The sequence below is a fragment of the Streptomyces sp. NPDC091416 genome (genome assembly GCF_044756845.1).
In the GTDB taxonomy this organism is placed as follows: Bacteria; Actinomycetota; Actinomycetes; order Streptomycetales; family Streptomycetaceae; genus Streptomyces.
This window is the reverse complement of record NZ_JBIVTU010000002.1, coordinates 507,200-564,379: the sequence shown is the minus strand read 5'-3', so window position 1 is coordinate 564,379 and position 57,180 is coordinate 507,200. Positions and strand designations below refer to the sequence as shown.

The following is a 57,180-nucleotide window of genomic DNA, read 5'->3' as shown; positions in this document are numbered from 1 at the left end:
GTCGTCGACCTCGCCGAGACCCCTCTGCCCACCGTCTTCCCCGCGTTCGGCCGGCCGCCGGCGCCGGGCACGGAAGAGGCGCTCGCCCTCGTGTCACCGCGCCTGGCAGCGGCCGACGCGTTCGTGTTCGTCACGCCGGAGTACAACCACAGCTTCCCCGCGTCCCTCAAGAACGCCATCGACTGGCACAACGAGCAGTGGCACGCCAAGCCCGTCGCCTTCGTCTCCTACGGCGGCCTCTCCGGCGGTCTGCGCGCGGTGGAGCAGCTCCGCGTCGTGATGGCCGAGCTGAACGCCACGACCATCCGCAACACGGTCAGCTTCCACAACGCGTACGGCCTGTTCGGCGAGGACGGCGCGGTGGACGACCCCCAGGTCGACACGGCGGCCAAGGCGCTGCTGGACCAGCTCGCCTGGTGGGCGCACGCGCTGCGGGACGCCAGGGCCGCGACCCCGTACGCGGCCTGACGATCCTTCACTCCGATCGGGGGAACCCATGAGCCAGTACACGAAGGACGCGCACGACCGGCCGGAACCCGGGGCGGCAGGGCCATCGGCCGGCGAAAGCGCGGGCCCGTCGAAACTCGTCCTGTTCGGCCTCCTGCTCGGCCTGGTCCTCGGCCTGCTCGACGGCACGATCGTCGGCACGGCCCTGCCCACGATCGTCGGCGACCTGGGCGGCCTCGACCACCTGTCCTGGGTGGTGACCTCCTACCTGCTCACCGCCTCGCTCTCCACGCCCATCTGGGGAAAGCTCGGCGACCTCTACGGGCGCAAGGGCAGCTTCATCGGGTCGGTCACGGTGTTCCTCGCCGGCTCCGTCCTCTCCGGACTCGCCCAGGACATGGGGCAGCTCATCGCCTTCCGCGCACTTCAGGGACTCGGCGCGGGCGGTCTCATGGTCGGCGCCATCTCCATCATCGGCGTCATGCTGCCGCCCTCCCAGGCGGGCCGTTCCCAGGCGATGATCGGGGCCATGATGCCGGTCGCGCTGGTCGGCGGCCCGCTGCTCGGCGGCTTCCTGACCGACCAGCTGAACTGGCGCTGGGTCTTCTACGTCAACCTCCCGATCGGCGCGCTCGCCCTCCTCGTCGTCGGGCTGCGTCTGCACCTGCGCACCGAGCGGGTCGCGGCACGGATCGACTACGCGGGCGCCGGCCTGCTCTGCACCGCGATCCTGGCCCTGACCCTGGTGGGCAGCTGGGGCGGTACGCAGTACGCCTGGACGTCACCGCAGATCATCGGCCTCGGGCTGACCGGCGCCCTCGCCCTGGCATGGTTCGCCCGGGTGGAGCGACGGGCCGCCGAACCGATCATCCCGCCCCGCCTGTTCGCCGACCGCAACTTCACGCTCGCCCAGGTCCTCACGTTCCTGGTGGGCGCCGCCATGCTCGGTGCGTCCGCCTATCTGCCGCTCTACATGCAGTTCGTACGCGACGCGTCCTCGACGGCCAGCGGCATGCTGCTGCTCCCGCTGATGGCGGGGATGTTCGGCGCCCAGCTCCTGCTCGGCAAGCTCCTCGCGGCCGGCGGCCGCTACCGCCCGTACCCCATCATCGGCGGCGCGCTGACGGCCCTGGGCGCGCTCGTCCTGCTGACGGTGGACACCGGAACGCCCACGGCGCTGACCTCGGCGCTGACGCTCGTACTCGGCGTGGGCATGGGCCTGTTGATGCAGAGCACGCTGCTCGTCACCATCAACAGCGCGACGCCGCGCGACATGGGCGCCGCCACGGGAACCACCACCCTCGTCCGCACGATCGGCAGCTCCCTGGGCATCGCGGTGCTCGGCGCCGTCTACACGAGCCGCCTCCACGCGGCCGGAATGCCGGACGGCGGTACGGCCTGGACCCCCGAGGCGGTACGCGGCATGCCGGACGCGGTCCGGGACGCGGTCCGGAGCGCGGTCACCGAGGGCCTGCACGGCGTACTGGCGGGCGTCGCGCTGCTCGGGGCCGTGATCTTCCTGGCGGCCTGGCTGATGCGGGAGGTGCCGTTGCGGGGTGAGTGACGGGGCGGGGACGCCGGAACCCTGGGGGCGGCCGGGGCCGGGGCTGCCGACGTGGTCAGGTCCGGCCGTCCCGGCGCTGCTCGTAGAGCCACAGCGCGTCGAGGTGGCACTCGACCGTAGGAGAGCCGGGCTGCCGCTGCGGTGGGCCAAGACGGCGGGCCGCTTCCACGCACCGCTCGTCGTCGTGGAAGACGAGCCCTTCCACCGCGTTGACCCGGACCCGTCGGTCCGCGTCCTCCAGCAACGCGAACATCGCGTCGGCCAGGGAGCGAGCACGGTCTCTGCTGTTGCCGACCGTGTAGCAGGCGTCCTGCCGTACCGCCGGGTCCGCGTCCGTCATCAGCACGAGCAGGGCCTCGCGCACGTCGTCGGAGAAGGCGGGCGGCTCGAACCATGTGCCCAGGCCGGATGCCACCGCACGTCGTACATTGCCGTCGGGATGGCCGGCATAGGGCAGAAGGGCGGCGTTGGCGCGCGCATCGGCGTGCTCTCCCAGCGCTCCGAGAACCTCGGCGAGGACGAGGTGGTCCGGTTCCCCTGTCGACCACGCGGTGAAGATGTCCAGGGCGGGACCGGCGAACGCATCCGCCTCGTCGTCGTCGAGGAGATGGGTCAGCCTCAGCACCTCGGCGCCGAACTGCCGGTGAGAAGGCTCGGGATGTGTCCGCAACGCCGCGGCGGCCGCCCAGGTCTCCTGGTCGCGGCGGTGCGCCAGCAGGATGACGGCGCTGCCCCATGCGGAGTGGTCCCGGTCGAAGGGCAGTGCGCGTGCCATCAGTTCCCCGAACGCGACGCGGATCTCGAGCAGTTCCTCCAGGAACGTGAGGATGGCGGCGTGCCCGTCCCGCACGGACATTCCTGCGAGGGAGAGTTCGCCGATGACGTCGGACCCGTCCTGGACACGCGTGCGGGCGAGGGACCCCTCGGATCCCGCACGGCGCCGGAGCTCGGCCTCGGCCCCCGTCTCGTACCAGTGGAGTGCCACGTACCGGGCCTCCAGGAGCTCGGCCTCCGAGTATCTGCTCCGGAGCGGCGGCTCCAGAAGCGCCTCCACCAGTGAGGGCGACCCGGATGCGACCGCCTCACGCAGCGACAGCGGCTCGTCCGGCCGGCTCGGGTCGGGGGTGTGAAGTGTGGAGGCGGGGGTGGACTCGTCATCCGTACCCGTACTCGTATCCGCGCTTCTGCTCCCTTCGCGTACGCGCGGCTCTGCGCGGTTCGGTTCCGCCGAAGCGGTTCGATCGGTCAAGGACGGGCGGGCGGCATCAGATCGCTCTCGCTGACGGTGTACGTCAGCGGGGGATAGACGAAGTCGGTCTCCTCGTTCTCCCGGCGCCGCAGCCGGTAGAACTCGCGACTCTGGTCCTCGTCGGCCGGCACGAGAGGCGCACCCTGCGGGAGGTACGCCCGGCCGTCGCGAAAACGGACAAGGGTCTTCGACGTCCGGAAGGTCAGGCCCAGCCACTGGTCGTCCCTCGTACGGTCGGGCGCGTCCAGCACGATCTTGTGCCTGAGCCGCCGATTCGAGTCGACGGAGAACGCGACGACGCCGTGGTGGGTGAGAGGGACAGTGAACTTCTCGCCATCAGGCCCCTTCGATTCGAAGACCAGCTTCCTCGGCGGTCCCGCATCGGCGTGCTGATAGCAGGAGAAGACGGCGATGAACGAATCGTCGGCCAGGTCGAGAGCCTGGTCGGAATGGCTTCCCATGGTGGTGCAAGCGTGCGTGTACGTCTCGATGAGGGCGTTGTTGAAGCCGACCGGAAGCGCCGCGTGTTCCTGAATCCGTCGCGCCAGCCCTTCGTGCACCGAACGGAATCGCTGGGGCGGATTGCTGTACCGCGTGGTCGTGCGGACGAGAGGCACCCCGCCCGCATCGTCGATTCTGGTCAGCGTCGCGCCCAGGCGGCCTTTTCCCGCGTCCTCCCAACGGGCTGACGCGGCCAGTTCCGCGAAGAGATTCTCCTCGCTCGGCAGAGCGAACGAGAGGATCTCATCCGGCATCCCGGAATTCGGGGGCAAGGTAATCTCCCGTGTTCATGCTGAAATCGAACCGGTCGCCGTAGTCGATGAAGGACGAGGTCCTGTTCTCCTCGGAGTACAGGCGGCGCAGTTCGTCCATCCCGGCCGGTGTGGGCGGGCCCAGTTCCACCAGGTCTCCGGCCGTCTTGAGGAACGTGCGGCCGTCCCTGTGAACGGCCTCGGCGCTCGAACAGCGCACCACGTATCCCAGGCGGGTCGGGAGCAGTCCGGCGTCCAGGCCCGAGGGCCGGATCTCGTGCGTGTACAGACGGTTGGTGGACAGTGGCATGAAGAAGACGGATCCGGGGTGGAGCGTCACGGTGAACTGCGAGGGGAGCGCCACCCTGTCGCGGGCGTCGCGGGCGTCGCGGTCCTCGGCCGGCTCCTTGAGGCGGAAGCGAAGCCGGGTCAGTCCACTGGCACCCTTCACGCCGTAGTCGAAGGCGTCCTCGGCCAGGGGCCTCAGCTCGTCGAGTCCGTCATAGAAGGTGCAGAAGGCCATGATGCCGTGGGCAGGCATGTCCTTGGTCTTGTCGGCATGGGCCGAGATCCTGGCCTTCGACTGTTTGCGCACGGCTGTGGCGGCGGTGTTGTGGTAGATCTGCGCGAGGACATGATTCAGCGGAGCCTGATTCCGGAAGACTGCGGCTGCCTCGTCGTTCAGAGCCTCGACGACGCGTGTGTCGGTCGGGCCGAAACCCTCCGTCGGGCCCGAAAGGTTCGTGGAGCACCGCAGCAGACGGAAATGCAGTGCGTCACCGTGGCGCGTGACGGGCGTCAGATAGATCCCGCTGCGATGGGCCGTTCCCGGCTTGGTGGACTCCGTCAGGGACTGGAACGCGTGCTCCGCACGGATCCGCCCGAAGTGATCGTCATCGAGTCCGAAGAAGCGGCGGTAGTACACGCCGGCGCCGTGCACGCGCAGCGGGACCCGGCCGAGGCCGACGGGCGTCCAGGGTTCGCCGGCGCTCCCGTCGTAGCCGTGTGACAGCTCGCGGATGACGAAGACCCGGTCGGCCGAACGCAGTTGGCTTCGGCTGAACCCGGATATGTCGCCACACAGGTAGACGGTCGCCTGCGCGAGGCCGGGCGCGCCGGAAGCCAGGTCCTCCGGCGTGAGGACGTCACCGAAGAAGTCCCTGATCCCGTCATGGTCATGCAGCTCCGAAGGCGCGACCAAGGTGTTGCCCGCGGGGTGGAGGCGGGCTTCCGTCGGTGCTGTGGTGTCCATCAACCCGTACCTGTCATTCGCCTTCTCGTCCGGCGGCGGAGCACTCGGACCTTCGCGGACACGGCAATGGTCCGCACTCTTCCCCCACGTGGCGAAGCGCAGAGGAACGGAGCCGGACCGGCGAGGATCCGATGCTCTCACGGGGCCCGAGGGCGGGCAACGGATATCCGCGGGGCGGGCGCCGCACGGGATCACTCCTGCCGCAGGGCGAGCCACAACTCCGTGCGCACATCCATGTCGTCCAGGTCCGCGCCCAGCAACACACCGCACCGCGCGATGCGTTGGCGCACGGTATTGCGGTGAACGGACAGGGCCACCGCCGTGCGGTCCCAACTTCCGTGCAGGGAGAGCCAGCAGCGCAGGGTCTCGGCGAGCGGCGCGGTGAGCGGGGCGAGGAGTTCGCGGGCGCGGTCGGCCGCCGGGCCGGGCGGGAGCAGGGCGGCGAGGCCGCCGACCGGCGCGTCCACCACCAGCGGGGCGCGGGTCGCCTCCGCCCGGCCGAGGGCGCGCGCGGCCCGGGTGCCGGCGGCCTCCAGGGCGTCGGCCGGGGCGGGGGCCGAGGCGCCGAGCGTCCAGCCCGGCTGCGGGGCGATCCGGCCGCCGCCCGGGACCAGGACCCGTACGGCATCGCCGGCCCGGTCCGTGTCCACGAGCGCCGAGCCCAGGGCCGCACCGAGCGCGCCCGCGGCGAGCGGGTCCGCCGCACCGCCGCCGCTGCGGCGCGCGTGCACCACCGTCCACCGCCCGTCGCGGTCCAGCAGTGGCGCGACCTCCGCCGGGTCCGCGCCGAGCAGCAGCCGGACGAGCGCCGCCGAGCGAGCCGCCGCGTCTGCGCCCTGGTGCGGGGCGGTCAGCAGGGAGAGCAGGACGACCGCGATCCCGGCGACGGTGTGGTCGCCCGCCTCGCGGTGGTCCGTGGCCAGGGTCAGGGCGAGCCCCTGGCCGCCGCCCAGCGGGTACGCCGACAGATGGACGCCGCCCACGGTGTCGGTGGCCGAGGCGGGCGCGGGGCGGACTCCCGGGGCGACCACCCGGGCGAGCCGGGCCAGGGCCGCCCGCGCCTCCGGGGCCGGAGGCCGGCCCGCCGCGTGCAGCTCCTCGCCGTCGGCCGCCAGCAGGGCCGCGCGCCCCGGCAGCCGGACCGCCAGCTGGTGCAGGACGGCGGGGATCGGGTCCGGCCGGGCCGCCGCCGAGGCCAGGGCCTGCTGGGCCCGGGTCACGCGGCGCAGCTCACGGTGGCGCGCCGCGGCCATCAGCCCCCACACCGCCCGTGCGATCGCGGTGAACGGCGTCCCCGGTCCCACCTCCACCAGCGGCAGCCCGTACCGGTCGCACGCCGCGACCAGGGCCCGCGGCACCGCCTCGTGCACCGGCCGCACCCCGAATCCGAGCGCCGCCGCCCCCGCCTCCACCAGCCGGGCCACGTACGCGTCCGGGTCCGTGAGCAGCACCCCGGCGCTCAGCAGCAGCTCGCCGCCGAGCAGATACGGGTACGGATCCGCCATCTCCGAGGTGTGCACCCACAGCAGCTCGGCGTCGGCCGGTCCCGCGATCAGACGGAGGTCGAGCTCCTCCAGGGCCAGCAGCCCGGCCAGCGGGACGGGCGGGGTGGGCGGTCCGGCGGGGAGGTCGGGCATGGATGATTCATCCGTTCAATGAGTCTGGAATGGATGAAACATACACTTCAAGGCTGCCGCGCCGGAGCCTAGCGTCGTCCCGGACCCGCACGCGCGCCTCCGTGCCGTTCCGTGCCGATCCGGAGGATCCGGCACACTCGAAGCAGCGCGCCAGTGATCGAACCGAAGGAAAGGCCATCCGCCCCATGAGCAGCAACGAAGCGCCGCGCGGCCCCGTCGACTCGTCCCGCGTCCCGCGGTACGCCGGACCCGCGACGTTCGCGCGGCTGCCCCGCCTCGACGAGGTCGGCACCGCGGAGGTCGCCGTGGTCGGGGTGCCCTTCGACTCGGGCGTCTCCTACCGGCCCGGCGCCCGCTTCGGCGGCAACGCGATCCGGGAGGCCTCGCGGCTCCTGCGTCCGTACAACCCGGCACAGGACGCCTCGCCGTTCGCCCTGGCTCAGGTCGCCGACGCCGGGGACATCGCCGCGAACCCCTTCCACATCAACGAGGCCGTCGAGACGATCGAGGCCGCCGCCGACGACCTGCTCGGTACCGGCGCCCGGCTGATGACACTCGGCGGCGACCACACGATCGCGCTGCCGCTGCTGCGCTCCGTCGCCAAGAAGCACGGCCCCGTCGCGCTGCTCCACTTCGACGCGCACCTCGACACCTGGGACACCTACTTCGGCGCCGCGTACACCCACGGCACCCCGTTCCGCCGGGCCGTCGAGGAAGGCATCCTCGACACGTCCGCGCTCTCCCACGTCGGCACCCGCGGCCCGCTGTACGGCAAGCAGGACCTCACCGACGACGCCAAGATGGGCTTCGGCATCGTCACCTCCGCCGACGTCATGCGCCGCGGCGTCGACGAGATCGCCGACCAGCTGCGTCAGCGCATCGGCGACCGTCCGCTCTACATCTCCATCGACATCGACGTCCTGGACCCGGCCCACGCCCCGGGCACCGGCACTCCCGAGGCCGGCGGCCTGACCTCCCGGGAGCTGCTGGAGATCGTGCGCGGGCTGTCCTCCTGCAACCTGGTCTCCGCCGACCTGGTCGAGGTCGCCCCCGCGTACGACCACGCCGAGATCACCTCGGTGGCCGCCTCGCACGCCGCGTACGAACTCACGACGATCATGACCCGCCGGATCGCGGCGGCCCGGAAGCCGGCCGGGGAGGCGGGGGAGCAGTGAGCCACGACCACCACGACGAACGCCCCGAACTCACCCCCGCCCAGATCGCCGCCGCGCTGAACCCGCCGCCCGGACGCACCGGCGGCGACCTCGTCGTCGAGACCCTCCAGGGCCTCGGCGCCACCACCGTCTTCGGCCTGCCCGGGCAGCACGCGCTCGGCATCTTCGACGCGCTGCGCCGCTCGTCCCTGGGCTACGTCGGCCTGCGCGTCGAGAACAACGCGGGCTTCGCCGCCGACGCCTACGGGCGCATCACCGGCGAGGCCGCCCCGCTCCTGCTGTCCACCGGACCCGGCGCACTGACCTCGCTCGCCGCGCTCCAGGAGGCGGCGGCCGCCTCCGCCCCCGTACTGGCGATCTCCAGCCAGATCCCGACCGCGGGACTCGGCGGCGGACGCCACGGCTATCTGCACGAGCTCCGCGACCAGAAGGCGTCGTTCCGCGACATCGTGAAGTCCGTGCACACCGTCCGCACCGCCTCGCAGATCCCGTCCGCGATCGCCGCCGCCTGGGAGTCCGCGCTCACGGCCCCGCACGGCCCGGTCTGGATCGAGATTCCGCAGGACGTGCTCACCGCCGTGACGACCCTGCCCGTCGTCACGGCGATGGACGCCACCCCGCGCGAGGTGCACGCCCGCCCCGAGCTCATCGCCGTCGCGGCGCACCTGCTGTCGCACGCGGAGCGTCCGGCGATCATCGCGGGCGGCGGAGTCGTACGCTCCGACGCGTCCGGCAAGCTGCGCGCCCTCGCGGAGAAGGCCGGCGCCGCGGTCGTCACCACGTACGGCGGCAAGGGCGCCTTTCCGTGGGACCACCCGCTCTCCCTCCGGTCCTGGATCGAGGACCGGCACACGACGGACTTCCTGGAGGACGCCGACGTCCTGCTCGTCGTCGGCTCCGGTCTCGGTGAACTCTCCTCGAACTACCACACGTTCGCACCTCGCGGCCGTGTCGTGCAGATCGAGGCCGACGCCGGGAAGCTGGAGTCCAACCACCCGGCCCTGGGCATCCACGCCGACGCCCGCGACGCGCTGGCCGACCTCCTCGAAGCGGTCACCCCGCGCCGGGACCCGGCCGCCGCCGAGCGCGTCGCGTCCGTCCTCGCCCGGGTACGGGACCGGATCGACGGCCAGGAACTCGACCTGGAACAAAGCCTCGTCGCCGGGATCAGGACCGCCCTGCCCGACGCGTCACCCAGCTTCTGGGACATGACGATCCTCGGCTACTGGGCCTGGGCCGCCTTCGACGCCCGCCGCCCCAACACCATGCACTCCGCCCAGGGCTCCGGCGGCCTCGGCTACGCCTTCCCGGCGGCCATCGGCGCAGCCGCCGCCGACCGTACGAAACCGGTCCTCGCGGTGTCCGGCGACGGTGGCGCGATGTACTCGATCGCGGAGCTCGCCACCGCCCGTCAGTACGACCTCCCCGTCACCTGGCTGATCGTCGACGACGGCGGCTACGGCATCCTGCGCGAGTACATGACCGACGCCTTCGGCGAGACCAGCGCGACGGAACTGTCCCGCCCGGACTTCGTGGCCCTCGCCGAGTCCTTCGGCGTCCCCGCGGTCCGTACGAGCCCGGAGGCGCTCACCGACGACCTGGCCAAGGCCCTCGCACAGCCCGGCCCCTCGGTCGTCGTGCTCCCGGCGCTGCTGCGGATGTTCGCGCCGACACACCTCTGACGCCCCCGTACCCGTGCCCGGGACCGAAGCCGTCCCGGGCACGGGCACGCCGGCTCAGAGCGAGGCGGTCTCCTTGCCGATGACCTCCAGCTGATCCCGCCTGCCCCGGGTGAACTCCTCGCACTGCGCGCTGTCCTGGCTGCCCGGCAGGTCCCGCGCCGCCGGCAGCAGATCCGGGATCATCCGGAACACCGCACCTGCCGCGGCCGCCCGGCCGCGCAGCCGCGCGGAATGCAGGGACCGGCCCACCATGATCAGCGGCTCGGTCATGTGGGTGCGGGGCTTCTTCGCCGCGTTCTCCCGCATGTCCGCGCGGCTCAGCGCACGGGAGCCGATATCGGCGAGCGTCTGGAGGCTCTCCAGAGCCGCGTACAACTGACCGCAACGATAGGCATCCGTGGGCCGACCCTCCGCCATGACCGCTCCTCCGTTCCACCGGCTTTCCGCCGGCCGACGACATCACTACCCGCCCCGGCCCGCGGCGGAACGCCGCGACGCGCCGTGCGCGAAGCCGGGCCCGGAGCCGAATACGAGGCCGGTCACGAAGCCGGGCATGGAGTCAAACACGAGGCCGGGTACGAAATCCGGCACGAACCACCTTCGCCGTACAACTTTCCGTCCGTCCACGAGTCAACCCAGTGGGCACGCCGGGGGGCGCGCCCGCGAACCTCAGGGGACGGGAAGCCACACACATGACGACACCCCGCATATCCCGACGTGCCCGCGGCGTACTCCGTGCCGCGCTCGCCGTCGGAGTGCTCGCACCCGCGGCGGTCACCGCGGCACCCGCCGCGGCCGCCACACCGACGGCGAGCTGCACCTCGGCGAGGACCGGGCTCGCCGCCAAGCTGTCCAAGGACATCACCGCCGCGCTCAAGGGGCGCGCGTCGACCACCGCGGTGGCCCTCTACGACCGGACCACGAAGACCACGTGCACGCTCCGGGCCACGTCGAAGTACGACTCCGCCAGCGTCGTGAAGGCGACCGTGCTGGCCACGCTGCTCTGGGACACCGCCAAGCAGGGCCGCCACCTCACGCAGCGCGAGACCGGCCTCTCCACCGCGATGATCACCAAGTCCGACAACGACGCGACCACCGCCCTGTGGAAGCAGCTCGGCGTCACCAAGGTCAACGCGTTCCTCAAGGCGGCCGGGATGACCCACACGGTTCCCGGGTCCGGCGGCTACTGGGGGCTGACCCAGATCACCGCCCAGGACCAGCAACGGCTGCTGCTCCTCCTCACCGCGAAGAACTCCGTGCTCACCGACAGCGCCCGCTCCTACGAACTCGGCCTGATGCGCAAGGTCGTCTCCGGACAGCGCTGGGGCACGCCCGCCGGCGCCCCGGCCACGGTCACCGTCCAGGTCAAGAACGGCTGGCTGCCGCGCGCCACCCACGGCTGGCGGGTCCACAGCATCGGTGCCTTCACGGGGAAGGGCCACGACTACGTCCTCACGGTGCTCACCCAGGACAACAAGACGATGACGGACGGCGTCAACACCATCGAGGCCGTCGCCAAGGCCGTGCACAAGGACCTCGACCTGCCGCCCGCGAAACCGCGCGTCATGCACAGCCTGTCCGCCCGCACCCTGCACCGGGCGGACGCCCCCACGGTGACGCCCCTCCTCCAGGAGGCGATCCCGCCGGTGCCCGAGGCACCGGCCGGCCGGATGCTCACCGTGACCCCGCGCTGACACGGACCCCTCCGAGGACCTACGCCGAAGGTCCCGTATTTGTTGCGGCGGGATGAAATCCGCAGCACACCGCGTTGGTGCCTTCCGGTAGAGCAGGTCGAACGGGAGGCACCGCGTGTCGGACGCAGGCGAGCAAGGAAGCGGCGGACAGCCGCGCGGATGGGCACGGAGGCTGAGCGGTTACGCCTGGCGCTACCGCCGCAACGTGCTGCTGGCGCTCGGCTCGTCGCTCGCCGGCATGGCGGTGATGGCCCTCGTCCCCCTCGTCACCAAGGTGATCATCGACGACGTGGTCGTCGGCCACACCCGGTCCCTGGCCGTCTGGACCGGCCTGCTGATCGTCGCGGCCGTGCTCGTGTACGTCTCCACGTACATCCGCCGCTACTACGGCGGCCGGCTCGCCCTCGACGTCCAGCACGACCTGCGGACCGAGATGTACCGGACGATCACCCGCCTCGACGGCAGACGCCAGGACGAGCTCTCCACCGGACAGGTCGTCGGCCGCGCCACCAGCGACCTCCAGCTGATCCAGAGCCTGCTCTTCATGCTCCCGATGACCATCGGGAACGTCCTGCTCTTCCTCATCTCCCTGGTGATCATGGCGTGGCTCTCGCCGCTGCTGACTCTCATCGCCGTCGCCGTCGCCCCCGCCCTCTGGTACATCGCCCGCCGCTCCCGCACCCGCCTGTTCCCCGCCACCTGGTACGCCCAGTCGCAGGCCGCCGCCGTCGCCGGGGTCGTCGACGGAGCCGTCTCCGGCGTCCGCGTCGTCAAGGGCTTCGGGCAGGAGGACCAGGAGACCGGCAAGCTGCGCGAGGCCGGGCGCAGGCTCTTCGCCGGCCGGCTGCGCACCATCCGGCTGAACTCCCGCTACACCCCCGCGCTCCAGGCCGTCCCCGCCCTCGGCCAGGTCGCGATGCTGGCCCTCGGAGGCTGGCTCGCCACCCGCGGCGAGATCACCCTCGGTACGTTCGTCGCCTTTTCCACCTACCTCGCCCAGCTCGTCGGCCCGGTCCGGATGCTCGCCATGGTCCTCACCGTCGGCCAGCAGGCCCGCGCCGGTGTGGAGCGCGTACTGGAACTCATCGACACCGAACCGTCCCTCCAGGACGGCACCAAGGAACTGCCGGCCGGCATCCCCGCCGGCGTCGAGTTCGACGACGTGCGGTTCGGCTACACCGAGGACCGCCCCGTACTCGACGGCTTCTCGCTGACCATCGAACCCGGCGAGACCGTCGCCGTCGTCGGCGCGTCCGGCAGCGGCAAGTCCACCGTCTCCCTGCTGCTGCCGCGCTTCTACGACGTCACCCACGGCGCCGTCCTCGTCGGCGGACGCGACGTACGCGAACTGACCCTCGACTCGCTGCGGGCCGCCATCGGCCTCGTCCCGGAGGACAGCTTCCTGTTCTCCGACACCATCCGCGCCAACATCGCCTACGGGTTCCCCGACGCCACCGACGAACAGATCGAACAGGCCGCCCGCTCCGCCCGGGCCGACCGGTTCATCGCCGAGCTGCCCGACGGCTACGACACCAAGGTCGGCGAGCACGGACTCACCCTCTCCGGCGGCCAGCGCCAGCGCGTCGCGCTCGCCCGGGCCATCCTCACCGACCCCCGGCTGCTCCTCCTCGACGACGCCACCTCCGCCGTCGACGCCCGTGTCGAGCACGAGATCCACGACGCGCTGCGCCAGGTCATGGCCGGCCGCACCACGCTGCTGATAGCCCACCGCCGCTCCACGCTGGGCCTCGCCGACCGGATCGCCGTCCTGGAGGACGGCCGGCTCGCCGACATCGGCACCCATGAGGAGCTGGAGCTCCGCTGCGCGCTCTACCGGCGCCTGCTCACCGACCCGGACGAGCTGGGCGGCACCTCGCCCGGCCACCTGTCCAAGACCGCCCCGGACCCCGCCGACGACCGCGCGCTCCAGGAGGAGATCGACGCCGAGTTCGACGCAGAGCGGGGCATCACGCCCGAGCTGTGGGTCCGTAAGGAGGAGGAGCGCGAGACCGACGCGGCCGGCACACCCGCCACCCCCGAGCTCCTCGCCCAGGTCGAGGCCCTGCCGCCGGCGACCGACACCCCGGACGTCGACGAGGCCCGCGCCGTGCACGCCGAGGAGTCCTACGGGCTCCGCCGGCTGCTGCGCGGCTTCGGACTGCCGCTGCTGGTCAGCCTGGCCCTGGTCGCCGTGGACGCCGGGGCGGGCCTGCTGCTGCCCGTACTGATCAGGAACGGCATCGACGACGGAGTCACCCAGCTGGCGCTCGGCGCGGTCTGGACGGCCTCCGCCTTCGGCCTCCTCGTCGTCCTGGTGCAGTGGGCGGCCCAGACCGGCGAGACCCGGATGACCGGGCGGACCGGCGAGCGCGTGCTCTACTCGCTGCGGCTGAAGATCTTCGCGCAGCTCCAGCGCCTCGGCCTGGACTACTACGAGCGCGAGCTCACCGGCCGGATCATGACCCGGATGACGACGGACGTGGACGCCCTGTCCACGTTCCTCCAGACCGGTCTCGTCACCGCCTTCGTCTCCGTCGTCACCTTCTTCGGCATCATGGTCGCGCTGCTGGTCCTCGACGTGGAACTGGCCCTGGTCGTCTTCGCGACGCTGCCGGTGCTGGTCATCGGCACGTTCTTCTTCCGCCGCAAGAGCGTCAAGGCGTACGAGCTGGCCCGTGAGCGCATCAGCGTCGTCAACGCCGACCTCCAGGAGTCCGTCTCCGGCCTCCGGATCGTGCAGGCCTTCCGCCGCGAGCGGGACGGCGCCGACCGGTTCGCCGCCCGCAGCGACCACTACCGCGAGGCCCGGGTCCGCGGCCAGTGGCTGATCTCGGTGTACTTCCCGTTCGTCCAGCTGCTGTCGTCGGTGGCCGCCGCCGCCGTACTGATCGTCGGCGCGGGCCGGGTCGACAACGGCACGCTCACCACGGGTGCGCTGGTCGCCTACCTGCTCTACATCGACCTGTTCTTCGCGCCCGTCCAGCAGCTCTCGCAGGTCTTCGACGGTTACCAGCAGGCCACCGTCTCCCTCGGCCGCATCCAGGAACTCCTCCAGGAGCCGACGTCCACCGCCGACCGGGACCGGCCGCAGGACGTGAAGTCGCTGCGCGGCGACATCGCGTTCGAGGACGTGTCCTTCGCGTACGGCGGCGAGGAGACCGCGCTCACCGGTATCGACCTGCGCATCCCGGCCGGCCAGACCGTCGCGTTCGTCGGCGAGACCGGCGCCGGCAAGTCCACCCTGGTCAAGCTCGTCGCCCGCTTCTACGACCCGACGGGCGGCCGGATCACGGCGGACGGCACCGATCTGCGCGCGCTGGACATGACGGCGTACCGGCACCGGCTCGGGGTCGTCCCCCAGGAGGCGTACCTCTTCGCCGGCACGGTGCGCGATGCCATCGCGTACGGGCGGCCGGAGGCCACCGACGCCGAGGTGGAGGCGGCGGCCCGGGCGGTCGGCGCGCACGACATGATCGCCACCCTGGACGGCGGCTACCTCCACGAGGTCGCCGAACGGGGCCGCAACCTCTCGGCCGGCCAGCGTCAGCTGATCGCGCTCGCCCGCGCCGAACTCGTCGACCCGGACGTCCTGCTGCTCGACGAGGCCACCGCGTCCCTGGACCTCGCCAGCGAAGCCCTCGTCAACCAGGCGACCGACCGCCTCGCCGGCCGGCGCACCACCCTCGTCGTCGCCCACCGCCTCACCACCGCCGCCCGCGCCGACCGGGTCGTGGTGATGGACCACGGCCGCGTCGTCGAGGACGGCACCCACGACGAACTCCTCACGCGCAACGGGCACTACGCCGTGCTGTGGCGCACCTTCATAGGGGAGGACGAGCCGGCGGGAGTCTGAGGCCGGGCGGCCCGACCATCCGGGAGCAGGGCGGGCGTCCGGGACCGGGCGGCCCGGCCTACTCCCGGATGCCGGAGATCTTCCCGGTCGCCAGGTCCGAGCGCACCTTCAGATACGTGTACGTGGGGTCGGCCGCAGGCCCCCAGGTGAGCCGGACCGTCGACCAGGTGTGCCCGGCACCACTGTCGCCACCGCTGACGCGGAAGCCGGCCGGGGCGTTCTGGGCGTGCAGCACGCCGTCGGCGCCGTGGGCCGCCTCCCAGTCGCCGAGCTCGGCGCGCAGTGCGGGCGTGAGGTAGAAGTCCCGCAACGAGGAGGTCAGTTCACCGCCTTCCTGGGCGGCGACCGCGTCGATGTAGGCCCCGTAGAAGTGGACGACCTGCTGATATGCCGGGGCCGCGTCCCGAGCCGTGGCGGCAGCCGGTGCGCCCTGCGGCACGACGGCGGCGGCCGGGACGGCGGCCACGGCGGTCAGGAGAGCGGCGGCGAGCAGCGTGCGGCCGATGACGCGCCGGCCACGGGGACGCTGGGAGGTGCGGAGTCGGGTCATTGCGGTTCCCGCCTTTCGTACGGCTCTGTCCGGTGGGCCCATCGTGTGCCGGTCCGGCCGGGCGGAACGCGGAGCGCGCCGGGTGCAACCTCCGGATGGCCTCCGGCGTCGTAGCCAGATACACGTATGTGCGTACAGGTGTGGGGTAAGGGCTTGTGCGTTCGACGAAGCGATGGGGCTGCCGGTGACCAGAGGGACCGAAAGACACGACGGGCGTACGGGACGGCGGGGCGCGTCCCGCCTGCTCGCCCTGGCCCTGACGACCGCTCTCGGGCTCGTCGTCGGCGGCGTGGAGGCGAGCAGCGCCGACGCCGCCTCGGTGTGCGCCGGACGGCCCGCGAAGACCGTGAGGTTCGCGACGGGAGAGCTGCGCCTCTACCGGACCCGCGACTACGCCTGCGCCACCGCGGTCGCCACCAAGCCCGGCCAACGGCGCCGGATGTCCGTACAGATCCAGCCCCGCGGCGGCAGCCCCGTCGTCGACAGCGGCTCCTTCACCCAGCGGGCCGGACCGGTGACCGTGCACGCGCTGAACCGCTGCGTCCGGGCCTCGGGCACGATCTCCGGGAAGACCGGCACCACGAGCTGGACCCTGTGCTGACCGGGCGACGCGAGCGGACGCCCCGGCAACAGGGTCTGGTGGTGCGGGTATTGCCCCGCTAGGTTCACGACGTCTGTTGTGAATCAAGGGGAGTGTGTATGCGTAAGGCGCTCAGAGGGTTCCTGTCGCTCGCGGTGCTCATCGGCACGGTGAGTGCGACGGGCGCTTCGGCCGGGGCGGCCACCGCCGCGGAACCGGCCGCGTTCCGTTCCGCGGTCGGCGACAGCGGCACGAGCACGGACATCAAGGACCGCATCCTGGCCATCCCGGGCATGAGTCTCATCCAGGAGAAGCCGTACGCGGGCTACCGCTACTTCGTTCTCAACTACACCCAGCCGATCGACCACCGGCACCCGTCGAAGGGAACGTTCCAGCAGCGCATCACCGTGCTGCACAAGGACACCTCCCGCCCCACGGTCTTCTACACCGGCGGCTACAACGTCTCCACCAACCCCAGCCGTTCGGAGCCGACCCGGATCATCGACGGCAACCAGGTCTCGCTGGAGTACCGGTTCTTCACGCCGTCACGCCCCTCGCCCGCCGACTGGTCCAAGCTCGACATCTGGCAGGCCGCCAGTGACCAGCACCGGGTCTTCACCGCGCTGAAGCGCATCTACTCCAAGAACTGGCTGACCACCGGCGGTTCCAAGGGCGGCATGACCGCCACGTACTTCGAGCGCTTCTACCCGAAGGACATGGACGGCGTCGTCGCCTACGTCGCACCCAACGACGTGGTCAACAAGGAGGACTCGGCGTACGACCGGTTCTTCGCCGGCGTCGGCACGAAGGAGTGCCGCGACCGGCTGGAGGGTGTGCAGCGCGAGGCGCTGGTCCGCCGGGAGCCGCTGGAGAAGAAGTACGAGCAGTACGCCGCCGACAACGGCTACACCTTCACCACCGTCGGCACCCTGGACAAGGCCTACGAGGCCGTCGTCATGGACTACATCTGGGCGTACTGGCAGTACAGCCTGCTCGCCGACTGCGACACCATCCCGGCCGACGCCGAGAACGCGACCGACCAGGCGATCTGGGACTCGGTCGACTCGATCTCCGGCTTCTCCGCCTACGCGGACCAGGGCCTGGCGAACTACACGCCGTACTACTACCAGGCGGGCACCCAGCTCGGCTCGCCCGACATCAAGCAGCCCTGGCTCGGCAAGCTGAGCCGCTACGGCTACCAGCCGCCGCGCAACTTCGTGCCGAGCTCCATCCCCATGAAGTTCCAGCCCTCGGTGATGCGCGACGTCGACACGTGGGTGCAGCACCACGCCAACCACATGCTGTACGTGTACGGGGAGAACGACCCGTGGGGTGCCGAGCGCTTCCGCCTCGGCAGGGGTGCCCGTGACAGCTACGTCTTCACGGTGCCCGGCGGCAACCACGGCTCGAACGTCGCCGGCCTGTCCCCGGAGCAGAACGCCACGGCCACCGCGGCCATCCTGCGCTGGGCGGGTGTCGCCCCGGCCGCGGTCCAGGCGGACCCGGCGAAGGCGAAGCCGCTCGCGAAGTTCGACGCACGGCTCGACAAGAAGGACCTGACGACCGAGCACCGGCTCGGCACCAGGCGCCCGTAGGGGACCCGGCGCAGACGCTCACTCCTCGTCGGGAGACATGTCGGAAGGCACGTCGGAAGACACCTCGGGAGAGAGCGTCTGCTCGGACCAGACGGTCTTGCCCTGTGGGGCGTAACGGGTGCCCCACAGGGTGGCGAGCTGGGAGATGATGAACAGTCCCCGCCCGCTCTCGTCCACCGCCCCCGCGTATTTCATGTGCGGGGCGGTGGTGCTGCCGTCCCAGATCTCGCACGTCAGTCCGCGGTCGAGGATCAGACGCAGCTTCACCGGCGGACTCCCGTAGCGCACCGCGTTGGTCACCAGTTCGCTGACGATCAGTTCGGTCGCGTCGCCGGTCTCCCCGCCGAGGTTCCAGGCGGCCAGCCGTTCGGCCACCAGGTGGCGCGCCGTGGCCGGTGCCGACGTGTCGTGCGGCAGCTCCCAGGCGGCGAACCGGTCCGGCGGCATGGCGCGTGTCCTGGCCAGGAGCAGGACGGCGCCCTGGAGCCCCGGCGCGTCGGGCAGGGCGGCGGCTGCCGCTTCGCACAGGTGCGACAGCGGCCGCTCCGGGTGGGCCAGCGCCCGGCGCAGCACACCCGAGGGCGGCTCGGCGTAGTCGCGCAGCACAGTGCTGGACAGGGCGAGAAGGCTGCCCTCGCGCAGCGGCACCGTGGCGGCGGCCACGGGCTCCCGGTCCTCGGCGCCCAGGAGCGGTCCCACCGGGACATCGGCGACGGAGGCGGTGCCGTCCGGGGCGACGACGAGCGGGGCCGGATGACCCGCGGAAGCCACGACGCACGTCTCGCTGAACGGGTCGTAGACGGCGTACAGGCACGAGGCCGCGAGCGGCCTGCGGTGCAGCGGGTCCTCCGGCGGCAGCTGGTTCCGTTCCTGCATCAGCATCGCCGCGGAGTCGTACACCCGGGCGATCAGCTCGTCGGGTTCCAGGTCGAGCGCGGCAAGGGCCTGGACGACGGTGCGCAGCTGCCCCAGGGCGGTGGCCGCGTGGATACCGTGTTCGGTCACCTCCCCGATCATCAGGGCGGTCCGGGCCCCCGGCAGCGAGATCGTGTCGATCCAGTTGGTGCTGTCCCGTCCCGGCAGCACCAGGTGCTCGGTCTGGACGGCGGGCTGCTCCGCCTGCCGCTGCGGAAGCAGGGCTCTGCGCAGCGCGCTGACGACGGTGTACTCGTGCACGTAGCGGCGCGCGTTGTCGATACCGAGGGCGGCCCGGGAGGCCACCGCCGCCGCGACCGGGATGTCGTCCTCGGTGAAGGGTTCGGAGTCTCCGCTCCGGTAGAGGCTGACCAGGCCGAGGACCCCACCGTGCAGCGTCAGAGGCGCCAGCAGGAGCGTGTGCGAACCGGCGGCCCGGATGACGCGCGCCTGTTCCGGGTCGACGTCGGCCCAGAGCTCGCCCGTCAGCGGGACCAGACGCGCCCGCAGGTCGGACAGGGCCTGCTGGTACGGGGTTCCGTCGACGAGCGTGCGGATGTCTCCCACCCGGCGGGCCGGCGGGGGCAGCCCCTTGTAGGCGGCACGCCGCAGCGGTACGTCGCCCAGCATCGGCCCGGGCTGCGGGGCCTCGCCGCGCAGGAGCGACTCGACGATCTCGACCACGCCGACGTCGGCGTAGGCGGGGACCAGCGCGTCGACGAGTTCGTGGCAGGTGGTTTCGATGTCGAGGGTCGTGCCCACGTTCTCGCGTACCGCGGTGAGGGTGGCCTCCCGGCGCCGGAGTCTGGTCTCGTCGGTCACGTCGATCATGGACGCGGCGATTCCGAGCACGGTGCCTTCCCGCTCCTGTTCCCCCCGCCGCTCCTCGAGCCGGAGCGCCGTGACGGAGAGCGAGCGCCGTTCGGCCGGTACGGGGCACTGCCCGGGGTGCGGGGCGCCGGGCGCCGCACCCGGGCGGGCGTGGAACACCCGACGGATTCCGGGCACGCCCGTGTCCAGGACCTCCCGCAGGAAGGCGTCCACCGCCTCCGGTTCCTCGAAGCCGCTCAGCTCGGTGAACAGCCGCCCCCGCAGCCCGTCGGCTTCGTCACTGCCGGTGCCGGGCGGCACGCTCGCGCGCACCACACGCAGTTCCGTGTCGAGTACGCGGACGGGCATGTACGCCTGGAGGAACATCATGTCCAGCAGCGCCTGCCCGACCGCCCCCACGTCCCCGTCGGACGCCCAGATACCCCAGTCCGTCCCGCCCAGCGGCTCCACCCACAGCCCCGGGACCGCCTCGTCAGGGGTCCGGCGCCAGGCCTTGCCCGCCAGCACGTCCGCGACAGGGCGTCCCGCCGCGTCGGCGGCCGACAGCCCGAAGCGCTGCTCCGCACCACTGCTCCAGCAGGTGACCACACCGCTGCTGTCCACGACGACCAGAGGGGCATCAGCCATGAAGCCAGCTCCTTCGCCCCCTGACGGGACCCGCAACAGGCGTCCGCGTGCGACACACGGCTACCGCACCAGAATCGGCCCTGTCCCCGCAATCCGCCACCGGAGCGCCGCGCGACGCCCTCGGCACAGCGCTTCGGGCAGCGCGGACACGGAGCCGTCCGCACTGCCCGAAGCCTCAGGACGCTTCGCCTGCCCGCCGGTGGTCAGTAGGTGAGCCCGTACCCCACCGGATGCAGCACCTGTGCGGGATCGTCCGCGCGCTGCACCGGCACCGGGAGCCTGCCCTCCGGCTCCGCCCGGCCCGCGATCACCCGGACGGCTGCCCGCAGTTCGACGTCGGTCCACGAGTACGAGGCCAGACTCGCCGCGTAGCCGGTCCCCGCCAGCTGGGCGATGTCGTACGGATTGCGGATCGCGACCGTGATCACCGGGACCCCGGTCGCGGCCAGCTCGCGCACCAGGGTCCGCTGCGCGCTCGTCGCCGAGACGTTGTACGTCCCCACGACCACCGCGTCCTTGCCCTGCGCGGCGGCCACCGCCGCGTCGATGGCCGCCCTGGTCGGCGCGGTGCCGGTGGGCAGGGCCGTGGCGGTGTACCCCAGCTCGTTGAACGCCTGGGCCATGGTGGTGGTCGGCGGCCCCGTCGTACCGGACGGAGAGGCCGGATCGGCCCCCACGACCAGCACGTTCCGGTGCGAGCGGCGCGACAGCGGCAGCAGCGCGCCCTCGTTGGCCAGCAGCGTGGTGGTGTGCTCCGCGATCCGGTCGGCGGCGGCGAGGTGCGACCGGGTGCCGACGGTACGGTCCACACCCTGGCGGCTGACGAACGGGTCGTCGAACAGCCCCAGCTTCGTCTTCAGCCGCAGGATGCGCAGGATCGATTCGTCGAGCCGGGCCTCGCTGACCTCACCGTTCTTCACGGCAGCCAGGAGCGCGTTCCAGGAGACCGCCAGGCTCGGCGGGTTGAGCAGCTGGTCGACGCCCGCCTGCAGCGCCAGCACCGGCACCCGCTCGTCGCCGTACTTCGTCCGCACGCCCTCCATGCCGAGCGAGTCGGTGACGACGACGCCGTCGTAGCCGAGCTCCTCGCGCAGGATCCCGGTGAGGATCGGCCTGGACAGCGTCGCCGGGTCCTCGGACGGGTCGAGCGCGGGCACCACGATGTGCGCCGTCATGATCGAGTCGATGCCCGCGGCGATCGCCGCCTTGAACGGCGGCTCGTCCAGCTCGGCCCACTGCTCGCGGGTGTGGGTGATGACCGGCAGCCCGGTGTGGCTGTCGGTGCTGGTGTCGCCGTGGCCGGGGAAGTGCTTGGCCGTGGAGGCGATCCCGGCGCTCTGGTACCCCTTCACCTGCGCCGCGACCATGCCGGCCACGGACTGCGGGTCGGAACCGAAGGACCGCACGCCGATCACCGGGTTGGCCGGGTTGACGTTGACGTCCGCGTCCGGGGCGTAGTTCTGGCAGATCCCGATCGCGGCCAGCTCGGCGCCCGCGATCTGCCCGGCCCGGCGGGCGTCGGACCGCGAACCGCCCGCGCCCAGCGCCATCGCGCCCGGCATCAGCGTGGCGGGCTCGCCGACCCGGCAGACGATGCCGTGCTCCTGGTCGGTGGAGATGAGGAGCGGTACGGAGTTGGGCCCCGCCAGCCCGGCCCGCTGGATGCCGTTGGAGAGGTCGGCGATCTGGTGCGGGTCGCGGGTGTTGTGCGCCCACGCGAAGTAGATGATGCCGCCCACGTGGTACTTGGCGATCATCTCGGCGGCGGTACGCACGCCGATCTCGGCGAGGTTGGAGTCGATGTCGGCCTGGTCGGGCTCGGTCGCGGAGTGCCCGTAGACCCGCATGACGAAGAGCTGGCCGACCTTCTCCTCCAGGCTCATCCGGGAGATGAGCCGCTTCAGCCGCCGTGTGGTGGCGGCGGAGGTGTGGCTGCTGCGGGGGGACTTCTGTGCGGCGAGAGCGCCGGGGGCGACTGCCATGCCCGCAGCCGCCGCGACGGCGGTTGCCGCGGTGGCGGTGAGGAGGGTGCGTCTGGAGGTGCGGTCGTGCACGTGAGCTCCTTCGGCCGAACTCGATGACGAGGGGGTTGAAAGAAACTGCCAGGGATCACGGATATACAGAAAATAACTTCCGGTCAAGGGTGCGGACCGTTTTCAGCGCGTCCCGGACCCCGGAGCCGGGCCGGGCCGGTACGAGACGGAGGGCCGGGCGGGGCGGAGTTGGCGTGAGGCAGGCGACCGCCTGCGCGAACTGGGCCACAGCTGAAGGTCGTTGGATCCAGGAGACCATGCAGGGCCTACAGTATTCGCATTGGTGTACGAGTGTGAGTGGTACGGGGTGGTGGCGTGTGGGCGGCCCGCTGGCTGGTGGCCGTGCAGGGCCGGCTGCCGCGGCAGTCGTTCGTTTCGCTGCTGCACATGGACTGTCGCGGGCTCACCCGGACCGCGATTCCCCTCGCGGCGCTGGTGCTGCTGCGCAAGCCGGAGACGCGTGACCGGTTCGCGTTGCCGGTGGTGCGGCGGGAGAGGCGGGGGCCTTTCCGCACCGAGCGGATGATCCTGCGGCGGCGTGACCTGAACCGGACGGCGTCTCGTGAGGAAGGACGGCGGAATCATGGATGAGCGCTCGGACCTGGACGCCCTGGCGGCGGCACTCGACGCGTACGAGCCGCCGCCGGCCGGCTGGACGGACGAGCTGTGGGAGCGGTACGAGCGCGCGGAGGCCGAGGAGCATGTGCTGCGCGTCAAGCCGGACCACTGGACGGACGAGCTGTGGGAGCGGTACCGGAGCTCGGAGGCCCCCGGCCCGCATGCGCCGCTCACCCCGGAGTGGGAAGAGCTCTTCGCGCGGGAGCGTGAGCGCGAACGCCGGATGTCCGAGGCGCAGCATGTGCTGGATTCCCTGAACGGGCGGCTGGAGGCGGCCGGGCTGCGGGAACCCGCGTCGGCCGCCGCGCTGGCCGAGCGCTGGGTGCGGATGAACCTGTACGCGTTCGCCGGTGTGCGCCTGCTGCACGGGCTGGGCGCGCCGCACGGTGAGGCGGCGCTGCTGCGTCTCGTGGCCGATGGCACGGTGGACGGTGCCGACCGGCAGGTTGTCCGCGCATGGCTCATCATGCTGCGCAGGCCGCGCAACCGGGAGTTGGGCCGGCGGCCCCAGGAGGGCGAGGCGCCCCTGCTGCCACCGGCGGTGCGCGGTCTGGCCGATGCCTGGGGAATGGACGGCCGGTCGCCCCGGGCCGCGATGAACCGGGAGAACGCCGCCGCCGTCCGCGCAGCCCTGGAGGCGCTCCTCCCGGCCCGGCGTCCGGCCGCGCCCGAGCCCCCGCCCGAACGGGTGACCGTCGGGGACGGGGAACCGGAGGAGAGGCCCGACTGGGTCGATGTGAGGATCCTGCTGCGGGAACTCATGCCGCACCCGCGGGCCGTCACCCGCGAGCGCATGGCCGAACTGCGCCGTGAGGCTGCGCGCATGGGCCTGGAGACCGACGGCGACTTCGACGAGCGGTGGACGACGCGCATCGGCGCGTGGCTCGCCGGCGAGATGTTCTCCTGGCTCCGCGCGGCGAGGCGGGAGCCGGCCGGAGCCGCTCCATGGGCCGTGGACCTCGCGGAGCAGTACGTACTCCGTACATTCGCCGCCGAGGACGCCGGGCGCTTCCTCTTCGGCACCACGGATACCGACCCGCGCGGCGCGGCCGCGCTGGAGCGGCTCAGGAAGGCGGGAGCGATCTGAGGCGAGGAGGGCCGGCCGTCACCGCAGCCCCACGCCCGCGCCGTGCGCCTGAAGCGCCGAGACGGCCGCGGTGATCGCCGGACGGCGCGCCGCCTCCGTACGCCACAACGCGTACAGCCGCCGCACCGGTACGGGATCGATCCGCACCGCCACCACCCCGTCCGGCAGCGGCCCGCGCCCCAGCCGGGGGATCATCGCCACCCCGAGTCCGGCGGCGAGCAGGGCGAGTTGGGTGTGGTTCTCCTCGGCCTGGTGGCGGATGTCCGGCTCGTAGCCCGCCGCGCGCAGCGTCCGTACGAGCCAGTCGTGGCAGACCGTCCCCGGCGGCTGGCAGATCCACCGCTCCTTCGCCAGTTCCTCGCGCCGCACCCCGTCCCGGCCCGCCAGCCGGTGGCCCGCGGGCACCAGCAGGTCGCACCGGTCGTCCCCGATATCCGCCTGCGCCACGCCTTCCGGGGCGGGCAGCGGGGCGATGTCCCAGTCGTGCGCGACGGCCAGGTCGATCACGCCCTTGGCCACCAGGTCCACCGAGAGGTGCGGGTCGACCTCCGTCAGCCGCACGTCGAGCTCGGGGTGCTCGCGGTCCAGCTCCGCCAGTACCCCGGGCAGCAGCCCGCGCGCCGCCGAGGCGAAGGCGCCGATCGACAGCCGGCCCGTCGGCAGTCCCCGGCGCTCCTCCAGCGAGGTCTCGGCGCGCTCCACGATCGCCAGCAACTCCTGGGCGGTCGCGGCCAGACGGACGGCCTCCTCGGTCAGCGCGACCCCGCGGCCGCGCCGCTCCAGCAACGTCGTGCGGGTCTCCCGCTCCAGCTTGGTGATCTGCTGGGAGACCGCCGACGGGGTGTAGCCGAGTGCGGCCGCCGCACGCGCGACGGAGCCGTGGACGGAGATGGCGTGCAGGGCGCGCAGCCGGGCGAGGTCGAGCACGGTGGCCTCCGGGGTCCCAGGGGGTTCCATCGATTCATGAGCAGCGATTCACGGGCGGCCATTCACGGGCAACGGCTCATGAGCAACGATTCATTAGCAACACTCAATTTCACCATGAAGAAATCCGTGCTGGTGCTACATGGTCCGCACACGCGATCCTCGGTGCATGCGTCCCCTCCACATCGCCCTGGCCGTCCTGGTGGCCGCCCTCTGGGGCGTCAACTTCGTCGTCATCGAGCTCGGGCTCGACCACTTCCCGCCGCTGCTCTTCTCGGCCCTGCGCTTCCTCGTCGCGGCCCTGCCCGCGGTGTTCTTCGTCGGCAGGCCGAAGGTCGCGTGGAAGTGGATCGTGGGGGTGGGGCTGGCCCTGGGCGTGGCCAAGTTCGGCCTGCTCTTCATCGGCATGGACCGGGGGATGGGCGCCGGGCTCTCCTCCCTGGTCCTTCAGGTGCAGGCGGTGTTCACGGCCCTCTTCGCGGCGCTCGTGCTGGGTGAACGGCCGGGAAAGGCCAAGCTGTCGGGCATGGCGGTGGCGCTCTCCGGCATCGGGGTGGCCGCCGTCGACGAGGGGGCGAGCGGGCCCGTGCTCGCCTTCGTGCTGGTGATCGCCGCGGCGGCCTGCTGGGGTGTGTCGAACGTCCTGACCCGCAGGGCCGCCCCGCCCGACTCCCTCAACTTCATGGTGTGGGTCTCGACCGTGCCCGTCCTCCCGCTGCTCGGCCTGTCCCTGCTGTTCGAGGGCTGGGACCGCGACCGGGACGCGCTCGCCGCGCTGGACTGGAGCGGCGCCGGAATCATCGTCTACGTCGCCTGGGTCGTCACGATCTTCGGCTTCGGGGCCTGGGGCTTCCTGCTCAGCCGCTACCAGGCCTCGTCCGTGGCCCCGTTCACACTGCTCGTGCCGGTGTTCGGGATGTCGTCGGCCGCGCTGCTGCTCGGCGAATCGGTGAGCCCGCTGCGGTGGTGCGCGGCGGCGCTGCTGGTCGGCGGGGTGGCGCTGACCTCGCTCGCGGGGGCACGGCGCCCCCGCGAGCCCGTCCCGGTGCCGGCGCCGGTCCCGCTCTAGCGCCGCGGCGGGGCAACGTCTGCCCGGGGCAAGCGTTGCCCCGCCGTGGCACTAGTCCTTCGGGGCCCCCAGCCGCAACAGGTGCTCGCGTCCCGCGGCGAGCATCCCCGGCAGCTCCGCCGCCCCCGGGTACCAGCGCTTCTCGTACTCCCAGCAGACCCAGCCGTCCGCGTCGAGCGTGTCCAGGCACGCCCGCAGCGGCAGCACCCCCGCACCCAGGGCCACCGGCGTGGTGTCCTCGGCCGAGGCGATGTCCTTCACCTGTACGTATCCCAGGTGCGGGGCCAGCACCGCGTGGCTCGCCACCGGTTCCTCACCCGCCATCCAGGTGTGCATGACGTCCCACAACGCCCCGATGCTCCCGTGCCCGACCGTGCCGACCACCCGGGCCACGTCTACGCCCGCGCGGTGCGAGTCGTGGGTCTCCAGCAGGATGCGTACGCCCAGGCCGGCGGCGTACGGCGCGGCGGCGGCCAGCCGGCGGGCTGCCGTGGCGTCGGCGGCGTCGGGGTCCTGGTCGCCGCCGCCCGGGAAGACCCGGACGTTCGACGCGCCCAGGTCCCGGGCCAGCTCGACCAGTCCGGCGAGCTCGTCCAGCACCGGCTGGTCGTCGCCCGCGGCGGCCGCCCGCACGTAGCCGGCGACGGTCAGGATCTCGACCCCGCCCCGCTTGAACTCATCGGCGACGGAGGCTCGTTCGGCCTTCGTGAGGCCGGGGTGTACCGGCTCCTCGGGGTGGGCGCGCAGCTCCACTCCCCGGTAGCCGTGCTCGGCTGCCAGCCGGATGACCTCGGCCATCGGCAGGCCCGGAACCCCGAGGGTGGAGAAGGCGAGTTTCACGTGCGTGTTCCTTCCGTCGATACGTGCCCCTGCACGGTACGGACCGGGGCGCGTCCCGCGCGTACCCCGGTCGGTGCGGTGCGACTCACGCCGGGCGCGGCGACGCGGTGAACTCCCGCTTCCCGCGGCCCGGCTCTCATCCCCGGGGCGGGGCCGTCGACCCGCGCACCATCAGCTCCGCGGCGATCGTCGCGATGCCGCCGGGCGGCGGGGCCTCCTTGCCGGTCGCCAGCCGGCCCGCCCGGGCCCCCGCCTCGAAGAGCGGAAGCCGTACGGTCGTCAGGGCCGGGACCACGTCCACGGAGAACGGCAGGTCGTCGAAGCCCGCCACCGAGATGTCCTCGGGGATGCGCAGCCCGCGGTCGCGGATCGCCGCGGTGGCGCCCAGGGCGACCGTGTCGTTCGCCGCGACCACGGCGGTGATCCCCGGTTCGCGGCGCAGGAGTTCGACCGTGGCGTCGTAGCCGGAGCGCCGGTCGTAGGAGCCGTGCACGGTGAGCCGCTCCTCGTCGCCCACGATCCCCACGGCCTTCATCGCGTCGCGGTGGCCCTCCAGCCGGTGGCGGGTCGTGGTCCGCTCCACCGGGCCCGCGACGTATCCGATGTCGCGGTGGCCCAGCGAGAGCAGGTGCTCGGTGAGCCGCCGGCCGCCGCCGCGGTTGTCGAAGGCCAGCGCGGCCACCACGGAGGTGTTGTCGGCCAGCGGGGGGCGTCCGCACAGGACCACCCGCGTCCCCGCGTCGGCGAGCTTCGCCAGCTTCGCGGAGACCGCGGCCTGGTGGGCCGGGTCCTCGACCGCGCCGCCGGTGAGGACGACAGCGGCGGCGCGCTGGCGCTGGAGCAGGGTCAGATAGGTGAGCTCGCGCTCGGGGGTGCCGCCGGTGTTGCAGACGATCGCGAGCTTCTCGCCGCCCGCCCGGCCCGAACCGTCGCCCGGACCGCCGATCTCGGTCTGGGCCGCGCCCGCCATGATCCCGAAGAACGGGTCGGCGATGTCGTTGACCAGGATCCCGATCAGGTCGGACGTCGCCGCCGCGAGTGAACTCGCGGGCCCGTTGAGCACGTAGTCCAGGTCGTCCACCGCACGCAGGACCCGCTCCCGGGTGGACGTGGCCACCGGATAGTTGCCGTTGAGCACGCGGGAGACGGTGGCCGGGGACACCCGGGCGCGAGCCGCCACGTCCGCCAGGGTGACTGTCATCGCATTCCTCCGAGAAGTGACGAGGGGGATGGGAGCAATCCGGAAGTGGACCAAACCAATCAGCGCGCCCCCTCTTGTCCAGGCCGCTGTCGGCAGGCTAGCGTCATACCGCATAGAAAGCGCTTGCTACGGCTGTATGGAGGAACTTTCGTGACACGCAGGACAGTGCGCATCGCCATGAACGGCGTCACGGGTCGCATGGGATACCGGCAGCACCTGGTGCGCTCGGTCCTCGCGATCCGCGAGCAGGGCGGCCTCGACATCGGCAACGGCGACGTGCTGTGGCCCGAGCCGGTCCTCGTCGGTCGCCGCGCCCACGCGCTGGAGGCACTCGCCGAGCAGCACGGTCTGACCGAGTGGTCGACCGACCTGGACGCGGTCCTCGCCGACGACACCATCGACATCTACTTCGACGCCCAGGTCACCTCGGCCCGCGTCGAGGCGATCAAGAAGGCCATCGCGGCGGGCAAGCACATCTACACCGAGAAGCCCACCGCCACCGACGTCGAGGGCGCCCTGGATCTCGCCCGCCTCGCCCGGGACGCCGGCATCAAGCACGGTGTCGTCCAGGACAAGATCTTCCTGCCGGGCCTGCTCAAGCTGAAGCGCCTCATCGACGGCGGCTTCTTCGGCGAGATCCTCTCCGTACGCGGCGAGTTCGGCTACTGGGTCTTCGAGGGCGACTGGCAGGAGGCCCAGCGTCCCTCCTGGAACTACCGCGCGGAGGACGGCGGCGGCATCGTCGTCGACATGTTCCCGCACTGGGAGTACGTGCTCCACGAGCTGTTCGGCCGGGTCACCACCGTCCAGGCGCACGTCCAGACGCACGTTCCCGAGCGCTGGGACGAGCACGGCAAGCCGTACGCCGCGACCGCGGACGACGCCGCGTACGGCATCTTCCAGCTGGAGGGCGGCGCGGTCGCCCAGATCAACTCCTCCTGGACGGTCCGGGTCAACCGCGACGAGCTCGTCGAGTTCCAGGTCGACGGCACCCACGGCTCCGCCGTCGCGGGTCTGCGCAACTGCCGCGTCCAGCACCGCTCGGCCACCCCGAAGCCGGTCTGGAACCCCGACCTCCCGGTCACCGAGTCGTTCCGCGACCAGTGGCAGGAAGTCCCCGACAACGCGGTCTTCGACAACGGCTTCAAGGCCCAGTGGGAGCTGTTCCTCCGCCACATCGTGCTCGACGAGCCGTACACCTGGGACCTCATGGCCGGCGCGCGCGGTGTCCAGCTCGCCGAGCTCGGCCTCAAGTCGTCCGCCGAGGGCCGCCGCTTCGACGTGCCGGAGCTGAACCTGTGACGCAGCGCCGCATCCCCGTCGCACCGGAGTTGACCTCATGACGATCCACCTCCCGCAGGGCCCGTACGAGCCCCGCGCCACCCCGCTGGCTCTCGCTCCGGGCGGCTCGGCCCTCGCCTCCCGTACGGTCTTCTCCGCGGCCCATGTCGTGGCGGACCCGTACGCCGACATCAGCCCGGACTCACCGGCCGCCGTCGACTGGGACGCCACGCTCGCCTTCCGCCGCCACCTCTGGTCGCACGGTCTCGGTGTCGCCGAGGCCATGGACACCGCCCAGCGCGGCATGGGCCTGGACTGGGCCGGTGCGGCCGAGCTGATCCGCCGCTCGGCCGCCGAGGCCAGGTCCGTCGGCGGGGCCATCGCCTGCGGCGTCGGCACCGACCAGCTCCCCGCGGGTCCGGCCACGCTCGCCGAGGTGCGTTCCGCGTACGAGGAGCAGCTTGCCCTCGTCGAGGAGAGCGGCGCCCAGGCCATCCTGATGGCCTCGCGCGCCCTCGCCGCCGCGGCGAAGGGCCCGCAGGACTACCTGGACACGTACGCGCATCTCCTGCGCCAGGCCACCGAACCGGTCGTCCTGCACTGGCTCGGCCCGATGTTCGACCCGGCGCTGGAGGGCTACTGGGGCTCCGGCGACCTGGACGCGGCCACCGACACCTTCCTCCAGGTCATCGCCGAACATCCCGACAAGGTCGACGGCATCAAGATCTCCCTCCTCGACGCGGAGCGCGAGATCGACGTCCGCCGCCGCCTCCCGAGCGGGGTGCGGTGCTACACCGGGGACGACTTCAACTACCCCGAGCTGATCGCCGGCGACGACCGGGGCTTCAGCCACGCCCTGCTCGGCATCTTCGACCCGCTCGGCCCGCTGGCCGCCCACGCGGTGCGGGTCCTGGACACCGGGGACACCAAGGGGTTCCGTGAACTCCTCGACCCCACGGTCGAGTTGTCACGCCACCTCTTCCGGACGCCGACCCGCTACTACAAGACGGGCGTGGTGTTCCTGGCCTGGCTGGCCGGCCACCAGGACCACTTCACGATGGTGGGCGGACTCCAGTCGGCCCGCTCGCTGCCGCACCTGGCGAAGGCGTACGAACTCGCCGACCGCCTGGGCCTGTTCCCCGACCCGGAACTGGCCGAGTCCCGGATGCGCGCGCTTCTCACGGTCAACGGAGGCACCCGATGAGCGACGGCAGGCTCTCCATCAACCAGGAGACCATCAAGCAGTGGTCGCTGCCCGAGCTGGCCGAAGGCTGCGCCAAGGCGGGCGTCGACAAGGTCGGACTGTGGCGGGCCCCGGTCCAGGAGTACGGCGTCGAGCGCACCGCCGCCCTCCTCGCCGACCACGGGCTCACCGTCACGAGCCTCTGCCGGGGCGGCTTCTTCACCGCGCTCGACCCGGCCGAGCGGGCCCGCGCCCTGGACGACAACCGCGCGGCGCTCGACGAGGCGGCGGGCCTGTCCACGGACACCCTGGTGCTGGTCTCGGGCGGCCTCCCGGCAGGCAGCAAGGACCTGTACGGTGCCCGCGAACGCATCGCGGACGCACTGGCCGAACTGGCCCCCTACGCGGCGGAACGGGGCGTGCGCCTGGCCATCGAACCGCTGCACCCGATGTTCGCCTCGGACCGCTGTGTGGTCTCCACCCTGTCCCAGGCCCTGGATATCGCGGAACGCTTCCCGGCCGACCAGGTCGGCGTGGTCGTCGACACCTACCACCTCTGGTGGGACGACCAGGCCCCCGCCCAGATCGCCCGCGCGGGCGCGGGGGGCCGCATCCACTCCTTCCAGCTCGCCGACTGGATCACCCCGCTCCCGGCGGGCGTGCTGCTGGGCCGCGGCCAGATCGGCGACGGCAGCGTGGACTTCCGCGCCTTCCGCACGGCGGTGGAGGCCACCGGCTTCGACGGCCCGATCGAGGTGGAGATCTTCAACGAGGCGCTGTGGGCACGCGACGGCGCGGAGGTCCTGGCGGAGGTCGCGGCACGGTACGTGGAGCACGCCTGCTGAACCCGCGGATCCGGCCGTTCCGGCCTCCGGGGTGAAAAGTCGCCGAGGCGTACAACCCTTGGGCATCCTGCCGGGTCTTGTCTTTCGTCGGACGCTTCCGGGGAGGGGATCCGGGGGGATTGGGGGAAGCCCCGACCGAGGGGGGACAGCGAGTGGGGTCCGGTCGGGAGACCGGGCCCCGTCTCGCGTGGCGGGACGGGACGAGTGGGGGATCCTGCGAGCGGCGCGCCCTGTCGGGGCCGGCGCCCGCAATCGTCCGATGCCATGCCGCGACGAAGCCAGAGCAGCTCATGTGCCGTTCGCGACCCGTCGCATAACCTCGTCCGGACAGACCTCACATGACGGTGTGTATCCCTGCTCCGAGGAGGCGAAGGTGACCGGAACCGGCGTGCGGGGGCTCGTGGGTGTGCTGCTCGTGGCGTGCGTGCTGCTCGTCGGACCCAGCGCACCGAACGATGCCCATGTCGCCCTGCCGTTGCCGGCCGGTGCGCCGGAAAAGGTCGTGCCGAACCGCGTCATGACGTGGAACATCTGCAATCCCTGCAAGGGGAGCGGGCAGAACGCCGGCCGGGCGGCGGAGATCGCCACGTACGCGCCCCAGGTCATCGGGCTGCAAGAGGCGTGCGTGGGCGATGTCGAGAGGATCCGGGACCACCTGCGGTACCTGTACGGGCTGGTCTACCACGTCACATACGGATCGGTCCTGCAGAACTGGAGCCGCTGCGGGGGAGTGCCCTGGAGCCCGGGAGGATTCGGCCAGGCGATTCTCTCGGCCGCTCCGATGACCGACCCCGTGAACGTGGAGTACCCGGACGGCGGTTCCGAGGACCGCGGGTACCTGGCCGTCACCACGCTCGTGGACGGCCGGCCCGTCCGGGTCTTCAACACGCACCTGGCCCAGCGGCGTCAGGAATCGGTCCGCGCCAAGCAGACCGGGGTCCTGGCGAAGGCGGTCGCCCGGCACGACCGCACGATCGTGCTCGGTGACTTCAACGCGGTACCGGAGTCCGCCGAACTCGCGGAGATGTGGCGTCTGTTCAGTGACGCGGACCCCGGGTGCGGTCCCTCGGCCGCCGGTACCTGCGAGCCGACCACCGACTGGCGGAGCAAGTTCGACTACATCTTCCTGCGCGGATTCACCCCGCTCGGACAGGGCGTGCATCTCACCCCGTACTCGGACCACGATCTGGTGCACGCCGATCTGAAGCGGGCCTGACGAGGCCCGGCGCCGCTCACGGCCGGAGACTTCCGTATCAAGGATCGGTACCGGACAGCCCTTAGGCTCGCGCTCATGCTGAGACTAGGAATCCCCGTCATCGGTGTCACGGACCTTCCCCGCGCAGTGGCCTTCTGGACAGCGGCGTTGAACCTGGTCGCCGCCGAGGACCGGCAGAGCGAGACCTGGCGGACGCTCGTTCGCCCCGACGGCTCCGGCCGGGCCCTCGGCCTGCTGCGCAGCGACTCCCCGGCGGAGCCGTACCCCCGTCTCCACCTCGACCTCTTCGCGGACACGGCCGGGGAACAACAGGCGGAGGTCCGGCGACTGGTCGGTCTCGGCGCGCGGACCGTCGACTGGGACCACTACCCGCCCGACCCCGACTTCGTCGTGCTCGCCGATCCGGACGACAACATCTTCTGCGTCGTGGACCTGAGTCACGCGCCGAGCGGTGGCGACAGGCCGATGCCCTGACCCGCCCGGCACCCTCCGGAGGAAGAGTCCCTCACGAAGCGGAACTGCGTGCCGGATGTCCGTACGCCTCCCGCGCACCCTCCAGTTCGGGCAGATGCGCCGCCGCCCACGCGCAGCAGGCCGCCATCGGTGCGAGCAGCGTCCGCCCGAGCGGGCTCAGTTCGTAGTCCACCCGTGGGGGAACCCCGCCGCCGACGGTACGGGTGACGAGTCCGTCGCGCTCCATCGACCGCAGGGTCTCGGTCAGCACCTTCGGCGTGATGCCGCGCAGCGGTACCTCCAGTTCGGAGAAGCGGCGGGGGCCGTCCTCCAGGCACCTGATGATCTTCGCGGTCCACTTGCCGCCGAGTCGGAGCGGCGAGGTGGCAGGGGAACAGGCCGTGAACATTTCGGGATCAAGTGGTTGGCTCACCCTGACGAGCGTACGTAACTATCGTTGCGGAAACCATGGGGTGCGGGGCTAGCGTCCGCTGCATCGGCCGGCGGTCCGCGGGCCTTGGTGAGGGGAACCCCATGAGCAGCAGAATCGTCGTTTTCGGAGCGGGCGGACGGGCCGGCAGGCGTGCGGTCGCGGAGGCTGTGGCGCGTGGGCACAAGGTGACCGCGGTCGTCCGGGATCCGGAGAAGCACGGGGACCTGGGCGCCGGCGTGAGCGTGGTCGCCGGTGACGTCACCCGGGCGGACAGCGTCGCCGAGGTCGCGGCGGAGCACGACGCGGCGATCAGCGCCGCGGGCCGGCTGGACATGCCCTCGGACGAGTTCTACGTGAGCGCCGCCCACGCACTGCTGGACGGCCTGGCCCGTGCGGGGGTGGGCCGGCTGGTCCTGATCGGGATCGGGAGCACGCTGGAGACCGCTCCGGGCGTCGCGGTCCACGACGCCCCAGGCTTCCCGGAGGAGGCACGGGCCTTCTCGCTCGGGCACACCGCGGAACTCGACGCGCTCCGCGCCGCCGAGACGGACATCGACTGGCTGGTCATCGCCCCGCCGCCCGTGATGCTGGACGACCAGGCACCGCGCACCGGCCGGTACCGGACGGGCGCGGAGCAGGTGATGGCCGACGGTGCCCCGTCCTTCTCCTACGCGGACCTGGCGGTCGCGCTGATCGACGAGATCGAGTCCCCGAAGCACCATCGCTCGCTCACCGCGGTGGCGGGCTGAAGAAGCGGCCCTGGTGTCTGTCCGGGGCCGTCCTCGTGTGCTCCGGACTCCTACGAGGCCTCCGGGGCGGCGAAGTCGGCGCCGAAGAGGTAGCCGCGCAGGCAGTAGTCGAAGCCTGACTCGCCGAAGAGGTCCGCGTCCTCGCGGCGGCAGTACTCCGCCAGGCCCTCGGACACGTGCCAGGCCGTGCCGTCGTACCAGAAGACACCGCCCGCGTAGTGAATCGTCCGGCCCGTCGCGGGGTCCGTGAGGTTCAGCGACTCGTAGTTCTCGGGACGGTCGCGGACCAGGGCGACGAGGGTTTCGGGGACGCCTTCGTAGAAGGACTCCTGGAGGGCGAAGTCGTCCTCGGCGTACAGGTTGAGATCCGACTCGTGGTCGAACGTCAGCAGCAGTACGCGGCCGTCCTCCGCGAAGTACCAGACCGCGGACTGGCCGCCGCGGTCGTTCCAGGCCAGGCGGTGCGCGCCGGGCACCGCCACCGGTTCGACGCCGGCGAGCCCGTCCATGACCGTCGCGCGGCGCCGTACTTCCGGGAGGGGGGTCGCCGCCAGGGCTTCCCAGGTCTTGTTGTTCATTTCCGCAGCGTAACCACCGCCTCTGACAAGCCCGATACGAACTGCGCCGGCGCCCCGGGGGTCACACAGCCACGGCCGACACGTCGGCCCCCGGCAGCGTGGCGGCGTACGCCTCGACGTCGCCGGCGTCGGAGGTCAGCACGACGCCTCCGCATGTGCGGCAGCGATGAAGACGGCCGGCGCATCCACCGGGTCGGGGCGCTTCTCGGTCGGCAGCGCGGCAGCGCGGCAGCACCGATCATGCCGCCGATCGTCAGACACGTGGAGACGCCGAGTCCGGCGGCCGCCGCATGCAGGGCAACGGAGCGCTCTTCGATCAGCATGTCGGCCGGGGTCCGCGACCGGATCAGGGAGCGCCGAGGGTTCGGCGTGCGTCAGTTTCCGGCGCGGGTCACCGCTGTCAGCGCGGCCAAGTACCGTCACCACCATGTCCACCACGTCGTCCACGGCCCCCTCCACGCCGAACATGGCCGTCCTGGAAGGCGTACTCGAGCGCATCACGTACGCCAACGAGGAGAACGGCTACACGGTCGCGCGCGTCGACACCGGGCGCGGGGCGGGCGACCTGCTCACCGTCGTCGGCTCGCTGCTCGGCGCCCAGCCCGGTGAGTCGCTGCGGATGGAGGGGAGATGGAGTTCGCACTCCCAGTACGGCAAGCAGTTCACCGTCGAGAACTACACGACGATCCTTCCCGCCACGATCCAGGGCATCCGCCGCTACCTCGGCTCCGGGCTGATCAAGGGCATCGGGCCCGTGATGGCCGACCGGATCACCACCCACTTCGGCGTGGACACCCTGGACATCATCGAGCAGCAGCCGAAGCGCCTGGTCGAGGTCCCCGGGCTCGGGCCCAAGCGGACGAAGATGATCGCCGCCGCGTGGGAGGAGCAGAAGGCGATCAAGGAGGTCATGGTCTTCCTCCAGAGCGTCGGCGTCTCGACCTCCATCGCCGTCCGCATCTACAAGAAGTACGAGGACGCCTCGATCTCGGTCGTGAAGAACCAGCCCTACCGGCTGGCCGCCGACGTCTGGGGCATCGGCTTCCTGACCGCTGACCGGATCGCCCAGGCCGTGGGCATCCCGCACGACAGTCCCGAGCGCGTGAAGGCCGGGCTGCAGTACGCGCTGTCGCAGTCCAGCGACCAGGGGCACTGCTTCCTGCCGGAGGAGCGGCTGATCGCGGACGCGGTCAAGCTCCTCCAGGTCGACACCGGGCTCGTCATCGAGTGCCTGGCCGAGCTCGCCGCGGAGCCGGAGGGCGTCGTACGGGAGAAGGTGCCGTCGCCCGAGGGCGGAGAGCCGGTCACGGCCGTGTACCTGGTGCCGTTCCACCGCGCCGAGATCGCCCTGGCCGCCCAGGTGCGTCGGCTGCTGCGGACGCCCGAGGAGCGGATGCCGGCCTTCGGGGACGTGGACTGGGACGCGGCGCTGAAGTGGCTCGCGGGGCGTACCGGGGCGACGCTCGCGCCCGAGCAGGAGGCCGCCGTGCGGCTCGCCCTCAGCCGGAAGGTGGCCGTGCTGACCGGAGGGCCGGGCTGCGGCAAGTCGTTCACCGTCCGCTCGATCGTGGAGCTGGCCCGCGCGAAGAAGGCGAAGGTGGTGCTGGCGGCGCCCACCGGGCGGGCGGCCAAGCGGCTCTCCGAGCTGACGGGCGCCGAGGCCTCCACCGTGCACCGGCTGCTGGAGCTCAAGCCGGGTGGCGACGCGGCGTACGACCGGGAACGTCCGCTCGACGCCGACCTCGTCGTCGTCGACGAGGCGTCCATGCTCGACCTGCTGCTCGCCAACAAGCTCATCAAGGCCGTGGCGCCCGGCGCCCATCTGCTGCTGGTCGGCGATGTGGACCAGCTGCCCTCGGTCGGCGCGGGGGAGGTGCTGCGGGACCTGCTCGCCGACGGCAGCCCCGTCCCGGCGGTCCGGCTGACCACCATCTTCCGTCAGGCCCAGCAGTCCGGCGTGGTCACCAACGCCCACCGGATCAATTCGGGCGTACCGCCCCTCACCCAGGGGCTCAGCGACTTCTTCCTCTTCGTGGAGGACGAGACGGAGGACGCCGGGGTGCTCGCGGTGGACGTCGCGGCCCGCCGGATTCCGGCCAAGTTCGGGCTGAATCCGCGCCGGGACGTGCAGGTGCTGGCCCCGATGCACCGCGGTCCCGCCGGGGCCGGTCATCTCAACGGGCTGCTCCAGCAGGCCATCACCCCGGGCCGCCCCGGGCTGCCCGAGAAGCGGTTCGGCGGCCGGGTGTTCCGCGTCGGCGACAAGGTCACCCAGATCCGTAACAACTACGACAAGGGGGAGAACGGTGTCTTCAACGGGACCGTCGGCGTCGTCACCGCTCTTGACCTGGACGAACAGAAGCTGAGCGTGCTCACGGACGAGGACGAGGAGATCAGCTACGACTTCGACGAGCTCGACGAGCTGTCCCACGCGTACGCCATGACGATCCATCGCTCCCAGGGCAGTGAGTACCCGGCCGTCGTCATCCCCGTGACCAAGAGCGCCTGGATGATGCTCCAGCGGAACCTGCTGTACACCGCCGTGACGAGGGCCAAGAAGCTCGTCGTGCTGGTCGGCTCCCGGCAGGCGATCGGTCAGGCGGTCCGCACGGTTTCCGCAGGCAGGCGCTGTACGGCGCTGGATCACCGGCTGCGCGGAGGTACGGAAGGAGGATCCTCGGAAAAAATGATCGATCAAATCGGTGGGAAACATCACGGAGGTCTTCCGCAACCGCAGTCAAGGGGGCAGGATGAATAAGTTCGCGGCACTCAGTGCCGCGAGTAGGTCCAATGGACGACCCCGAGTGCACTCTCCTGAGCCAAATGGGGGAGGGTGGAGACAGTCAGGGAACCTCGAAGAAGAGGCACTACGTCGGTGAGGGATGACGTGAGCGAGCACACCAGCAACGCTGTAGTACTGCGGTACGGCGATGACGAGTACACCTACCCGGTGATCGACAGCACCGTCGGCGACAAGGGCTTCGACATCGGGAAGCTCCGGGCGAACACCGGTCTGGTGACGCTGGACAGCGGATACGGCAACACCGCTGCCTATAAATCGGCCATCACCTACCTCGACGGCGAGCAGGGCATCCTGCGGTACCGCGGCTACCCGATCGAGCAGCTCGCCGAGCAGTCGACGTTCCTCGAGGTCGCGTACACGCTCATCAACGGTGAGCTCCCGAAGGCCGACGAACTGTCGGGCTTCAAGGACGAGATCACCCAGCACACCCTGCTGCACGAGGACGTCAAGCGGTTCTTCGACGGCTTCCCGCGCGACGCCCACCCGATGGCCATGCTGTCCTCGGTCGTCAGCGCGCTGTCCACGTTCTACCAGGACAGCCACAACCCGTTCGACGAGGAGCAGCGCCACCTCTCGACGATCCGCCTGCTGGCCAAGCTGCCGACCATCGCGGCGTACGCCTACAAGAAGTCGATCGGTCACCCGTTCGTCTACCCGCGCAACGACCTCGGCTACGTCGAGAACTTCCTGCGCATGACCTTCTCCGTCCCCGCCCAGGAGTACGTGCCGGACCCGGTCGTCGTCTCCGCGCTGGAGAAGCTGCTCATCCTCCACGCGGACCACGAGCAGAACTGTTCGACCTCCACCGTGCGTCTGGTCGGCTCCTCGCAGGCGAACATGTTCGCCTCGATCTCCGCCGGCATCTCCGCGCTGTGGGGCCCCCTGCACGGCGGCGCCAACCAGTCGGTGCTGGAGATGCTCGAGGGCATCCAGGCCAACGGCGGCGACGTCGACAGCTTCATTCAGAAGGTGAAGAACAAGGAGGACGGCGTCCGCCTGATGGGCTTCGGCCACCGGGTGTACAAGTCCTTCGACCCGCGCGCCAAGATCATCAAGGCTGCGGCGCACGACGTGCTGTCCTCGCTCGGCAAGTCCGACGAGCTGCTCGACATCGCGCTCAAGCTGGAGGAGCACGCGCTCAACGACGAGTACTTCGTCTCGCGCAACCTCTACCCCAACGTGGACTTCTACACCGGTCTGATCTACCGGGCCATGGGCTTCCCGAGCGAGATGTTCACCGTGCTCTTCGCGATCGGCCGCCTGCCGGGCTGGATCGCCCAGTGGCACGAGATGATCAAGGAGCCGGGTTCCCGCATCGGCCGCCCGCGCCAGATCTACACCGGCGAGGTCCTGCGCGACTTCGTCCCGGTCGAGGGTCGCTGACCTCCGGACCACCCCGCACCACCCCGGCCCCGCGGGCCGGCTGCCTTCGCCCCGACTGCCGCGCTTTCGCACAGAGCGCGGTGTCCGGGGCGATTTGCTTGCCCGGGTGCCGCTGCGTGGAGCCTGCCCGGGCGCCGCTGCGTGGAGCCTTCCCGGCGCGCCCGCGCCTGCGCAAGCGGCGGGAGCGCTCCCGCCGGAAAGCGAGAAGCGCCCCGCCGTCGATCCCCCCACGGGCCGACAACGAGGCGCTTCCCATGTCCCGGAGCGGATTCCCCCCACGGGATCCGGCCGGGCGTTCAGTGGGAGCCGAAGCTCCTGGGTTCCTCGGTACTGCTGGGTCGTGCTGGTGCTGCGCTTTTCCTCGTACCGCCTGCGCGTGCCGCCTGCGGTCTGCCGGGGTACGTACGGACGGGAGGGCCGCTCAAAGCTCCCCGGTGCACGTGCCCCGGCCAACGCGTGCCCGGAGCGTCCCCCAAGACCCTCCGTCGGACGTCCCCCAAGACATCCTTTTGGCATCGCACTCTTAGACTCGCGAACCCACCGAATGGTTACCCCTGAATCGGTGTGATCTAAGTCTCTTTGTGGAAATTACGTGAAGGAGCGCAGGCGCAGGCTGTTCGTCACGACGAAGACCGAGGAGAAGGCCATCGCCGCTCCAGCAATCATAGGGTTGAGCAGGCCAAATGCCGCAAGGGGTAGGGCGGCAACGTTGTAGCCGAATGCCCAGAAAAGGTTGCCCCTGATGGTGGCCAGGGTGCGTCGGGAGAGCCGGATGGCATCGGCTGCCACCTTGAGATCTCCACGAACGAGCGTCAGATCGCTCGCCTCGATCGCGGCGTCCGTGCCCGTGCCCATCGCCAGACCGAGGTCCGCGGTGGCCAGTGCCGCGGCGTCGTTGACCCCGTCGCCGACCATGGCGACCGAACGCCCTTCGGCCTGGAGGCGCTCGATGACGTGCGCTTTCTCCTCGGGGAGCACCTCGGCGCGGACCTCGTCGATCCCCACGGCGCGGGCCACGGATTCCGCGACCGCCCGGTTGTCGCCGGTCAGCAGGATCGGGGTCAGGCCGAGTGCGCGCAGGTCGGCGACGGCCGACGCACTGGTCTCCTTGACCGCGTCGGCGACGTCGAAGGCACCGCGTGCCTCGCCGTCCCAGGCGACCGCGACAGCGGTACGGCCCTGAGCGGTCGCCTCCGTCATCGCGGCGGCAAGCGTGTCGGGGATGCCGATTCCGGCGTCGGCGAGCAGTCGGGGTCGGCCGACGAGGACGGCGTGGCCCTCGACGGTGCCCTGGACGCCGAGTCCGGGGATGTTGGTGAAGTCGTCGGGGGTGGGCAGTGGGGTGCCGGTGCGGTCGGTGGCTCCGGTGGCGACGGCTTGGGCGATGGGGTGTTCGGAGGCGTGTTCGAGGGCTCCGGCGAGGCGGAGGACGTCGGTCTCGTCGGTGCCGTCGGTGGTGTGGACGGTCTGGAGGGTCATCCTGCCGGTGGTGACGGTGCCGGTCTTGTCGAGGACGATGGTGTCGACGCGGCGGGTGGTCTCCAGGACTTCGGGTCCCTTGATGAGGATGCCGAGCTGGGCGCCGCGTCCGGTGCCGACCATGAGGGCGGTCGGGGTGGCGAGGCCCAGGGCGCACGGGCAGGCGATGATCAGTACGGCGACGGCGGCCGTGAACGCGGCCGTCACGTCGTCCGTCACCAGCAGCCAGGCGACCAGGGTCGCCAGGGCGATCACCAGGACCACGGGGACGAACACCGCGGAGATCCGGTCGGCCAGCCGTTGCACCTCGGCCTTGCCGTTCTGGGCGTCCTCGACGAGCCGGGCCATCCGGGCCAGCTGGGTGTCGGCGCCGACCCGGGTCGCCTCGACGACGAGCCGGCCGGAGACGTTCACGGTGGCGCCGGTGACGGGGTCCCCGGGGCGCACGTCGACGGGGACGGACTCGCCGGTGAGCATGGACGCGTCCACCGCCGACGCGCCCTCGACGACGCTGCCGTCGGTGGCGACCTTCTCGCCCGGGCGGACGACGAAGCGGTCACCGACGGCGAGCCGGCCCACGGGGACGCGTACCTCCGTGCCGTTCCTCAGGACCGCGACGTCCTTGGCGCCCAGATGCATCAGCGCCCGGAGCGCGGAACCGGCCTTCCGCTTGGACTTCGCCTCCAGGTAGCGGCCCAGCAGGATGAACGTGACGACCCCGGCCGCGACCTCCAGATAGATGGTGGAGGCACCGTCGGCGCGGGAGACCGTGAAGTCGAAGCCGTGCCGCATGCCCGGCATTCCGGCGTCGCCGAGGAACAGGGCCCAGAGCGACCAGCCGAAGGCGGCGAGGGTCCCGACCGAGACGAGGGTGTCCATGGTGGCCGCGCCGTGCCGCAGATTGGTCCAGGCGGCGCGGTGGAAGGGCAGCCCGCCCCAGATGACCACGGGGGCGGCGAGCGTGAGGGAGAGCCACTGCCAGTTGTCGAACTGGAGGGCCGGGATCATCGCGAGCAGCACGACGGGGGCGGCGAGGATGGCCGAGACGACGAGCCGTTGCCGCAGGGCGGCGAGAGCGGCGGCGGGGCCGTCGTCGGTGCCCGCGCGGGTACCGGTGGCGGTGTCGGCGGTGGTCTCGGCGGTGTCGGCGGTGTTCTCGGTCCCGTCACCGGTCTCCGGGGCCGGTGCGGGGCCGTCGGCGGTCGCTGTGTGTTCGCCGGCAGCCGGCAGGGCGGTCGCTGCGGTCGCCGGTGCGGGAGGCTGCTTCGGGGCGGCCGGGGCGGCCGGGGCGGGCGGAGCGGGCGGAGCGGGCGGGCGGGGTACCGGTTTCGCCGTGTAGCCGGTCTTCTCGACCGTGGCGATCAGGTCCGCGAGGCCGGTCCCGGGGCCGAAGGAGACCCGGGCCTTCTCCGTCGCGTAATTGACGGTGGCGCTGACCCCGTCCATCCGGTTCAGCTTCTTCTCGACGCGGGCCGCGCAGGACGCGCAGGTCATCCCGCCGATCGTGAACTCGGCCTGCGAGCTCTCCGCCGTCGCGGCCTCGACATCTGTTGCGCTGTGCATGTCCGAACTCCTGAAACGCCGACCGGGCCGTGCCCCACCAGTATCTGCTGGTCGGCCCGGCCCGGCGGCGAAGGGGTGATGCGGGTGCCGTGGATCCCGATGCGGTCAGGCCCGGCCGGCGAGCTCGTAACCCGCCTCGTCGACCGCGGCGCGTACGGCCTCGTCGTCCAGCGGGGCCCGGGAGGCCACCGTCACCTGTCCGGTGGACGCCACGGCCTTCACCGAGGTGACACCCTCGATGGCGGAGATCTCCTCGGAGACCGCGCCCTCGCAGTGCCCGCAGGTCATGCCGGTCACCTGGTAGACGGTGGTCACGCCGCCCTGCCCGGCGCCCGGGTCCGCGCTGTCGTGGCAGGAGCCGCTGGGCGAGCAGCAGGAGCCGGTCGCCTGGGGGAGCTGGGTCTCGGCGGTCATCGTGTTCTCCTCTTCGACGAGCACAAATGGATGTGGCGGCAGGGGCCCCAGGGGACTCCGGGAAGGCCGGTGCGCTTCCACTCTGATGACTCTATACCCCTAGGGGGTATAAACGCGAGTGGTCCCCGGGACTGTGGGCCGACCGGGTGAGCGGACGGTCACTCCCGCCGTCCCCGGTTGCCGGGCCGGGCGGCGACCCAGGCGCGGACGGTGTCCGCGTACCAGTAGGGCTTTCCGCTCTCCACGTGATCCGGAGCCGGCAGGAGACCGTGCTTGCGGTAGGAGCGGACGGTGTCCGGCTGCACCCGGATGTGTGCGGCGATGTCCTTGTAGGACCAGAGCCTTGTGTCCGTCATGCGTGCCACCTCTCTGCGCTGCGCCGCAGCGGTGGCCGGGGGGCCGTCGGGGGAGCTGCGGCACGGAGGCTGTCGATCACTCAGCCCCTGGCGGGTGAACGAGGGCGACGGGAGGTCGGGCGGGCCTGTCGATCGCCTGTGACGGAAAACCCGCGTAACGGAGACATGCGTGACGGGGGAGTCACCACTGAGACGGAAGGGACACAAGGAACACGCAGGGCGCGAGTGGCGTGCAGGGCGCACGGTGCGAGTGCCGTGGCCCGGAATGCCTGGACGGCCCCGCGTGCCGCCGGAAGGCCGGTGCGAGGGCCGATGGCAGGCGGCGGGTGCGCCCGGGGTGCCCGAGGGGCCCCGGACGCACCCCGGTCGTCAGGCGTGCCAGAGCGCCGACCAGGTGCGCGGGCCCACGAGTCCGTCCGGGACGAGCGGCGGGTGGTCGGCCTGGAAGCGCTGGACGGCGACGAGGGTCCGGGCTCCGAACACGCCGTCGACCGCCTCCCACGGCAGGTAGCGCCGGTTGGCGAGCATGCACTGCACCTGGGAGACGCGCTCGCCCTGTTCGCCGAAGGCGGTCGTCCCGTCCCCGTCGTAGAACGCGCAGACGGGGCTGGAGCCGGGCGGGGGCACGTTGGCCGCGTCGGCGGCGGCGCCGGGCGCCGCGGCGAGAGCGGCGGCCAGGGCGAGCGCGGCCAGGGCCGAACCCTGGGCCGAGCGGCGGAACGACGGAGTCGTACGGATCACGGTGGGGTACTCCTCGAACGATGCGGTGACGGTGGCCGGGCGCCGGGGCGGCGGGCTCCGTCCTCTCTCCGGGGACAACACCGCGTACCGCCGTCACGTCACTCCCGGGACGGCGGCCGGGGCCGGGAGCCGGAAGGAGTTCACGCACTTGTCACCGGGGAGAGCGAGTGGACCGTACTGTCGTTGACCGGTGGCTGTACGGTGCACACCTCAGATGAGATCTTTGAACTGCTGGGCCGGAAGAGCGTGTTCAGCGGGGGGCCCGCCTTCGCGTACGTACCGCGTGACGCCCATGCACAGATCGCCTCCGGCGCAGGCGGCCGCTTCGCCCTGGCAGGAGCGAAGTGCGAGCGAAGCTCCCCGCTCGCTACGGCCCCGCGCCGGAGGTATCCCGTCGGACCGCGCGGGCCGGCCTGTGCGGCTCCCCGGGCCGTGCTCCTTCTGTCTACGCGGGTACCGAAACGGCATACACAGTGTCGGGCCCCCCTGCGGCACGGGCGTGGTGGGATGTTGACGTAGCCGAAAAGGCCCACTCTGCCCGTCGTCGGTCCCCGCACGGGAAGAGTACGAACGACGATGCCACACCGGCCGACGCCGCCACCCACTCTGAAGGAGACACCGCATGAAGACCGTCAACCACTGGATCGGTGGCAAGACCGTCGAGGGCGGGTCGGGCAACTACGGCCCGGTCACCGACCCGGCCACCGGAGCCGTCACCACCCGGGTCGCGCTCGCCTCCCCGGACGAGGTCGACGCCGCGGTGGCCGCCGCGAAGGACGCGTACGCGACGTGGGGCGCCTCGTCGCTGTCCGCCCGCACCGCGATCCTGTTCCGCTACCGCGCGCTGCTGGACGCCCACCGCGACGAGATCGCCGCGCTGATCACGGCCGAGCACGGCAAGGTGCACTCGGACGCGCTCGGCGAGGTCGCCCGCGGCCTGGAGATCGTCGAGCTGGCGTGCGGGATCACCACCCAGCTCAAGGGCGAACTGTCCACCCAGGTCTCCAGCCGGGTCGACGTCTCCTCGATCCGCCAGTCGATCGGGGTCGTCGCCGGCATCACGCCGTTCAACTTCCCGGCCATGGTCCCGATGTGGATGTTCCCGCTGGCCGTCGCCTGCGGGAACACCTTCGTCCTCAAGCCGAGCGAGAAGGACCCGTCGGCCGCGAACCTCCTGGCCGAGCTGGCCTCCGAGGCCGGTCTGCCCGACGGCGTGCTGAACGTCCTGCACGGTGACAAGGTCGCCGTCGACGGCCTGCTGAACCACCCGGACGTCGCCGTCGTCTCCTTCGTCGGCTCGACCCCGATCGCCCGGTACATCCACGCCACCGCGTCCGCCAACGGCAAGCGCGTCCAGGCGCTCGGCGGTGCGAAGAACCACATGCTGGTCCTCCCGGACGCGGACCTCGACGCCGCCGCCGACGCCGCCGTCTCCGCCGCCTACGGCTCCGCCGGTGAGCGCTGCATGGCGATCTCCGCCGTCGTCGCGGTCGGCTCCGTCGCCGACGACCTGGTGGCCCGGATCAAGGACCGCGCCGAGAAGATCAAGATCGGCCCCGGCAACGACCCCACCTCCGAGATGGGCCCGCTGATCACCGCCGCCCACCGCGACAAGGTCGCCTCCTACGTGACCGGGGCTGCCGCCCAGGGCGCCGACGTCGTCCTCGACGGCACCGGCCACACGGTCGAGGGCTTCGAGGACGGCCACTGGATCGGCCTCTCCCTCCTGGACCGCGTCTCCACCGACTCGGACGCGTACAAGGACGAGATCTTCGGCCCGGTCCTGTGCGTGCTGCGCGTCGACACGTACGAGGAGGGCGTGGCGCTGATGAACGCCTCGCCGTACGGCAACGGCACCGCGATCTTCACCCGCGACGGCGGCGCCGCCCGCCGCTTCCAGCTGGAGATCGAGGCCGGCATGGTCGGCATCAACGTCCCGATCCCGGTGCCGGTGGGCTACCACTCCTTCGGTGGCTGGAAGGACTCGCTCTTCGGCGACCACCACATCTACGGCAACGACGGCGTGCACTTCTACACCCGCGGCAAGGTCACCACCACCCGCTGGCCCGACCCGGCCGACGCCCCCGCCGGCGTCGACCTGGGCTTCCCCAGCAACCACTGACGCACCGCCCGCCCCTGACACGCACAGAGCTGAAGGGCCACTCCCCCGGAGTGGCCCTTCAGCGGTTCCTGACGAGGTCAGCGACCGGCTTCGCGCTCCGCGCCGGCCGCCTCCTCGATCATCCGCTCCATCGGTACGACCCCGACCCGCCCCGAGACGACGAACGCCAGCACCATCGCGGCCACCAGGACCACGGTCCCGGCCCACACCATCGTCTCGACCGGCACGGTGTACGCCCCCACGGCCCGCACCACGCACTCGCCCAGCAGCGCCGCACCCCACACCGTCGAGAACCGGACCTCCGCCCGCCGGAACTCCGCGGACTCCGCCGAAAGCCGCTGGTACGCAGCGGACTTGTCCGCCTCGCCCCGCGTCAGCCACGGCCGCAGCGCCGCCGACATCATCGGCCGTCCACGCAGCGCGGTCACCAGGACCACCAGACCGATCGTGCTGCTGACCCCGCTGTCCTTGAGGAGCATCAGCCGCGGGTCACCGGCCACCAGGCTCAGCAGCAGCCCCACGGCGTTGACACTCACCATGAGCGCCGCGAGCCCGTTGAACCGCCGGTCGCGCACCACACCCCACACGGTCCGCACCCCGGGCACCACGCTGCTCCAGGCCAGCGCGCCGAACGTGCCCATCCCCGCCGCCTTCAGCAGGTAGTACGAGGCGAGCGGCACCGCCACATCCACGAGCAGCGGCGTCATGCTCTCCAGCAGGGCCCTGCGGGGCGAGAACGCAACGGCACCGGACGGAACGCCGGCAACAGGTGCGGTGACGGTGGCGACCGGGCTGCTCATGACGGGTTCCTCCCGTATCGGCGGCGCCCTCGCGGCTCCCGCTCTCGATACGTACAGACTGGCCGCCGGACCCCGGTCCCCGGCAGAGCCGGGTGTACCGATCTCCGTATGACGAATGTCAGCGTCGACGGATGACACGGCCCGGCCAGAACGGGAGTGGGGAGCCACGCAGGCGTTCAACCACGCATCCGAACCCGCCCGGGACCCCTCCCGAGCGCGCCTTCGCTTCCGACTTCCCGCCGACGGCCACAAAACCCGCTCGACCGCCACGACCCGCCGCTGCTGGGATGTCCCCATGACCGCACCGCAGCCCCCGCAGCACGAGATCCGCGCGCTCCATACCGATACGACCGTCACGGTCTATCAGGCGTACTCCCCGTCCCTGGGCCTCCCCGCAGCCCGCGACGGCCGCTTCCCGCCCGCCTGGAAGCGTGATCGCATGACGTGGATCAAGCCGAGCTTTCTGTGGATGATGTATCGCTGCGGCTGGGCGGCGAAGGAGGGTCAGGAGACGGTCCTGGCGGTCGAGATCACCCGCGAGGGCTTCGACTGGGCGCTGGCCAACGCCGAGCTCTCGCACTACGAGCGGGGCCTGCACCCCGACCTCGCCACCTGGAAGCGCAACCTCCGCCACGCCCCGGCCCGCGTCCAGTGGGACCCGGAGCGGGACCTGCGTCTGAACCGGCTTCCTTACCGCTCGCTCCAGTTGGGCCTGGCGGGGGAGGCGTCTCGGCGGTACGCGGACGAGTGGACGGTGGCGATACGCGATGTCACCCCGCTCGCCCGGGAGATCCATGAACTGGTGCGGGCGGGCCGGGACGATGCGGCGGCCCGGCTGCTGCCGGACGAACGGGACTACCCGGCGCCGGAGGCGACCCCCGGGACCGGCGTGAGGGTGCCCTAGATGCCCTGGTCGCGCCCGGGCCAGGTCGGACCCTGGTCCGTCCAGACGACGCCCTTGTTGCGGCACAGGCAGAACGGGTGGCCGACCGGGTCGGTGTAGACCTGCCAGCCGTAGCCCTCGGGGCCGATGAAGTCCTGCCTCAGCGTCGCGCCGAGTTCGAGCACGCGGCGCTGCTCGGACTCGATCTCGTCCACTTCGAAGTCGAGGTGGAACTGCTTGGGGTGCTCGCTGTCGGGCCACTGCGGAGCGCGGTAGTCGTCCACCCGGATGAATGCCAGCTCGATCTCGCCGAACTTGATACCGGCCCAGTCCTCGGAGCTGTCCGCCTTGACCGGACGGCCGGTCACCTCGGAGTAGAAAGCGGCGAGCTTCATCGTGTCCGGGCAGTCGATGATGAAATCGGTGAGTCGCAGCATCCCGCGATCCTGCCACAGGCTCACACCCGGCTCCGGGACTGGCCCGGCCCTGAGCGGCTCCGCCGCGGTGCGGGCGCGGAAGGGGCCTGGGGCGTCCCCCTCCAAGCCCGTGCCCCCGAACGCCGCGCTGCCGTCGTTCACCGGCACAGGTCTGTCGCGGTGGCGCCTCGTCGGGACCGTCCGGTTGGACCGTGCAGGCCTCGTCGCGTGGGCAATCACCATGCGATGAACGCGGACTGCCGGGCACCGGTCCACGCCCGCTCCGGCACCCGGTGAGCGGGAGTTGACCCTCCCCCTACGTCAGGCTTGAGGCTGTGGACCGACGAAAGGGCGGGTGGATGAGCTACTCCGTGGGCCAGGTCTCGGCCTTCGCCGGTGTGACGGTGAGGACACTGCATCACTACGACAAGGCGGGGCTGCTCTCGCCCAGTGACCGCAGCCACGCCGGATACCGGCTCTACAGCGAGGCCGACCTGGTCCGCCTCCAGCAGATCCTCTTCTACCGGGAGCTCGGCTTCGCACTCGACGAGATCGCCGCGATCTTCAAGGATCCTCAGGTCAACCCCCTGGAGCGGCTCCGGGCGCGGCAGCGGGAACTGACTGGGGAGATCGCCAGGCTGCAGCGGCTCGCCGAGGTGGCGGAACGGGCGATCGAGGTCCAGCGGACCGGGGTCTCCCTGACTCCTCAGGAACGCTTCGAGGTCTTCGGCGAGATCACCTTCGACCTGAGCTACGCCACCGAGGCAGAACTGAAGTGGGCGCACTCGGACGGACAGCGCGGGGCGATGGCGCGTGCGGCCGCTCACACCAAGGAGGACTGGCGTCAGCTCATGGGTGAGGCCGCAGTCTGGCGCGCCGAGCTGATCGCGGCCTTCGACGAGGGCGAGCCGTGCGACGGCGAGCGGGCCATGGACCTCGCCGAGGAGCACCGCTTGCACATCTCGCGATGGTTCACCTCCTGCCCGCCCGACATGCACCGGCGCATCGCGGACGACTTCGTCGCCGACCCGCGCGCATTCGCCCTGGTCATCCCGCCGTCGCAGCAGCGCCCGGGCCTGGCCGCCTATACGCGCAAGGCGGTTCACGCCAACGCGGCCCGCCACGCAGAGGTCCGTACCGTTTCCGAGGAGGACCAGTGAGGATCCTGATCGCCGCAGCCGGGTCACGCGGCGACGTCGCGCCCTACACGGGTCTGGGTACCGAACTGCGCCGGGCCGGGTACGACGTCACCCTCGCCACCACGGACACCTTCGCGCCCCTCGTACGCGACGCAGGGCTGAGATTCCGCAGCCTCCCCGCCGATGCACGGACGCCTGGCGGCGTCACGGGCCATCGCGAACTCATGCGCACGGCTGCCGCGTTCATCAGTGAACTGGGTCAGGGCTTCGCCGACGTGATGGATGCCGGCACGGACCTGCTCCTGCTGTCGACCACCACGGCTCCGCTCGGCTGGCACCTCGCCGAGGCCACGGGCACACCGAGCCTCGGGGTGTACCTCCAACCCACCGAACCGACCGGCGACTTCCCGCCCGTCGTCACCGGCTCCCGCTCACTGGGCCGTCTCGCCAACCGAGCCGCCGGACGCTTCGCACTGCGCATGGCCGACCGTGTCTATGAGCAGGCCGTCGCAAAGCTGCGCCGGCGCCTCCAGCTGCCCCCGGCCTCGCCTTCCGGGATGCGTCGGCGACAGACACGGGCGAAGTGGCCCGTCCTGCACGGCTTCAGCACGGCCCTGGTGCCCCGCCCCACCGACTGGCGCCCCGGCCTGGAGGTCGTGGGCAACTGGTGGCCCCCTCACGAGGAGGCCCAACGGCTGCCCGCTGATCTGGAGGACTTCCTGCGGGCCGGACCCCCACCCGTCCTCATCGGCTTCGGGAGCATGGCGTCCGGTGACGGGGAGCGGCTGAGCGAGATCGCTGTGCAAGCCCTGCACCGCGCAGGGCTGCGCGGGATCCTGCAAGCCGGGAGTGCCGGGCTCTCCGCCGACGGGAACGACGTGCTCACGATCGGGGACGTACCGCACGCCCCGCTGTTTCCCCGGCTGGCCGCGGTGGTCCACCACGGCGGGGCCGGCACCGCGGCCGCCGCGTTGCGCGCCGGAGTGCCGGCGGTCACCGTACCGGTGACCGCGGACCAGCCGTTCTGGGCGGCGCGGCTTGCCGCCATCGGCGCCGCCACCGACCCGATCCCCTTCCGGTCCCTCACCGCCGAACGGCTTGCCGACTCGCTTCACCGAGTGGTGAAGGAGCAGGCACACGGCCGAGCAGCCGCAGGAGCGGCGCGGCAACTGGTGGCCGAGGACGGGGCGGGCCAGGTGCTCAAGGCCGTCCGGCAGCTGACCGGTGGATGACGTCAATCCGTTCCTCGCCCACGGCCCGTCCGGACGTGGAGGTCCGGCTCCGCCCGCTCAGTGAGCGATGCCGTCGATCAGTTCGCGCGCCCCCTGGCGCAGAAGGGCCACGGCGACGGCGGTGCCGAGGGTGGCGGGGTCGAGGCGGCCGGCCCACTCGTGGGCGTTGAGAACCGTCTTGCCGTCGGGAGTGAAGACCTTGGCCCGGAGCGAGAGTTCGCCGTTGCCCTCCACCTGCGCGTACCCGGCGATCGGCGAGTTGCAGTGGCCCTGCAGTACGTGGAGGAACATCCGCTCGGCGGTGGTCTCGCGGTGGGTGGCGGGGTCGCCGAGCGCGCTCACCAGGTCGATGAGTCCGGCGTCGCCCTCGCGGCACTGGAGAGCCAGGACGCCCGCGCCGATCGGCGGGCACATGACCTCCGGCGACAGCACCTCCGTGATCACGTCGGTACGGCCGATGCGCTCCAGGCCGGAGACCGCCAGGAGCAGCGCGTCGGCCTCCCCGGCGGCGAGCTTCTCCATGCGGCGGTTCGCGTTGCCGCGCATCGGTACGCAGTCCAGGTGCGGGTGCGACGCGGCGAGCTGGGCGGACCGCCGCACGGAGGAGGTGCCGATCCGGGTGCCGGGCGGGAGCTGGTCGAGGCGTACGCCGGCCGGGTGGACCAGGGCGTCCCGGATGTCGTCGCGCTGGAGGAACGCGGCGAAGGTGGTCCCGGCGGGCAGGGGCCGGTCGGCGGGGATGTCCTTGACGCAGTGCACGGCGAGGTCGGCGTCACCGGCGAGCAGCGCCTGGTCGACCTCCTTGGTGAACGCGCCCTTGCCCTCGACCGCGCTGAGGTCGCCCATCCACTTGTCGCCGGTCGTCTTGACGGGCACGACCTCGGTACGGATGTCCGGATGGAGCGTGGCCAGTTCGGCACGGACCCGTTCGACCTGGGCGAGTGCCATGGGGGAGTCGCGGGAGACGATGCGGATCAGATCGAGGGCTGACATGGCGCCCATGATAGAGCGTCAGGTCAGGAAATCGGCCCGCCACCGTCGGCTGTTCGGGAACGGTCCCCGGCTGGGCGGGCCTTAGGGAACCATGGTGTTGAGGGAGCGGGTACGACGGGCGGCCGAGGGGGAGCGGGATGATTTCCGAGCCGGAGATGGCGGGGGAGTTCGACGCACCCTACGCACGCGACGTGCTGGACCACTCCGGTCCACAGTCCGTGGGAGAGCGCCCGCCGCGAGCTCCCGGGCCCGGGCCCAGGTGGCTGTGGGCGCTCGGCGGGGCCGTGGTGGCGTCGGCCGTGTGGGGTGCGGTGCTGTTCACGGACGGATCGCGGGACGGGGGGCCTGATATGCACGGGTACCGGCTGGGGCAGGACCCCTGCGCGGTGGTGCGGCTGAGGTCGATCGGGGCGGCGATCTCGCCGCGAGAGCCGGCGGACCGGTTCGAAGCGGAGATGCTGCGGCATGCCGCCCTTGACCGGGCTCAGTGCTCCATCCCGCTGCGGTCCGAGAGCGGACAGCGACGGGCGGACAAGTCGGCCTGGTCCGTCGGATACACCGTCAGGGTCGAGATCGCCCTGCACAAGAAGACCGACCCGGCTGTCGAGTTCGAAGCCGAGCGGAACGTGACCGATCTCGGCGTCGAGCCGGGCACCGAGGTGGAGGCGGTTCCGGAGCTCGGCGACAAGGCGTACCTGCTCTCCCCGGAGAGCGGGGAGCTGGAGCTTCGGGTGCTGGAAGGCGGGGCGGTGCTCTCGCTGCGCCTGATGTCCTACACCGCGTTCGAAGGCGACGGGCGGCCGCCCGACGGCGCGGTGGAACTGCCGGACCTGGCCCCGCACAAGGCCGCCTTGATCAGCGACATGCGCGACCTCATGACCGACCTCAAGAGCTGAAGCCCCGCTCACTCCGCAGCCCCGAACCCCCACGTCAGCATCGCGAAACGCCCGTCGTCCACCGCGCCCGCCGAGCGGTACGTCGCCTGCGCGGCCTCGTTGTCGAGGTCCACGCCGACCCACATGTCGTAGCAGCCCCGCGCCTCGGCCGCCGCCGCCAGCGCCCGTGTCAGCGCGCTGCCGATGCCGCGTCGGCGGTAGGGCGCGTCGACCGCGAGTTCGTACAGGCACATCTCCGCGCCCTTGTCCGGGTGCAGCATCTCGATGCCGGACACGAAGCCCGCCGGAACGCCGGCCACGTACGCGATCACCATCAGATGGCCGTCCGCGGCGAGGAAGCGGGCCGCCCACTCCGGGCGTGCCGGGCCGTCGTAGAGGTGCTGGGCCGCCTCGAGTTCGGCGACGGTCGTGGCGTGCCGGATTTCCACCGGATTGTCCATGGAACGCCTTTCGGGATCGGGCCGGGCCGCGCGGCGGGCATACCGCGAGCGGAGTACGCCGGGCGAGCGCCGTACGCCTTGAGGAGGCCGGGCAGTTCCGCCTGACGGCAGCGTAGGCGGGGCGGCGGTCCGCCTAGGCTCGACACCATGGAGACCCCTATTGCGCGTACGCCCAGGTGGCGGCGGTTGCTGCCCCGCTCCCGAGGACGGTGGGCGGCGGGTGTCGCCGCGCTCGTCGTGCTGGCCGGGGCCGGCACCTGGACCGCCGTGGCCGACGACAGCGCGCCGGCCGTGCACCGGCAGGACCGGATGATGCGCGTCGACGGGGTGTCCGTCGACACCTCGTACTTCACCAACGGCGGCACCCGGCGCCGGCCCGCCGTCCTCATCGGCCACGGATTCGGCGGCAGCAAGGCCGAGACACGGGCGCAGGCCGAGCAGCTCGCCGCCGACGGTTACGCCGTCCTGACCTGGTCCGCGCGCGGCTTCGGGAAGTCCGGCGGCAGGATCTCGCTCAACGCGCCCGACCGCGAGGTCAAGGACGTCTCCCGGCTGATCGACTGGCTCGCCGCCCGCCCCGAGGTCCAGCTCGACGGCAAGGGCGATCCGCGCGTCGGTGTCACCGGCGCCTCCTACGGCGGCGCCGTCTCGCTCCTGGCCGCCGGTTACGACGAGCGCGTCGACGCCATCGCCCCGGAGATCACGTACTGGAACCTCGCCGACGCGCTCTTCCCCGACGGGGTGTTCAAGAAGCTCTGGGCCGGCATCTTCGTCACCACCGGCGGCGGCTGCGGGAACTTCGAGAAGCAGCTCTGCGACATGTACGAACGGGTCGCCGTCAGCGGCAAGCCGGACGCCGCCGCGCGTGCCCTGCTCACCGAACGGTCCCCGAGCGCCGTCGCCGACCGCATCAAGGTGCCCGCGCTCATCGTGCAGGGGCAGACCGACTCCCTCTTCCCGCTCGGCCAGGCCGACGCCATGGCCCGGGCCATCAAGGCCAACGGCGCACCCGTCTCCGTCGACTGGATCGCAGGCGGGCACGACGGCGGCGACATGGAGACCGGCCGGGTGCAGAAGCGCGTCGGGGACTGGTTCGACCGCTACCTGAAGGAGGACGAGGGCGCCGCCACCGGCCCCGCCTTCCGCGTGACCCGTACCGGCGGCATCGACTCCACCGACGGGGCCGCCCTCACCCGCGGAGCGAGCGGCGACACCTACCCCGGGCTGCGCAGCGGACCGGAGAGCGTCGAGCTGCGGGGCGGCACGCAGAAGTTCAGCAACCCCGCCGGAGCCAACCCGCCCGCCATCTCCGCCGTCCCGGGCGTCGGCGGCGGCCTCGCCCAGCTCTCCACGCTCGGCGTCGGGCTCTCCATCGACTTCCCCGGGCAGTACGCCCGCTTCGACTCCGCCCCGCTGACCGCCTCCCGTCGCATCACCGGCTCACCGACCGTCCGCGTGAACGTGAAGGCGGGAGCGGGCGACGCGGTGCTGTTCGGCAAGGTGTACGACGTGTCGCCGGACGGGAAGCAGCAGGTGCTGCCCTCCCAGCTCGTCGCCCCCTACCGGATCACCCCCGAGCAGCAGGGCAGGGCGATCGAGCTCACGCTGCCCGCCGTCGACCACGAACTCGACTCCGGGCACCGGCTCCGCCTCGTGCTCGCCGCCACGGACCTCGGCTACGCGTCCCCGGCCGCGCCGACCACGTACACCGTCTCTGTGGACGGCCCGCTGACCATCCCCACCGCGCCCGGTCTCAAGACGGCGGGGGCCGCGCTGCCCTGGTGGACCTGGGGGCTCCCGGCCGCCGCCGTCGTGATCGCGGCGGTCCTGCTGCTCAGCATCCGGCGCCGTACCGCCACACCCGCCCCGGACCCCGCACTCACCGACGTACCGCTGCAGATCACCGGCCTGTCGAAGAAGTACGCCAAGTCCGCCGACCGGTACGCGGTCAAGGAGCTGTCGTTCCGCGTCGAGAAGGGGCAGGTGCTCGGGCTGCTGGGGCCGAACGGCGCCGGGAAGACCACCACGCTCCGCATGCTGATGGGCCTCATCACGCCCGACGACGGCGAGATCCGTGTCTTCGGACGGGCCATCCGGCCCGGCGCGCCCGTACTGTCCCGCGTCGGGTCCTTCGTCGAAGGAGCAGGCTTCCTGCCGCACCTGTCGGGCCGCGCCAACCTGGAGCTGTACTGGCAGGCCACCGGACGGCCCGCCGGGGACTCGCACATGGAGGAGGCCCTGGAGATCGCCGGGCTCGGCGACGCGCTGGCCCGAGCCGTCCGTACGTACTCCCAGGGCATGCGGCAACGCCTCGCCATCGCCCAGGCCATGCTCGGGATGCCGGACCTCCTCATCCTCGACGAGCCGACCAACGGGCTCGACCCGCCCCAGATCCGCGAGATGCGGGACGTGATGATCCGGTACGCGGCCGGCGGCCGTACCGTCATCGTCTCCAGCCACCTCCTGTCCGAGGTCGAGCAGTCCTGCACCCATCTGGTGGTCATGGACCGCGGGCGGCTCGTCCAGGCCGGCCCCGTCGCCGAGATCACCGGTTCCGGCGACATGGTCCTGGTCACCTCCGCCGAGGAGTTCACCGAACCGCTCGTCGAGAAGATCGCCGCACTCGCGGGCATCGGCTCCGCCGTCCGTACCGACGACGCGCACGGGCTGCTCGTCCGGCTCGACGGCGCCACCTCGCCGCAGCTCGTCACCGAACTGGTGCGCCTGGACGTGCCGTTGACCGGTGTCGGGCCGCACCGCCGCCTGGAGGACGCGTTCCTCACCCTGATCTCCGGAGGCTCCGCATGATCGCCACGGCAGAAACAGCAGAATCAGCAGAGGCGGCCGAGGCCCCCGAGGCGCCCGGATACCGTGCCCGGCGCACCCTTCCGCTGCGCGTGGAGGCCGTACGCCAGCTGCGCAGGCGGCGGACCCTGCTGATGGGCGGGGTGCTGGGCGCGCTGCCGTTCATCCTGATCATCGCGTTCGCCATCGGCGGGACCCCTGACGGCGGACCCGGGGGCGGTGACCGGGTCACTCTGATGGACACCGCGACCGCGTCCGCGGCGAACTTCGCGGCGACGTGCCTGTTCGTCTCGGCCGGCTTCCTGCTCGTGGTCCCCGTCGCACTGTTCTGCGGCGACACCGTCGCCTCCGAGGCCAGTTGGTCCTCGCTGCGCTACCTGCTGGCGGCGCCCGTGCCCCGGGCCCGGCTGCTGTGGAGCAAGCTCGTCGTGGCGCTCGGCTTCAGTCTCGCCGCGATGGTGCTGCTGCCGCTCGTCGCGCTGGCCGCGGGAGCCGCCGCGTACGGCTGGGGGCCGCTCGAACTGCCCACCGGCGGCGCGCTCGCGACCGGGGACACCGTGCCCAGGATCGCGCTCGTCGTCGCGTTCATCTTCGTCTCCCAACTCGTCACCGCAGGGCTGGCGTTCTGGCTGTCGACCAAGACGGACGCCCCGCTCGGCGCGGTCGGCGGAGCGGTCGGACTGACCATCGTCGGCAATGTGCTCGACGCGGTCACCGCGCTCGGCTCCTGGCGCGACTTCCTGCCCGCCCACTGGCAGTTCGCGTGGGCCGACGCGCTCCAGCCCGATCTGGAGTGGGCCGGCATGGCGAAGGGAGCGGCGATCTCGGTGACGTACGCCCTGATCCTGTTCGCCTTCGCCTTCCGGGGGTTCAGCCGTAAGGACATCGTGTCCTGACCTTGACATTCCGCCGGATCGCGGTCCGTCGTTGCCGCATCGAGATCCTTCCGCAACATCTTCGACGGCTCCCGCTCCCCCGCTCGCACGTCACATTCACAAGTGGTGACACGACGACACTGGGGGCCGGACGATGGGACGCGGGACACGGATGTACCGGGGAGCGGCAGGGCTGCTTCTCGCGGGGGGCGTACTGCTCACCGGCTGCTCGGCCGACGGCACGAGCGACAGGAGCGCCGCCGAGAGCGGCAAACGGGCGGCCGGTCCCGCACCGGCCGCCACCGGCGGGGCGCCCTCCGCGGGCGGGGCGGCCGGAGACGTGGCGAAGCCGGCCGACGGCTCGGAGAAGACGGACCGGCTGAGGGAGTCGGCCGCGCCCGACTACCTGTCCACCTTCGCGCTGGACGTGGACACCGCCTCGTACGGCTACGCGCGCCGCACGCTCGCCGACGGCAGGCTGCCGGGCCCGGAGACGGTACGCCCGGAGGAGTTCGTCAACAGCTTCCGCCAGGGCTACCGCCGCCCGGACGGCAACGGCTTCACGGTCTCCGTCGACGGTGCGCGGGCCGGCGCCGAGGACGGAGACTGGTCGCTGGTACGGGTCGGCCTCGCCACCAGGGCCGCGCCGAGCAGCGCCGAGCGGCCGCCCGCCGCCCTCACGTTCGTCGTCGACATCTCCGGATCGATGGCCTCGTCCGACCGCCTCGGCCTGGTGAAGACCTCGCTCGGCATCCTCACCGACGAGCTGCGCGACGACGACTCGGTCTCCCTGGTCACCTTCAGCGACGAGGCGAAGACCGTCCTGCCGATGACCCGGCTGAGGGACCACCGCGGCAGGATCCACGACGCCGTCGACTCCATGGAGCCCGCCGACTCCACCAACGTGGGCGCCGGCGTCCGGCGCGG

The 57,180-nt window shown here is 71.8% G+C and carries 48 protein-coding genes and 1 pseudogene (2 of these 49 only partly in view); 28 read left to right on the top strand and 21 right to left on the bottom strand.

The features are described 5' to 3' along the window. Both ACIQMX_RS09390 and ACIQMX_RS09385 read left to right on the top strand, forming a co-directional pair. Positions 1-468, top strand: partial view of an NADPH-dependent FMN reductase gene (locus ACIQMX_RS09390; protein WP_402476041.1) — the 3' portion only. The gene continues 129 nt to the left of window position 1, outside the view; only the last 468 of its 597 coding nucleotides appear in the window; the start codon falls outside the window, past its left edge; the stop codon is at positions 466-468. Positions 469-496: 28 nt separating this feature from the next. Further along, complete coding sequence (locus tag ACIQMX_RS09385) at positions 497-2,011, top strand: MDR family MFS transporter (protein ID WP_402476040.1); 1,515 nt, start codon at positions 497-499, stop codon at positions 2,009-2,011. Between the two features lie 55 nt (positions 2,012-2,066). Here ACIQMX_RS09385 and ACIQMX_RS09380 read toward each other — a convergent pair whose 3' ends face one another. The 4 genes from ACIQMX_RS09380 to ACIQMX_RS09365 all read right to left on the bottom strand — a co-directional run bounded on the left by ACIQMX_RS09380 (position 2,067) and on the right by ACIQMX_RS09365 (position 6,901). Then, positions 2,067-2,996, bottom strand: a complete 930-nt coding sequence (locus ACIQMX_RS09380; protein ID WP_402476039.1) for a HEAT repeat domain-containing protein — start codon at positions 2,994-2,996, stop codon at positions 2,067-2,069. A 260-nt stretch (positions 2,997-3,256) separates the two neighbouring features. After that, the gene (locus ACIQMX_RS09375) at positions 3,257-4,015 is read right to left on the bottom strand and encodes a hypothetical protein (protein ID WP_402476038.1); all 759 of its coding nucleotides are present in this window, start codon (positions 4,013-4,015) and stop codon (positions 3,257-3,259) included. Then, a complete protein-coding gene (locus tag ACIQMX_RS09370; protein ID WP_402476036.1) occupies positions 4,005-5,264 on the bottom strand; it encodes a hypothetical protein in 1,260 nt (419 codons plus the stop codon). Before ACIQMX_RS09370 ends, ACIQMX_RS09375 begins: the two co-directional genes overlap by 11 nt. 191 nt (positions 5,265-5,455) lie before the next feature. Next, on the bottom strand, positions 5,456-6,901 hold the full coding sequence (locus ACIQMX_RS09365; protein ID WP_402476034.1) for a PucR family transcriptional regulator: 1,446 nt from the start codon (positions 6,899-6,901) through the stop codon (positions 5,456-5,458). 185 nt (positions 6,902-7,086) lie between these two features. Here ACIQMX_RS09365 and speB point away from each other — a divergent pair, with 185 nt between their 5' ends. Continuing rightward, a complete protein-coding gene (gene speB / locus ACIQMX_RS09360; protein ID WP_363065638.1) occupies positions 7,087-8,076 on the top strand; it encodes an agmatinase in 990 nt (329 codons plus the stop codon). Beyond that, entirely contained in the window at positions 8,073-9,758 is a 1,686-nt protein-coding gene (locus tag ACIQMX_RS09355; RefSeq protein WP_402476032.1) for a thiamine pyrophosphate-binding protein, read from the top strand. The genes speB and ACIQMX_RS09355 overlap by 4 nt, the downstream gene beginning before the upstream one ends. Before the next feature lie 54 nt (positions 9,759-9,812). Here the strand turns inward: ACIQMX_RS09355 and ACIQMX_RS09350 are convergent, their stop codons facing one another. Beyond that, on the bottom strand, positions 9,813-10,175 hold the full coding sequence (locus ACIQMX_RS09350) for a hypothetical protein (RefSeq protein ID WP_363065642.1): 363 nt from the start codon (positions 10,173-10,175) through the stop codon (positions 9,813-9,815). Between the two features lie 275 nt (positions 10,176-10,450). Here ACIQMX_RS09350 and ACIQMX_RS09345 point away from each other — a divergent pair, with 275 nt between their 5' ends. After that, complete coding sequence (locus ACIQMX_RS09345; protein ID WP_402476030.1) at positions 10,451-11,452, top strand: serine hydrolase; 1,002 nt, start codon at positions 10,451-10,453, stop codon at positions 11,450-11,452. Between the two features lie 115 nt (positions 11,453-11,567). Continuing rightward, a complete protein-coding gene (locus ACIQMX_RS09340; protein ID WP_402476029.1) occupies positions 11,568-15,305 on the top strand; it encodes an ABC transporter ATP-binding protein in 3,738 nt (1,245 codons plus the stop codon). 58 nt (positions 15,306-15,363) lie between these two features. Here ACIQMX_RS09340 and ACIQMX_RS09335 read toward each other — a convergent pair whose 3' ends face one another. Further along, on the bottom strand, positions 15,364-15,855 hold the full coding sequence (locus tag ACIQMX_RS09335; RefSeq protein WP_363065648.1) for a hypothetical protein: 492 nt from the start codon (positions 15,853-15,855) through the stop codon (positions 15,364-15,366). A gap of 184 nt (positions 15,856-16,039) precedes the next feature. On the opposite strand from ACIQMX_RS09335, the gene ACIQMX_RS09330 reads away from it, so the two are divergent. Both ACIQMX_RS09330 and ACIQMX_RS09325 read left to right on the top strand, forming a co-directional pair. Next, positions 16,040-16,456 (top strand): hypothetical protein, encoded by a 417-nt coding sequence (locus ACIQMX_RS09330; RefSeq protein ID WP_363065650.1) that lies wholly within the window; start codon positions 16,040-16,042, stop codon positions 16,454-16,456. A 98-nt stretch (positions 16,457-16,554) separates the two neighbouring features. After that, on the top strand, positions 16,555-18,030 hold the full coding sequence (locus ACIQMX_RS09325; protein WP_363065652.1) for a S28 family serine protease: 1,476 nt from the start codon (positions 16,555-16,557) through the stop codon (positions 18,028-18,030). An 18-nt stretch (positions 18,031-18,048) separates the two neighbouring features. Here the strand turns inward: ACIQMX_RS09325 and ACIQMX_RS09320 are convergent, their stop codons facing one another. Continuing rightward, the gene (locus ACIQMX_RS09320; RefSeq protein WP_402476027.1) at positions 18,049-20,403 is read right to left on the bottom strand and encodes a SpoIIE family protein phosphatase; all 2,355 of its coding nucleotides are present in this window, start codon (positions 20,401-20,403) and stop codon (positions 18,049-18,051) included. A gap of 203 nt (positions 20,404-20,606) precedes the next feature. Beyond that, positions 20,607-22,457 (bottom strand): glycoside hydrolase family 3 protein, encoded by a 1,851-nt coding sequence (locus tag ACIQMX_RS09315; RefSeq protein ID WP_402476025.1) that lies wholly within the window; start codon positions 22,455-22,457, stop codon positions 20,607-20,609. 294 nt (positions 22,458-22,751) lie between these two features. On the opposite strand from ACIQMX_RS09315, the gene ACIQMX_RS09310 reads away from it, so the two are divergent. Together ACIQMX_RS09310 and ACIQMX_RS09305 are read left to right on the top strand one after the other, a co-directional pair. Beyond that, complete coding sequence (locus tag ACIQMX_RS09310) at positions 22,752-23,027, top strand: hypothetical protein (protein WP_402476023.1); 276 nt, start codon at positions 22,752-22,754, stop codon at positions 23,025-23,027. Then, complete coding sequence (locus ACIQMX_RS09305; protein WP_363065660.1) at positions 23,020-24,141, top strand: hypothetical protein; 1,122 nt, start codon at positions 23,020-23,022, stop codon at positions 24,139-24,141. The genes ACIQMX_RS09310 and ACIQMX_RS09305 overlap by 8 nt, the downstream gene beginning before the upstream one ends. 18 nt (positions 24,142-24,159) lie before the next feature. Here ACIQMX_RS09305 and ACIQMX_RS09300 read toward each other — a convergent pair whose 3' ends face one another. Continuing rightward, positions 24,160-25,068, bottom strand: coding sequence for a LysR substrate-binding domain-containing protein (locus ACIQMX_RS09300; protein ID WP_363065662.1), 909 nt, complete (start codon positions 25,066-25,068; stop codon positions 24,160-24,162). Between the two features lie 166 nt (positions 25,069-25,234). Between ACIQMX_RS09300 and ACIQMX_RS09295 the strand changes: the two genes are divergently transcribed. After that, on the top strand, positions 25,235-26,134 hold the full coding sequence (locus ACIQMX_RS09295) for an EamA family transporter (RefSeq protein WP_402476021.1): 900 nt from the start codon (positions 25,235-25,237) through the stop codon (positions 26,132-26,134). Between the two features lie 51 nt (positions 26,135-26,185). Here ACIQMX_RS09295 and ACIQMX_RS09290 read toward each other — a convergent pair whose 3' ends face one another. After that, complete coding sequence (locus ACIQMX_RS09290; RefSeq protein ID WP_402476019.1) at positions 26,186-26,974, bottom strand: sugar phosphate isomerase/epimerase family protein; 789 nt, start codon at positions 26,972-26,974, stop codon at positions 26,186-26,188. A gap of 136 nt (positions 26,975-27,110) precedes the next feature. Then, entirely contained in the window at positions 27,111-28,175 is a 1,065-nt protein-coding gene (locus ACIQMX_RS09285; RefSeq protein ID WP_363065668.1) for a LacI family DNA-binding transcriptional regulator, read from the bottom strand. A gap of 150 nt (positions 28,176-28,325) precedes the next feature. Between ACIQMX_RS09285 and ACIQMX_RS09280 the strand changes: the two genes are divergently transcribed. The 5 genes from ACIQMX_RS09280 (at position 28,326) to ACIQMX_RS09260 (ending at position 33,174) form a co-directional block, all read left to right on the top strand. Further along, positions 28,326-29,477 carry a Gfo/Idh/MocA family protein gene (locus tag ACIQMX_RS09280; RefSeq protein WP_402476017.1) on the top strand — a complete coding sequence of 384 codons (1,152 nt, stop codon included), beginning with the start codon at positions 28,326-28,328 and terminating at the stop codon, positions 29,475-29,477. A gap of 37 nt (positions 29,478-29,514) precedes the next feature. Beyond that, positions 29,515-30,660 carry a dihydrodipicolinate synthase family protein gene (locus ACIQMX_RS09275; RefSeq protein ID WP_402476015.1) on the top strand — a complete coding sequence of 382 codons (1,146 nt, stop codon included), beginning with the start codon at positions 29,515-29,517 and terminating at the stop codon, positions 30,658-30,660. Then, positions 30,657-31,484: a sugar phosphate isomerase/epimerase family protein gene (locus tag ACIQMX_RS09270; RefSeq protein ID WP_363065674.1), complete on the top strand. Its 828-nt coding sequence runs from the start codon at positions 30,657-30,659 to the stop codon at positions 31,482-31,484. Before ACIQMX_RS09275 ends, ACIQMX_RS09270 begins: the two co-directional genes overlap by 4 nt. 373 nt (positions 31,485-31,857) lie before the next feature. Beyond that, complete coding sequence (locus ACIQMX_RS09265) at positions 31,858-32,700, top strand: endonuclease/exonuclease/phosphatase family protein (protein ID WP_402476012.1); 843 nt, start codon at positions 31,858-31,860, stop codon at positions 32,698-32,700. Positions 32,701-32,775: 75 nt separating this feature from the next. Further along, on the top strand, positions 32,776-33,174 hold the full coding sequence (locus tag ACIQMX_RS09260) for a VOC family protein (protein WP_402476011.1): 399 nt from the start codon (positions 32,776-32,778) through the stop codon (positions 33,172-33,174). A 31-nt stretch (positions 33,175-33,205) separates the two neighbouring features. Here the strand turns inward: ACIQMX_RS09260 and ACIQMX_RS09255 are convergent, their stop codons facing one another. Then, on the bottom strand, positions 33,206-33,562 hold the full coding sequence (locus ACIQMX_RS09255; RefSeq protein ID WP_402476512.1) for a winged helix-turn-helix transcriptional regulator: 357 nt from the start codon (positions 33,560-33,562) through the stop codon (positions 33,206-33,208). Between the two features lie 125 nt (positions 33,563-33,687). On the opposite strand from ACIQMX_RS09255, the gene ACIQMX_RS09250 reads away from it, so the two are divergent. Then, complete coding sequence (locus ACIQMX_RS09250) at positions 33,688-34,335, top strand: NAD(P)-dependent oxidoreductase (protein ID WP_402476009.1); 648 nt, start codon at positions 33,688-33,690, stop codon at positions 34,333-34,335. 50 nt (positions 34,336-34,385) lie between these two features. Here ACIQMX_RS09250 and ACIQMX_RS09245 read toward each other — a convergent pair whose 3' ends face one another. After that, on the bottom strand, positions 34,386-34,913 hold the full coding sequence (locus ACIQMX_RS09245) for a hypothetical protein (protein WP_402476008.1): 528 nt from the start codon (positions 34,911-34,913) through the stop codon (positions 34,386-34,388). A 427-nt stretch (positions 34,914-35,340) separates the two neighbouring features. Here ACIQMX_RS09245 and ACIQMX_RS09240 point away from each other — a divergent pair, with 427 nt between their 5' ends. Together ACIQMX_RS09240 and ACIQMX_RS09235 are read left to right on the top strand one after the other, a co-directional pair. Further along, complete coding sequence (locus ACIQMX_RS09240; RefSeq protein ID WP_402476007.1) at positions 35,341-37,671, top strand: ATP-dependent RecD-like DNA helicase; 2,331 nt, start codon at positions 35,341-35,343, stop codon at positions 37,669-37,671. 129 nt (positions 37,672-37,800) lie between these two features. Then, positions 37,801-39,099: a citrate synthase gene (locus tag ACIQMX_RS09235; protein ID WP_363065688.1), complete on the top strand. Its 1,299-nt coding sequence runs from the start codon at positions 37,801-37,803 to the stop codon at positions 39,097-39,099. A 588-nt stretch (positions 39,100-39,687) separates the two neighbouring features. Here ACIQMX_RS09235 and ACIQMX_RS09230 read toward each other — a convergent pair. From ACIQMX_RS09230 to ACIQMX_RS09215, 4 genes are all read right to left on the bottom strand, one after another. Beyond that, on the bottom strand, positions 39,688-42,141 hold the full coding sequence (locus tag ACIQMX_RS09230; RefSeq protein WP_402476005.1) for a heavy metal translocating P-type ATPase: 2,454 nt from the start codon (positions 42,139-42,141) through the stop codon (positions 39,688-39,690). Positions 42,142-42,246: 105 nt separating this feature from the next. Then, positions 42,247-42,555: a heavy-metal-associated domain-containing protein gene (locus ACIQMX_RS09225; RefSeq protein WP_363065692.1), complete on the bottom strand. Its 309-nt coding sequence runs from the start codon at positions 42,553-42,555 to the stop codon at positions 42,247-42,249. A gap of 158 nt (positions 42,556-42,713) precedes the next feature. After that, on the bottom strand, positions 42,714-42,911 hold the full coding sequence (locus ACIQMX_RS09220) for a MarR family transcriptional regulator (protein ID WP_363065694.1): 198 nt from the start codon (positions 42,909-42,911) through the stop codon (positions 42,714-42,716). A 369-nt stretch (positions 42,912-43,280) separates the two neighbouring features. Further along, positions 43,281-43,652 carry a peptidoglycan-binding protein gene (locus ACIQMX_RS09215; protein ID WP_402476003.1) on the bottom strand — a complete coding sequence of 124 codons (372 nt, stop codon included), beginning with the start codon at positions 43,650-43,652 and terminating at the stop codon, positions 43,281-43,283. A 126-nt stretch (positions 43,653-43,778) separates the two neighbouring features. On the opposite strand from ACIQMX_RS09215, the pseudogene ACIQMX_RS09210 reads away from it, so the two are divergent. Together ACIQMX_RS09210 and ACIQMX_RS09205 are read left to right on the top strand one after the other, a co-directional pair. Beyond that, a pseudogene (locus ACIQMX_RS09210) lies at positions 43,779-44,071 on the top strand (5-deoxy-glucuronate isomerase); the annotation flags it as partial. A 203-nt stretch (positions 44,072-44,274) separates the two neighbouring features. Further along, positions 44,275-45,774, top strand: coding sequence for a CoA-acylating methylmalonate-semialdehyde dehydrogenase (locus ACIQMX_RS09205; RefSeq protein ID WP_402476001.1), 1,500 nt, complete (start codon positions 44,275-44,277; stop codon positions 45,772-45,774). Between the two features lie 77 nt (positions 45,775-45,851). Here the strand turns inward: ACIQMX_RS09205 and ACIQMX_RS09200 are convergent, their stop codons facing one another. After that, positions 45,852-46,574: a VC0807 family protein gene (locus ACIQMX_RS09200; RefSeq protein WP_402476000.1), complete on the bottom strand. Its 723-nt coding sequence runs from the start codon at positions 46,572-46,574 to the stop codon at positions 45,852-45,854. A 295-nt stretch (positions 46,575-46,869) separates the two neighbouring features. On the opposite strand from ACIQMX_RS09200, the gene ACIQMX_RS09195 reads away from it, so the two are divergent. Beyond that, entirely contained in the window at positions 46,870-47,478 is a 609-nt protein-coding gene (locus tag ACIQMX_RS09195) for a DUF4291 domain-containing protein (protein WP_402475998.1), read from the top strand. On the opposite strand, the gene ACIQMX_RS09190 is transcribed toward ACIQMX_RS09195, so the two are convergent. Further along, the gene (locus tag ACIQMX_RS09190; protein ID WP_402475996.1) at positions 47,475-47,894 is read right to left on the bottom strand and encodes a VOC family protein; all 420 of its coding nucleotides are present in this window, start codon (positions 47,892-47,894) and stop codon (positions 47,475-47,477) included. The two genes, ACIQMX_RS09195 and ACIQMX_RS09190, sit on opposite strands and share 4 nt — an antisense overlap. Positions 47,895-48,232: 338 nt before the next feature. Here ACIQMX_RS09190 and ACIQMX_RS09185 point away from each other — a divergent pair, with 338 nt between their 5' ends. Both ACIQMX_RS09185 and ACIQMX_RS09180 read left to right on the top strand, forming a co-directional pair. After that, positions 48,233-49,033: a MerR family transcriptional regulator gene (locus tag ACIQMX_RS09185; RefSeq protein ID WP_402475994.1), complete on the top strand. Its 801-nt coding sequence runs from the start codon at positions 48,233-48,235 to the stop codon at positions 49,031-49,033. Further along, positions 49,030-50,244 carry a glycosyltransferase gene (locus ACIQMX_RS09180; RefSeq protein WP_402475993.1) on the top strand — a complete coding sequence of 405 codons (1,215 nt, stop codon included), beginning with the start codon at positions 49,030-49,032 and terminating at the stop codon, positions 50,242-50,244. The genes ACIQMX_RS09185 and ACIQMX_RS09180 overlap by 4 nt, the downstream gene beginning before the upstream one ends. A gap of 57 nt (positions 50,245-50,301) precedes the next feature. Here ACIQMX_RS09180 and hemC read toward each other — a convergent pair whose 3' ends face one another. Then, positions 50,302-51,237 carry a hydroxymethylbilane synthase gene (gene hemC, locus ACIQMX_RS09175; protein ID WP_363065710.1) on the bottom strand — a complete coding sequence of 312 codons (936 nt, stop codon included), beginning with the start codon at positions 51,235-51,237 and terminating at the stop codon, positions 50,302-50,304. A 137-nt stretch (positions 51,238-51,374) separates the two neighbouring features. On the opposite strand from hemC, the gene ACIQMX_RS09170 reads away from it, so the two are divergent. Next, positions 51,375-52,133 carry a hypothetical protein gene (locus ACIQMX_RS09170; RefSeq protein ID WP_402475991.1) on the top strand — a complete coding sequence of 253 codons (759 nt, stop codon included), beginning with the start codon at positions 51,375-51,377 and terminating at the stop codon, positions 52,131-52,133. A gap of 8 nt (positions 52,134-52,141) precedes the next feature. On the opposite strand, the gene ACIQMX_RS09165 is transcribed toward ACIQMX_RS09170, so the two are convergent. Continuing rightward, positions 52,142-52,561 carry a GNAT family N-acetyltransferase gene (locus ACIQMX_RS09165; protein ID WP_402476509.1) on the bottom strand — a complete coding sequence of 140 codons (420 nt, stop codon included), beginning with the start codon at positions 52,559-52,561 and terminating at the stop codon, positions 52,142-52,144. Positions 52,562-52,810: 249 nt separating this feature from the next. Between ACIQMX_RS09165 and ACIQMX_RS09160 the strand changes: the two genes are divergently transcribed. The 3 genes from ACIQMX_RS09160 to ACIQMX_RS09150 all read left to right on the top strand — a co-directional run. Next, positions 52,811-55,381, top strand: a complete 2,571-nt coding sequence (locus ACIQMX_RS09160; RefSeq protein ID WP_402476506.1) for an alpha/beta fold hydrolase — start codon at positions 52,811-52,813, stop codon at positions 55,379-55,381. Continuing rightward, a complete protein-coding gene (locus tag ACIQMX_RS09155) occupies positions 55,378-56,274 on the top strand; it encodes an ABC transporter permease (RefSeq protein ID WP_363065718.1) in 897 nt (298 codons plus the stop codon). The genes ACIQMX_RS09160 and ACIQMX_RS09155 overlap by 4 nt, the downstream gene beginning before the upstream one ends. 133 nt (positions 56,275-56,407) lie before the next feature. Continuing rightward, positions 56,408-57,180: the start of a von Willebrand factor type A domain-containing protein gene (locus ACIQMX_RS09150; RefSeq protein WP_363065720.1), read on the top strand. 829 nt of this gene lie beyond the right edge of the window; the window shows 773 of its 1,602 coding nt (coding positions 1-773); it begins with the start codon at positions 56,408-56,410; the stop codon falls past the right edge of the window.

Bases quoted from the DNA above. Each gene is read 5' to 3' on its own strand.
- hemC (WP_363065710.1), bottom strand. From the start codon at position 51,237: ATGTCAGCCCTCGATCTGATCCGCATCGTCTCCCGCGACTCCCCCATG.
- ACIQMX_RS09220 (WP_363065694.1), bottom strand. From the start codon at position 42,911: ATGACGGACACAAGGCTCTGGTCCTACAAGGACATCGCCGCACACATC.
- ACIQMX_RS09370 (WP_402476036.1), bottom strand. From the start codon at position 5,264: ATGGACACCACAGCACCGACGGAAGCCCGCCTCCACCCCGCGGGCAAC.
- ACIQMX_RS09155 (WP_363065718.1), top strand. From the start codon at position 55,378: ATGATCGCCACGGCAGAAACAGCAGAATCAGCAGAGGCGGCCGAGGCC.
- ACIQMX_RS09385 (WP_402476040.1), top strand. From the start codon at position 497: ATGAGCCAGTACACGAAGGACGCGCACGACCGGCCGGAACCCGGGGCG.
- ACIQMX_RS09240 (WP_402476007.1), top strand. From the start codon at position 35,341: ATGTCCACCACGTCGTCCACGGCCCCCTCCACGCCGAACATGGCCGTC.
- ACIQMX_RS09320 (WP_402476027.1), bottom strand. From the start codon at position 20,403: ATGGCTGATGCCCCTCTGGTCGTCGTGGACAGCAGCGGTGTGGTCACC.
- ACIQMX_RS09335 (WP_363065648.1), bottom strand. From the start codon at position 15,855: ATGACCCGACTCCGCACCTCCCAGCGTCCCCGTGGCCGGCGCGTCATC.
- speB (WP_363065638.1), top strand. From the start codon at position 7,087: ATGAGCAGCAACGAAGCGCCGCGCGGCCCCGTCGACTCGTCCCGCGTC.
- ACIQMX_RS09345 (WP_402476030.1), top strand. From the start codon at position 10,451: ATGACGACACCCCGCATATCCCGACGTGCCCGCGGCGTACTCCGTGCC.
- ACIQMX_RS09225 (WP_363065692.1), bottom strand. From the start codon at position 42,555: ATGACCGCCGAGACCCAGCTCCCCCAGGCGACCGGCTCCTGCTGCTCG.
- ACIQMX_RS09365 (WP_402476034.1), bottom strand. From the start codon at position 6,901: ATGCCCGACCTCCCCGCCGGACCGCCCACCCCGCCCGTCCCGCTGGCC.
- ACIQMX_RS09170 (WP_402475991.1), top strand. From the start codon at position 51,375: ATGATTTCCGAGCCGGAGATGGCGGGGGAGTTCGACGCACCCTACGCA.
- ACIQMX_RS09255 (WP_402476512.1), bottom strand. From the start codon at position 33,562: ATGTTCACGGCCTGTTCCCCTGCCACCTCGCCGCTCCGACTCGGCGGC.
- ACIQMX_RS09205 (WP_402476001.1), top strand. From the start codon at position 44,275: ATGAAGACCGTCAACCACTGGATCGGTGGCAAGACCGTCGAGGGCGGG.
- ACIQMX_RS09295 (WP_402476021.1), top strand. From the start codon at position 25,235: ATGCGTCCCCTCCACATCGCCCTGGCCGTCCTGGTGGCCGCCCTCTGG.
- ACIQMX_RS09200 (WP_402476000.1), bottom strand. From the start codon at position 46,574: ATGAGCAGCCCGGTCGCCACCGTCACCGCACCTGTTGCCGGCGTTCCG.
- ACIQMX_RS09305 (WP_363065660.1), top strand. From the start codon at position 23,020: ATGGATGAGCGCTCGGACCTGGACGCCCTGGCGGCGGCACTCGACGCG.
- ACIQMX_RS09185 (WP_402475994.1), top strand. From the start codon at position 48,233: ATGAGCTACTCCGTGGGCCAGGTCTCGGCCTTCGCCGGTGTGACGGTG.
- ACIQMX_RS09270 (WP_363065674.1), top strand. From the start codon at position 30,657: ATGAGCGACGGCAGGCTCTCCATCAACCAGGAGACCATCAAGCAGTGG.
- ACIQMX_RS09325 (WP_363065652.1), top strand. From the start codon at position 16,555: ATGCGTAAGGCGCTCAGAGGGTTCCTGTCGCTCGCGGTGCTCATCGGC.
- ACIQMX_RS09195 (WP_402475998.1), top strand. From the start codon at position 46,870: ATGACCGCACCGCAGCCCCCGCAGCACGAGATCCGCGCGCTCCATACC.
- ACIQMX_RS09375 (WP_402476038.1), bottom strand. From the start codon at position 4,015: ATGCCGGATGAGATCCTCTCGTTCGCTCTGCCGAGCGAGGAGAATCTC.
- ACIQMX_RS09275 (WP_402476015.1), top strand. From the start codon at position 29,515: ATGACGATCCACCTCCCGCAGGGCCCGTACGAGCCCCGCGCCACCCCG.
- ACIQMX_RS09230 (WP_402476005.1), bottom strand. From the start codon at position 42,141: ATGCACAGCGCAACAGATGTCGAGGCCGCGACGGCGGAGAGCTCGCAG.
- ACIQMX_RS09285 (WP_363065668.1), bottom strand. From the start codon at position 28,175: ATGACAGTCACCCTGGCGGACGTGGCGGCTCGCGCCCGGGTGTCCCCG.
- ACIQMX_RS09260 (WP_402476011.1), top strand. From the start codon at position 32,776: ATGCTGAGACTAGGAATCCCCGTCATCGGTGTCACGGACCTTCCCCGC.
- ACIQMX_RS09190 (WP_402475996.1), bottom strand. From the start codon at position 47,894: ATGCTGCGACTCACCGATTTCATCATCGACTGCCCGGACACGATGAAG.
- ACIQMX_RS09250 (WP_402476009.1), top strand. From the start codon at position 33,688: ATGAGCAGCAGAATCGTCGTTTTCGGAGCGGGCGGACGGGCCGGCAGG.
- ACIQMX_RS09245 (WP_402476008.1), bottom strand. From the start codon at position 34,913: ATGAACAACAAGACCTGGGAAGCCCTGGCGGCGACCCCCCTCCCGGAA.
- ACIQMX_RS09350 (WP_363065642.1), bottom strand. From the start codon at position 10,175: ATGGCGGAGGGTCGGCCCACGGATGCCTATCGTTGCGGTCAGTTGTAC.